A 57,671-nucleotide genomic window follows, 5' to 3' on the forward strand; every position below is an offset into this window, starting at 1 on the left:
TTGTGCTGGATATCAGCTCTGTCGCTAGTGATTCTCAACGCTAAAAAACTTAAAACTTTAACCAGCAAATGTTGAACAACTGAACGATTCACCGTGCGTTATGACGTTCACCCAGCGGAATATGCTGGCAAAGAAGCATAAGAAATCAGGATGTTGCCGCTTTCGGTCATAAGAAGAACGTGTCGCGAATTATGATCGAATGTCTGATGTGGCAAGGTTTGCCAGCGGGAAAGTGGTGATAACAATGGCTGGCAAACAGAATGCGCGGCGGAACCTTTTACTGGAACTTTCTGGAAGGAAGCAGATGAGGTTTGGATCTGCCAGACGTGAAGCGAAGGGAGCATACGCCTGTAGCAAAGCATCGCGGGCCAGGGAGGGTCCGCGCTGAGCATGCCAGGGATGGCGTCTTTTGCATCTTTGCGGAAGGCATATGCTCCCTGAAGCCTGCTCAACTGGTAAGAATGTGAATGCTTAGCGGTAAGATCGAGAATGCTTCAGGAACACGGGCAGATCGCAAAGGCGCTTAAACCATCCCTGGACGCCCGGCCCACGCCGTCCCTGGCGTGGGACGCTTTCCTCCTCTGCCCGTGTTCCCTTTGCCTTGAGTTTATGCGCTGCGGTCAGATTCACTCGGGTTTAGATCTGTCAGCCGTCTGAAGCCCGCACAGCGCTAATTCTTTGCCTGCAAATCACTCTTCTACAGACGAAAAAAAACCTGTCTTTTCAGACAGGTTTCTTAAATATGGTCGGCGAGAGAGGATTCGAACCTCCGACCCACTGGTCCCAAACCAGTTGCGCTACCAAGCTGCGCTACTCGCCGATGGGGGCGCATGTTACTGCTCCCCCCGATCAGCGTCAACCGCTTTTTATGCTTTTGCCGCCAATCGCCTGGAAAGCACGCGGTTACCGGAAATCAACCGCCTGCCTTACCCTTTACGACCACGATTAAGGCGATTTAGTCTGATCTTTAGCCGGTGCCTGGCACCAGTTGTTGGCCGGGTTAATCCCGCCATCTGGTGAGGTATAACCCAGACAGCCCAGGATGGTATCGAACAACTCAACGTGGCGATGGACACGGCCCACACGCTGCTGCGCCTGCAGCCGCTCAAAATTACTGCGGTTCTGGCTGTCTTCCAGATATTTATCTGACGCCCAGACCATCATCGGTACGCGGAACTGCTCAGGCGGTGCCATCTCACGCGGCGTGCCGTGCAGATGCATATTCTCGCTGATCGACTCACCGTGATCGGCAGCATAGAAGACGATCGCCTTCTTATCACGCAGCTGATCCAGCACGCTATCCAGCATGCTATCGACATACAGCACCGAGTTGTCATAAGCGTTGATCAACTGCGCTTTACTGCAGGTCTCATCCACGCCCATACACTCCGGCTGATACTTCGCGAAGCTGCGTGGGTAACGCTGTGAATAGAGATAATGCGAACCTTTAGTATGCAGTACCACCAGATGCTTACCTTTCGGGAAGCGATCCAGTGATGCTTTCATCTCCGGCACCAGCAGCATGTCATCCACCGCCTTACCCTTGTTGCGTTCTTCTGAACCAATCTGTTCACGGAAGGCAAAGTTGTTGGCATTGATGTTGTCGTAGAACCAGACTTCGCTCTGCATTGCAAACAGCTCAGAGGTGAAACCCAGCGCTTTCATTACCGCAAATACATTCTGCTCTTTCAGCGTACGGCCAGGGTTGTCCATGGTGCCGCCTTCACGTACGAACATGCAGCGCAGCGACAGCTTGGTCGCGGTGTCACAAGACTCGCCGCGGAACGCCACCAGATTTTTCTCTTTTGACAGCTTGGGCGTAGTATCACGCTCATAGCCCAGCATTCCCATGTGATCCCAGCGCGTTGTTTCGCCAATGACAAACACCACATAGGTGTCATCCAGCCCGGCAGGCGCAACGTAAGTAAACTTCTTCGCCGGATCCAGCAGTTCCTCGCTTTTCAGCGACTCATCCACGCGGGTCCAGGCAAACAGTCCGACAGCGGCCAGCCAGTTCGAAGGAAGATAAGAGTGCGCCACCACACCGCCGTAACTCGGCAAATCAATGTTGGTGATCTCTTCGTTGTGCTTCTGCAACTTGTCGAAATAACGGATCGGCAGCCAGACCAGCGCCACGCAGAGCAGCATAATCAGGGTCGGTTTCAGACGCTGCCCTGGCGTACGCAGCTGTTCATTCAGCGTCATGCTCAGCTTGTTACACCAGATCATCAGCAGCGGTAGCGCGCTGACCAGCACCATCCACAAGACGAAATGGTAGCCGATCACCTCTCTGGAGAGATCGGTATCGGTCGTCATCACCGAAGCCACAATACCGTAGCCAATAACCACGTTAAAAAACGCCATGTAATAGGCGGCGGCAACAGAAATCAGAACAATCAGCGTGGCCAGCACGCGATAAAACCACTTTCCTCCCAGCGAAAGCAGACGCATCAGGAAGAAAGTCAGCAGCACAATGGCCACCACCTCGGTGACGGCAGTCAGCCAGTTCGTTATTGTCGATTGCTTGAGAAAACCGTCAAAACGACGATAGAAAATCGGTAAATTCAGTAATATACCGAGATAGAGCGCCAGCAAGAATGATAACTTTTGCTGAGTCAGGGTTTTAATATAATTCATGAAAAAAGGTGTTTCTCCGGTGTGAAGCGCTTAACCAAATCTTTTATGTGACTGCCGAAACGCGGCAGAGTTCGCTGAATAAGCGAACCGGACAAGATGAAGGAAAATTCTGAACGGATTTCTGGGCTATAACGCGAGGTGGCTCAGTAAAACATGGCCGGGTTGTATAGACCAGAAAATAATCGTTGTCGACCTGATTAGCACATTTTTTGTACACCGCGAAGAGTGACTGTCGGACGTAGTGTCACAGAGAGCATCAGGGGAAAGGAAATGATGGCAGAAGAAAAGTGCGGGCCTGATGGTTTCGGGCCCGCAGCATGCTTAGCGAATAATATTCAGCGTGACATCAATGTTGTTACGGGTGGCGTTTGAGTAAGGACAAACGATGTGCGCCGCATCAACCAGCTTCTGCGCTTCTGCTTCATCCATTTCTGGCAGATGAATGTTCAGCGTCGCTTCGATACCAAAGCCGTTGGGAATTGGGCCGATACCCACTTCACCTTCAATCCACGCATCTTTCGGCATGGCGAATTTGTCACGGCCCGCCACAAATTTCATCGCGCCGAGGAAGCAGGCTGAGTAGCCCGCAGCAAACAGCTGCTCAGGGTTGGTCACTTCGCCACCGGCACCGCCCATCTCTTTTGGTACGCCCAGTTTCACGTCCAGTACACCGTCAGATGAGGTTGCACGACCATCACGACCACCGGTTGCTTTGGCTTTGGCACGGTAAACCACTTGTTCTAAAGACATGACACTTCTCCATTACGCTATTTAATCGCCCGCTACTTATCTATCCGTAATCAGGCGGTGAGGTGTAACGGGTGCAGCGCACCCGTCAGCAATATTTATCGTGACTGATTCAGGTTATCGCGTAACCCATCCAACTGTAATTTCAGCGCCAGCAGGGTGTCATCATCACAGGCTGTGGCACATTTAATCGCTTCAGGAATCGCTTCAGCCTTAGCCCATAACGCGCGGCCCGCATGGGTCAGCGTCACAGCAACCTGTCGTTCATCCTGACGGGTTCGCTGCCGGTTAATCAGACCTGCGCTTTCCAGCCGCTTCAGCAGTGGCGTTAATGTCGCTGAGTCTAAGAAAAGCTGATCGCCAATCTCTGAAACCGTGACATCGTCTTTATGCCACAGCACCAGCATCACCAGATATTGCGGATAAGTGATGTCAAGCTGGCTCAGCAACTGGCGATAGACTTTGCTCATCGCCAGATTGGCAGAATAAAGAGAAAAGCAGAGATGCTGATCGACCAACAGTGGCATCGTTTTCACTTTTTTGTCATCTTGATCACTGTTCATGGTGATTAATATAAATAGCGCGCTAGATAATTGCAAGCAAACTTTTTGTCAGGGGAAAAAGCATGCAGAATTCACTGGAAGAACAGGCGCGTCGCTTCGCCACCGAAGCACATGCCCGTGCCGGTCAGCGCCGCAAATATACCGATGAGCCTTACATTGTTCATCCGGCAGCGGTGGTGGAACTGGTGCGCAGCGTCAGCCATGACGATGCCTTATTAGCGGCAGCCTGGCTGCACGACACCGTGGAAGATACCTTAACCACGCAGGGTGATATCGAAGCCTACTTTGGTGCGCACGTGGCCAGTCTGGTGGAGATGCTGACCAATCACGCACCCGCTGCCGCAAAAAACCGGGCGGCCCGTAAACTGGCCCATTTCCGCCATACTGCCAGCGCCAGTCCTGAAGCGCAGACCATCAAACTGGCTGACATCATCGATAACACCCGCGCTATTGTGCGTTTTGATCCTGACTTTGCCCGGGTTTACCTGGTTGAAAAGCAGATACAGATTGAGTTGCTGAAACAGGGAGATGCGCAGTTATGGCAGCAGGCTTCCACGATTATAGAAAGCGGGCTTGCACAGTTGCGGGAGCCCCCCTATAGCGTGCCGGAGAGCTGGTTTGTGAAACAGGCAGCTAAATACAGCGAATTGCGCTAATAAAAAACCCGCCTCAGGCGGGTTCTTTTCGTGATGTCTGTTTATTCTAGCAACTGTCGCCCCAGATAGGGATTGGCATGTAATAACTTCATCAATTTCTGTGCCGTCGCTGAAGGACGGGTACGCCGGGCTTCCCAGCTTTTCACGGAAGAAACGCTTACGCCCATCACTTTTGCAAACTCATCAACCTGCATGCCGGTCATTTCGCGCAGACGCTGCGGCTCTGGCTGGGCGGGTTGCTGACGCTGAAAAAGTAACTCGGCGGCGCGATCATCACGTGTCAAAACAATCTGCTCAAGGCTGCTGAGCAATTCAAACATCGGGTCTTTTAATTCCATAGAGAACTCCTTAAAAACTCACTATGAAGCACGTGAAAGTAGAGAGGTACGAGCCTGAAGTCAGGACTCTGAAACCGGGCCTGTTACAGGCTGGATCCCGCAAGGGTTTGTTTTTGTTATGAGAGAAACCACTACGGGACACAGCCTGCTATGCACTGCTTTAAAGATGTCAGAACACTGCAACAAATGCCGGGAGACTAAGTATGGATAGAGACCTGACTATTTGCCGCGCAATTTATAATTATTTTTTTTACTATTGTTTGCCGGAAAAGTTCCAGCGCCTCTAATACGCTGAGGCTGTTGAATTTTGTGCCTTCATAGTGGGCAAAAAAATCAAATGTTGTGTGTTATTTATGTGGATGCCATCAAGCTTTCTGCGGGCATATTCTCATTTCTGTGAGGCACTAGACCTCTTCAGAGTGTGTGCAAAATATACGCCAATGGTTTACTTCCTGAACATCTATATTCAATGTTCTTATGAAATTAAGAATAGTCCTGGTGGAGGCTACGCGCTGGTGCGCGGCGGGTCACAAAGCAAAGCGGGTGAATCTTTTAACCTGAACGCGGCGGTATCGCCAGATTAATCAACAGGCACCTTCATGAAACGGCAGACGCCCCATGCTGGTGCAGTCGCCTGTCACCCCGATGCGCGTTAAACGTGCAGCCACGCGATATCGTGCCAATAACGGGCAACACCTGAACCCTGTAAGGAAAAGCGATGCGTGAAACAGATTTTAACGTCGGATACCCTTCTCATCGCGTACCCATGATGGGGCGTAATGCCGTCGCGACCTCACAACCGCTGGCGGCGCAGGCGGGTTTGCGTATGCTGCAACAGGGGGGTAATGCTGTTGACGCGGCGATCGCTACTGCCATCGCCCTAACCGTACTGGAGCCAACCGGAAACGGCATTGGCAGTGATGCGTTTGCCATTGTCTGGGACGGCAGCGAGCAGCATGGCTTAAACGCTTCAGGCCGGGCGCCCGCCGCCTGGCATCCCGAACGCTTTGCCGCTCTGAGCGCGATGCCTGAAACCGGCTGGGAGTCTGTCACTGTGCCGGGCGCCGTCTCGGCGTGGGTGACGCTGGCGCAGCGCTTCGGCACCTTACCGCTGACCACCCTGGCGCAACCGGCAATTGACTATGCGCGCGACGGCTTTCCGGTATCGCCACTGATTGGTCAGCTCTGGCAGCGTGGCTATGACAAGCTACGGGATCAGCCTGGCTTCAGCGACTGCTTTGCGCCGCAGGGTCGTCCACCCCGTGCGGGCGAACTGTTCCGCAATCCGGCTCAGGCCCGCACCTTGCAGGCGATCGCTGAGACTGAAGGTGAAAGTTTTTATCGCGGCGCGCTGGCGCAGAAAATGGCGGCCTTCGCCCGCGAACATGGCGCCGCCCTGACGCTGGAGGATTTAAAAAATCATCGTGCGGACTGGGTTACCTTGCTTTCGCGTCCGTTTGCCGGGGGATCGGTAGAGGAGCTGCCGCCTAATGGTCAGGGAATGGCGACCTTAATTGCGCTCGGCATTCTGGAAGCGTGGAAGATCAACCGCTATGCACCCGATTCACCGCAGTGGCTGCATCTCTCTATTGAGGCGATGAAACTGGCGTTGGTTGATCTGGAACGCTATGTCACCGATGAAGATCACCTCGAATTTCCGGCTGAACACCTGCTGAGCAACGACTATATCCGCCAGCGGGCAGCGTTAATTGATCCTGACAGGGCGGGAGATTTTCGTTTTGGCTCCCCACAGCAAAGCGGCACGGTTTATGTGGCGACAGCGGATGCCAGCGGCATGATGGTTTCATTCATTCAGTCTAATTACATGGGATTTGGTTCCGGCGTGGTGGTACCCGATACCGGCATCAGCCTGCAGAACCGTGGCGCGGGCTTTTCGCTCGATCCAGGCCATCCCAACGTTGTAGCGGGCGGTAAGCGCCCCTTCCACACTATTATCCCGGCCTTTGCGCGGGATCAGCAGGGCCAGCCACTGATGGCATTTGGCGTGATGGGCGGGCCGATGCAGGCACAGGGACACGTCCAGCTGGCACTGCGAATTATGCTGCACCGGCAAAATCCTCAGGCCGCGATTGATGCGCCGCGCTGGCGCGTGGTACGGGGGCGCGAGGTGATGTTTGAATCAACACTCGATCGCAATACCCTGAGTACCCTGCGCCGGATGGGTCACAACGTGGTACTGGAAGATCCTCTGAGCAATTACAACTTTGGTGGTGCGCAGGCGATAATGCGCGATCCGCAGGGCTTCTACATTGCGGCCAGCGAGAGTCGCAAAGATGGCCAGGCCGTCGTGTTCTAAGGCCGCGCAGTGAGCACCAGGCTTCTGAACACGCCTTTCAGATTTGCGCGCTGAATCCTGTGATGGCAGTGAACGCAGCGCGCTCTGACGCACGGGCGATTCCGTTCTGCAACTGGCGATTCACAAAGCATCTGTTTAACAGGTGGTTTCACATTGTGCCGTGGCTCAGGTTTGTTCTATTCTTTAGGCCATTCTTACCTGGACATCCGACAGTATCACCGACAGGAGTTGAACCCATGGCTTCAGGACTTACACGCCTTATGGCACGCGGCGGCATGATGCTCGCTGGCGCGCTGATCGTGCTGCAACTCACCGCATGCGGTGATAAAGAAGGCGAGCAGCGTAAAGCATTTATCGATTTTCTCCAGAACACCGTGATGCGCAGCGGCGAGCATCTGCCCAGCCTCAGCGAAAATCAGAAGCAGAGCTTTGGTAACTTCGCCAGCGATTACGCCATCATGTATGGCTTTTCGCAGCAGGCGAACAAAGCAGTTGAACAGGGTATGCGTCCGGTGGTGGATGAGCTTTCTGCCATTCGCGTTCCGCAGGATTATCTCAGCCGTCGTGATGCCCTGCGTCAGGCGAATAGCGCACTGGTGATCGTTACCCAGCAGATTGAAAGCGCCAAAATGCAGGCGGACAGCAGCAAAGCCGCCCTGAAGCAGCCGGATGACCTGAAAAAGGTCTACGACACGGCGTATAACAAAGTGGTGACGGTGCCCGCCAATCAGCTGATTCCGCTGCTGCCAAAACTCCAGGCACTGAGCCAGGGTGCCGTGCAGACCGGCGATTTCCTGCAAACGCAGGGAACCCGTGTCAGCTTTAATGATGGCGGCGTGCAGTTCCCGACGCAGGATCAGGCTTCGCAATATAACGCGCTGATGAGCACCTTATCAGCCAATGCCCAGGCGCTTCCTCAGGCACAAACTGCCGTCCAGGGTGGTCTGCAGTAAATCTGCTGTACGGGCTGGCGTTAATCGTCTGCCCGTCTCTTATCCTTTTTTCGTCTCACTCGACCGCCTGCGGAATGAAATGTGATCTGGCGCATTTTCGACCAAAAATAGTTTGTGATCTAAGTCACATATATAATACAAACCGCCTGGACCTAAGTGTGATTAATCTCACAGATAAACTGACAGACCGGCTAAAAATGCGGCAAAACAACCTCATCCACTCTTAGAAATGTGATCTAAGTCACGCTAAACACCCCCGTGACCACCCTGAATCCGTGATGCATATCACACTTATGGTATGCGCTACGCAGTGTTAAATTCGCGTGATAGAGTCCGCGTGCATACAGTGATATCACCGGCTCTAGGTCGGGGTGGCTAAACAAAAACAAGCGCGCTCTCCTATTGCAGCGCGTCTCAATAAGGGGTGGGTTTATGTCCTCATCAGTGAAGGTCAAAGTACAGAGCTTTGGTCGCTTTCTGAGTAATATGGTGATGCCAAACATCGGGGCGTTTATCGCCTGGGGTATCATCACCGCACTGTTTATTCCAACTGGCTGGATCCCTAACGAAACGCTGGCCAAACTGGTTGGCCCGATGATCACCTACCTGCTGCCACTGCTGATCGGTTTCACCGGTGGGCGTCTGGTGGGGGGCGATCGCGGCGGCGTGGTTGGTGCGATTACCACCATGGGTGTGATTGTCGGTGCCGATATGCCGATGTTCCTCGGTGCGATGATTGCTGGTCCGCTGGGCGGCTGGGCAATTAAGTCGTTTGACCGGGCGATTGACGGCAAAATCAAAAGCGGCTTCGAGATGCTGGTCAACAACTTCTCGGCCGGTATTATCGGCATGATTCTGGCACTGCTGGCGTTCCTGGCGATCGGCCCGCTGGTTGAAGGTCTGTCACACATTCTCGCTGCGGGCGTGAATCTGATGGTGCAGAACAATCTGCTGCCACTGACCTCAATCTTCGTGGAACCGGCAAAAATCCTGTTCCTGAACAACGCCATCAACCACGGTATCTTCTCACCGCTGGGCATCCAGCAGGCAAGCGAAGCCGGCAAGTCGATCTTCTTCCTGATCGAAGCCAACCCGGGTCCAGGTATGGGCGTGCTGATGGCCTACATGTTCTTTGGCCGTGGCAGTGCTAAACAGTCTGCGGGCGGTGCGGCGATTATCCACTTCCTCGGCGGCATCCATGAGATCTACTTCCCGTATGTGCTGATGGCCCCTCGCCTGCTGCTGGCGGTTATCCTGGGCGGTATGACCGGCGTCTTCACGCTGACCGTGCTGAACGGTGGCCTGGTCTCTCCTGCCTCACCGGGTTCTATCCTGGCCGTGCTGGCAATGACGCCAAAAGGTGCCTACTTCGCTAACATCGCCGCTATCGCTGCAGCCTTCGCGGTCTCTTTCGTGGTCTCCGCTATCCTGCTGAAAACCAGCAAAGTCAAAGAAGATGATGATATCGAAGCCGCGACCCAGCGCATGCATGAGATGAAAGCGCAGTCGAAAGGCCAGAGCGCAGCGGGTGGTGCCATTGCCAGCGATGCCATGAGCGTCGATCTGCACCACGTGCGTAAAATCATCGTCGCCTGTGACGCCGGTATGGGTTCCAGCGCCATGGGTGCAGGCGTACTGCGTAAGAAAGTGCAGGATGCCGGTCTGAGCAATGTGTCGGTGACCAACACCGCGATCAACGCCCTGCCAGGTGATGTCGATCTGGTGATTACGCATCGTGACCTGACCGAACGCGCTATTCGCCAGGCGCCGCATGCGCAGCATATCTCGCTGAACAACTTCCTCGATAGCGCGCTCTACAGCACGCTGACCGAACGTCTGGTGGCCGCTAACCGTAGCGACGTGCGTCGAGCAACCGTGACCACCGCCCTGTCAGATAGCTACGACGAAGGCAACGCGCACCTGTTTAAACTGGGCGCAGATAATGTCTTCCTCGGTCTGCGTGCCAGTAACAAAGAGCAGGCGATTCGTTTTGCCGGTGAACAGCTGGTGAAAGGCGGTTACGTTGAGCCTGAATATGTTGACGCGATGCTGGCGCGTGAAAAACTGACGCCGACCTACCTCGGTGAGTCGATTGCCGTGCCGCACGGTACGGTTGAAGCCAAAGATCGTGTGCTGAAAACCGGCGTGGTGTTCTGTCAATATCCTGCAGGCGTCCTGTTCGGCGAAGAGCCGGACGATGTGGCGCGCCTGGTGATTGGGATTGCTGCCCGCAACAACGAGCACATCCAGGTGATCACCAGTCTGACCAATGCGCTGGATGATGACAGCGTGATTGAGAAGCTGGCTAACACGACCAGCGTGCAGGAAGTGCTGGAGCTGCTGTCCGGTAAGCCTGCACTCGCGTAATTTAGTGATATTTTCCCTGGGGCGGTCATGCCCGTCCCGATTTCCTGGGGCGGGTTTGCCCGCCCCATCGTCATTTGATATGGGTCAAAAATTATGAAAGCGTTACATTTCGGAGCAGGAAACATTGGTCGCGGCTTTATCGGCAAATTACTGGCTGATGCAGGTATCGAACTGGTTTTTGCTGATGTGAATCAGACAGTGCTGGACGCACTGAACGCGCGTCATGAGTATCCCGTACATGTGGTTGGCGAGCAGGCCAAAACAGAAACCGTTAAAGGCGTCAGTGCGGTAAACAGCACCAGCGATGAGATCATCACGCTGGTTTCTGACGTCGATCTGGTCACCACCGCTGTGGGTCCGCAGATTCTCGAGCGTATTGCCAGTAGTGTGGCCAAAGGACTGGCAAAACGCAGCGATAACGGCAATAGCCGCCCGTTAAATATCATCGCCTGTGAGAATATGGTGCGAGGCACCAGTCAGCTGAAACAGCATGTGCTGAAGGCGTTGCCGGAGCACTATCACGCCTGGCTGGAGCAGCATGTCGGCTTTGTAGATTCCGCTGTCGATCGCATCGTGCCACCGTCTGAGGCGGGCAGCACCGACCCGCTGGACGTCACCGTTGAAACCTTCAGCGAATGGATCGTTGATAAAACCCAGTTTAAAGGCGACCTGCCTGCGATTCCGGGTATGGAACTGACCGATAACCTGATGGCGTTTGTTGAGCGCAAACTCTTCACCCTGAACACCGGTCACGCGATTACCGCCTATCTCGGCCAGCTGGCCGGTCACCAGACCATTCGTGACGCCATCCTTGACGAAAAAATCCGGGCCGTGGTGAAGGGCGCTATGGAAGAGAGCGGCGCGGTGTTGATCACGCGCTACGGTTTTGAGGCGGAGAAACATGCGGCCTACATCCAGAAAATTCTTGGCCGCTTTGAAAACCCGTATCTGAAAGATGATGTTGAGCGCGTCGGTCGTCAGCCGCTGCGTAAACTCAGCGCGGGCGATCGCCTGATCAAGCCAACGCTGGGCACAATTGAGTATGGCTTACCGCACGCCAGCCTGGTGCAGGGTATTGCCGCCGCGATGCATTATCGTAGCGACCAGGACCCACAGGCGCAGGAGCTGGCCGCGCTGCTGGCAGAAAAAGGCCCACAGGCTACGCTGGCTGAGATTTCAGGGCTGGATGCCGACAGCGAAGTGGTGGCTTCTGTGGTGAGCGCCTGGCACGCTATGGCATAATGCGCGCGTGTTAGTGACGCAAGCCGGGCGTAGTTCGCCTGCGCCCAACGGCGGTATTGAACCCATGCAGGCAATAATGGAAGAGAAGCAGGCTTTTGAGAACCGGGTGCTTGAGCGCCTGAACGCCGGTCGTTCGGTGAGAAGCTTTCTGATCGCCGCCGTTGAGCTATTGGCTGAAGCCGTCAATCTGCTGGTGCTGCAGGTTTTCCGTAAAGATGACTACGCGGTGAAATATGCGGTAGAACCACTGCTGCTGGGTGATGGGCCTTTGGGCGAACTCTCGGTTCGCCTGAAGCTGATTTACGGTCTTGGCGTCATCAGCCGGCACGAATATGAAGATGGTGAACTGCTGTTGGCGCTGCGCGAAGAGCTGAATCACGACAGCGGCGATTATCGTTTTACCGACGATGAAATTCTCGGTCCGTTTGGTGAGCTGCACTGCGTGACCGCCTGGCCGCCTGCACCAGTGTTTCACACCGAAGATGCAGAGCTGCGCAGCATGCAGCAGCAGCGCTATCTGCAGATGGTGCGATCCACCATGGTGCTGTCGCTTACCGAGCTGATCGCCCGCATCAGTATGAAGCAGGCGTTCAAAAAGTCCGGCAGCTAATCCTGCCAGGCGCCCTTCCGGCGCCTTTTTCGTCTTAACCTAACCGGGAACATGCGCCGGATTTGGTGTATCCTTGGCCTGTTTTCCTCAACGAGTTGTTGTCATGAAAGAGCAAGAAAAGAACGAAATCAAACGTCTCAGCGATCAGCTGGACGCACTAAACCGCAAAGAGCCGCAGTTACTGGAGTCGGGTGATGCCGAGAAACTGGGCGCGTTGCTGAAAGAGAAAGAAACGCTGGTGATTGAGATTGAGCGTCTGCGCGGTCAGCGGGTTGAAAAACTCAGTGCCGAGGCGCAGAAACTGCAAAAAATGGGCTTCAGCCGCGAAATTACTAAAAAAGAGCAGGCAAATCTGGGCGCGCTGAAGAAAAGCGTGCGCGGCCTGGTGGTGGTGCATCCAATGACCGCGCTGGGACGTGAAATGGGTCTGACAGCGATGACCGGCTTCGCCAAAACCGCATTCTGATGGGTCGATCAGGCAGCAGCCTGATCGACATCGGCTTTGCGTTCGCCGGCGGCGGCAGAAACCTGCTCCGCCAGCGCATCCAGCAGTTCATAGCGACGACGATACTCTGCCCGCTTCTTACTGGCGATCTCCTCCAGCGTTTTACGCGGCAGGCTCAGCGGCAGGATAAACATCCCATCCCTGCGCGCTTCACCACTCAGCGACAGCCAGAATTCACTGTAGCTGGCAAAAAACTTATCCCCTTTGCTATGGCGATAACGCAGGCTGCGGAATACATGGGTCTCATCGCCCACCGCCAGAATATTTTCCACGCCGCACTGCCTGGCAACAATAAACACCGCCTCCATTAACAGGCGTTTCGGAAAAAGACCGTGAGCAGCCTTGGTCGCCTCGCGGATCACCTCATTATTAATATGTTTCCGCGGCCCCTGTAATCCGCCAATTAATAAGGTACGCTGGGTATTCTCATTGAGAATTGAAAATGAAAGCGAAGCAATAATCTCGTCGTTATAACGTAATACCAGTGTGACTTCCCCTTCCCGATCGAAATAACCGGAACTGCAGGAGAGTAAAAAGGTCTCGCTATTTTTACCGGTCAGCGTGGCCAGCGGATTATCCGTGGCGCTCTGCAGCAGCTGACGCAGCGCAGGATTTTCAAGATTATTCATCAGGGTGTAATGATCAAGTATCGCCTGCGCACGCGCAGCAATGCTCAACCCTGAACGCAGATAGGGCCGGTGCAGTTTGGCTGGCAGCAATCCCTGGGTACCCATCAACAGAGGGAGTTGCGGTAAATGCGACAGCTGATCCAGATAATGCAGCGTGGTCAGCGGCGATATTAAGGTTCTTAATACAAATTTCAGCCGGAAACGTTTACTCATCCAGAGTTTATCCGGTACGTATTTCCCACTAATTAACTGAAAGAAAAGCGAAGCAGAAGAATCGGTCGTGGTTTCGTGAGTAGTGATAATTGACATAGTCAGCGACACGCATTGAGCAGGAATGTCACTGAGAATAAAACAACGAGTATCAACGGAATGTTAATGTGGAATAACGTTAAAAGCGCGGCGGTTAAAAAGCGAGATCCGTTTATTTTTGGTTTAATTTTGGGGGGCGGGCATTAAAGACAAAAAAACCGGCGAAATAAAATTCGCCGGTTTATCTTCATTGCGTTTACGTTAGGTTAACTTACTGAGCAGTCGCGAAGCGGGCAGCGGCCTCGTCCCAGTTAACCACGTTCCAGAACGCTTTGATGTAGTCAGGGCGCTTGTTCTGATACTTCAGATAGTAAGCGTGTTCCCACACATCCAGTCCGATAATCGGGAAGCCAGAAACGCCAGCAACCGCTTCACCCATCAGCGGGTTGTCCTGGTTTGCGGTAGACACCACAGCCAGTTTGTCGCCTTTTTTAACCAGCCACGCCCAGCCAGAGCCGAAACGGGTCGCTGCCGCTTTCTCGAACTCTTCCTGGAATTTCTCTACGCTACCGAAATCTTTCTCGATAGCCGCTTTCAGGTCGCCCTGCAGCGTGGTGCCGGTTTTCAGGCCTTTCCAGAACAGGCTGTGGTTAGCGTGACCGCCTGCATTGTTACGCAATGGGCCTTTTTTATCTGCTGGCAGCTGATCCAGTTTGGTGATCAGCTCGTCTACCGGCAGATTGGCAAATTCAGTGCCTTCCAGCGCCGCGTTAGCGTTGTTCACATAGGTCTGGTGGTGTTTAGTGTGATGGATTTCCATCGTCTGCTTGTCGAAATGCGGTTCCAGTGCGTCGTATGCGTAAGGCAGGGATGGCAGTGAATAACTCATGTTCTTCCTCTCCATTTAGTGTGAGCAGCACGACGAATTCAGGACGTGCCGCGTAAGCAGTCGAATCATTATAGTTAAATTCATGTAGCGTAAAAGGGTAATCAATGCCCTATTAACCCTAAGGATTTGAGAAATCTGGCAAAAGCAACCCATTGTTTTTACAGCATGCTGATGCTGACTCTGCCTTTTAAGCCTTATCAGACAGAGAGGGGCGCGCTGAGCCAGCGCCGCCAGCGGCTACGCATCCCGCACGAATGCTGTCTCTGCCCTGACCTGCGCGTTACTGACCCAGCTCGCGCAGCGCGCTGTCCAGTGCGCCAACCAGCCAGTCAATATCGCTTTCCTGGAAAGCCAGTGGCGGACGCAGTTTCAGCACATTCCCATACGGGCCAGCGACCGAGGTCAGCACACGATGTTCACGCAGTTTCTCGATCAAATCCAGCGCCAGCGTTTTATTCGGTGATTTGCTGTGTCGATCAGTAACCAGTTCAAAGCCGATAAACAGTCCGGCACCCCTTACATCCCCCACGCACGCATAGCGATCCATCAGGGTCCTCAGCTCAGCCAGCAGCTTCGCGCCGACCACCCGGCTGTGCTCCTGCAAACCCTCTTCGGTGATCACCTTCAGTACTGCCTGTGCCGCTGCCATCGCCACCGGATTGCCACCGAACGTATTGAAGTAGGGAATTGAGTCGCTGAAGGCGGCCAGCACCTCGCTTTTTGCCAGCAGCCCGGAAACCGGAATGCCATTGCCCATCGGCTTACCCGTGGTAATGACATCAGGCACGACATCGTGACGGCCAAAACCCCAGAACGCATCGCCAGTACGGCCAAAGCCAGGCTGCACTTCATCGGCAATAAAGATGCCACCGTTGGCATGCACCACCTCTACCGCTTTTTTCAGGAAGCCGCGCGGATCGGGCAGAACGCCGTCCGAGGAAAAAATCGAGTCCGCCAGGAAACCGGCAAATTTAATGCCGTGCGCTGCCATATCATCAATCTGCTGCTGAATCTGGTCAGCGAACCAGTCGCCGAGGTCAGGCGCATCCACACGATAAGCATCCGGCGGCATCACCAGCCGCGTGGTGGGCGCCAGCGGCTGTCCACTGCCCAGCGCCGGAGAGGCACCGGAAGTCAGCTCACTGGTGCCGTGATAGGCCTCTTTACTGACAATAATCCCGCTGCCGCCACTAAAGGCACGAGCCACGCGGATTGCCAGATCATTAGCTTCTGATCCGGTACACATATACATCGCGCGATCAATAGCTGCAGGCGTGGTCGCCAGCAGCGCTTCACTGTAGTCGAGGATATTTTCATGCAGGTAACGGGTGTGAGTGTTCAGCATTTTCATCTGCTGGGTCACTGCCTCAATCACGGCCGGATGGCAATGGCCGATGCTCGCCACATTGTTGTAGACGTCGAGATATTTATCGCCCGCCGCATCCCACAGATATTGCCCTTCACCCCGCACCAGATGAACCGGTTTGCGATAGAACAGGCGATAGGATTCACCCAGCACTTTGCTGCGTTTATCGGTCAGTTTGCGCGTATCGCTGTCGAGCGCATCGGCGTGTTCGGCACGAAAACTGTTGGTATCCATAATGGTGGAACGCGTGGCCATAATGACTCCCGTGACAAAGATGAAGGAAGAAAAGCGGACGCCTTTATCATGCCTGCCTGAATCTAAAATGCAACCAAATACACAAATACATTAAAATACACATGACGCAGGCGGATCGCTCCGCTAAGCTTGCCTTCTGATTCAGACGGAATCGTGCGCTTCACTGACGTATCATCCGTGCTTTTCGCGTTTTACAAGGAAACCTCTATGTTGCAGGAAACGCGCCTTCATCGCATCCGTACCTTACTCGCCCGGTTTAACCAGGTGAGTACCGAGCGCATTATCAGGGAGCTGGCGGTGTCGCGCGAAACCGCGCGCCGCGACATCATTGAGCTGGAAGCGCTGGGTCTGGCGCGCCGCGTTCATGGCGGACTGGTGGCAATTGAAACGCCGGCTGAACCGCCGCTGACGAAACGCCGCCGTACCCAGACCCGGGAGAAGCGCGCCATCGCCCACGCCGCTGCGCAGTTACTGCAGCCCGGGCAGACGCTGTTTCTTGATGCGGGTACCACCACCACGCTGCTGGCAGAGGAGCTGCACGCCCTTTCCGGCCTGACGATAGTGACAAATAGCCTGCAGGCCGCGCTGGCGCTGAGCGCCGGAGAGGAAGATCAGCCGCTGAATAATCAGATTATTTTGCTGGGCGGAACGATGTCAGCAGGAGCCCAACAGACGCGCGGCGAAATCACCGTAAGCGAAATCATCCGCTACCGTGCCGATGTAGCGCTACTTTCGCCGGTCGGTATTGAGGCGGCCTGGGGTGCCAGCAGTTTTCACCCGCACGAAGCGGCCATCGCCCGGGCGATGGTGCAGCAATCTGCATCCTGCTATCTGCTGGCCGATCACGCCAAACTGGGTGTGGTCAGCCGCACGGTTTACGCGCCGCCCCAGGCGATCACCCTGTTGATTACCGACAGCAACGGCCACAACAGTGACGCACTTGAGGCATTGCAGCAGGCGTTGCCAGAGGTAGTGGTGGTTTAACGCAGTCGCTCAGGATGACTGTAGACTGTGGCACGGCCAGGTTTACTAAACCCAACCAGCGTCAGGTTGCAGCGCTCAGCCACCTCAACCGCCAGCCGGGTCGCCGCCGAGACCGCAAACAGGATCTCAACGCCGCACATAGCGGACTTCTGTACCATTTCATAGCTGGCGCGGCTGGAGACCAGCACCGCTCCCGGTCCCCACTCTGCCTGGCTGCGATACCCCAGCAGTTTATCCAGCGCCACATGGCGACCCACATCTTCACAGCCACTGGCCAACTGACCATCGGGCTGGATCCACGCGGCAGCATGGGTGCAGCCCGTTTTCTGTCCGACCGGCTGATAATCTTTCAACCGACCCAGCGCCCGATCGAGCTGATCCAGCGCGAAGGTCTGGGTAAACGGCAGCGGAGATAGCGGCTTGCCAATCTGGTCCAGTTGTTCAACGCCACACACGCCGCAGCCGGTCCGGCCTGCCAGCGCGCGACGCTGTTCTTTCAGCGCCATGAAACGGCGGCTGGAAAGCTCAATCTGAACCTCAATACCGTGACAACCCGGTACGATATCCATGCCGAAAATGTCGCCGGGTGCATCGATAATGCCCTCTGACAGAGAAAAACCCAGCGCAAACGCCTCCAGGTCTTTGGGCGTGGTCATCATCACCACATGAGAGATGCCGTTAAAGACCAGCGCCACCGGAACCTCGTCCGCCAGCCAGTCAGTCTGAGCTTCGGACAGATCGGCGCGCTGCCACACCTGCGTCCTGCTGACGCCGGCCTGATTTGTTAAATCTTCGCCTGAGTCAGGCTGGATAGATTTCAAAAAGTATGACCTGTTGTTAATAAACAATGAAATTCAGTGCCCCGTGCAGCAGGCCACTGACGCGCACTGATTCTGCCTTTTTGCCCCTGGTAGCGCAAATAAACAGCGGGGCAATTCATGCGGTTTTCTTACCGGGAAAGGCGCAGCTACGCCTGCTGGATCTACAGCGGCGGCTGGATGCCGAAAGGCAACCAGATGGCCTGACCGCCAAATCCTGGACGGTGTTGCGCTTTTTGGAAGTCGAAGAGAACGGCTAGCTCATCTGACTGATTCGCAACGATGGCTGCCTGCACTGCGCCGATCCCGGCTGTCTGAAAGACTGCCCGTCAGCAGGCGTCATTATTCAGTACGCCAACGGCATTGTCGATTTTCAGTCTGAACAGTGTATCGGCTGCGGCTACTGCATCGCGTGCTGCCCGTTCAACGTGCCACGACTGAATAAAGGGGATAACCGTGCCGACAAATGCACCCTGCACAAAGATCACGTCAGCATGGGTCAGGAACGCACCTGTGTGAAGACCTGTCCGACCGGTGCCATTCGTTTCGGCAGCAGCGATATGCGACGCTGGCAGAGGAACGCGTGGCGGAGCTGAAGTCGCGCGGGTTTGCGCAGGCTGGCCTCTACGACCCGGAAGGGGGGGCGGCACCCACGTAATGTGGGTGCTGCATCATGCCTCAGCTCTATCACGGACTGCCTGCTAACCCGGGCATCAGCCCGACCGTGACCTTCTGGAAGGGATCTGGAAACCGCTGGCGGCGCCAGGTTTTGCCGCTACGTTCACCGCCTTAATCTTCCACTATGTCGGTGTTGGCCCGAACCGCGTCCCTGAAGAGCATAACAACAACGACGATCAGCCTGAGCTGCATCAATAATGAAAAAGCCCGATCATCGGGTGCGTAACCACGCACCCGAACGTATCAGTCACTGGATCGTCGCGATTTGCCTTGTCATGGCCGCGTTAAGCGGATGAGGGTTTTCTTTCCGTTATTTAACTGGCTGATGCAAATATTTGGCACGCCACACCTGGCGCGTATTCTGCATCCTTTTGTTAGCGTGGTGATGTTGGCCGCTTTTATGCCGATGTTTTTGCATTACCGGAAACACAACCTGATCAATCGCGATGACCTGTACCAGGCCAAAAATATTCACCGGATGGCGCTGAATACAGAGGTGGGTGATACCGGTAAACATAACTTTGGTCAGAAGTGTGTATTCTGGGCTGCTATTATCAGCTTAGTGTTGCTGCTTGCCAGCGGCATTGTGATCTGGCGACCTTACTTTGCCGATGCCTTCGCCATTCCGCTGAGTCGTCTGGCGCTGATTGTGCATTCGGTGTCAGCGGTGGCGCTGATCATCGTCATTATGGTGCATATTTATGCTGTATTGTGGGTCAAAGGCATGCTGACCGCGATGGTGGAAGGATGGGTCAGCGCTGAATGGGCCAGACATCATCATCCTGGCTGGTACCATGAGCAGCGTCATCCACCAATAAAACAGGAAAAACGCCCCTGATGAGTATTCGCATAATCCCGCAAGATCAGCTGGAGAAAAGCGAAAAGACAACGGCGGAGATGATTCCGCCGTTACTTTTTCCACGGCTGAAAAATTTATACAGTCGTCGTGCTGCGCGACTGCGCGACCTGGCGGCGAAAAATCCCCTCGGCGACTACCTGCGTTTTGCTGCGGTGATCGCAGAAGCACAGGAGATTGTGCTGTATGACCATCCGCTGCACATCGACCTGCATGCCCGACTGACGCAGAGCGCCAGCGAGGGTAAGCCGCCACTGAACATTCACACCCTGTCGCGCGATCCGCACTGGCAACGGCTGCTGCATTCGCTGATTGCCGAGCTGAAACCGGAAATGAGCGGTCAGGCGCTGGCGGTGCTTGAGAATCTTGAGAAGGCGTCGGCCACGGAGCTTGAGACGCTGGCCAGCGCGCTGTTTACCGGCGATTATGCGCTGGTCAGCAGCGATAAAGCGCCCTTTATCTGGGCGGCACTCTCGCTCTACTGGGCGCAGATGGCGGCCCTGATACCAGGCATTGCACGCGCTGAGATGGGCGATCAGCGTCAGTTCTGTCCGGTCTGCGCCAGTATGCCGGTCGCCAGCGTGATGCACATGGGCAGTCCTAAAGGCGCGCGCTATCTGCACTGCAATCTGTGCGAAAGTGAATGGCATGTGGTGCACAGCAAATGTACCCAGTGCGAACAGTCCCGAGACCTGCACTACTGGTCGCTCAACAGTGAGCAGGCGGTGGTGAAGGCTGAAAGCTGTGGCGACTGCGGCACCTACCTGAAGATGCTTTATCAGGAGAAAGATCCGGCCATTGAACCGGTTGCAGATGACCTGGCGTCGCTGATACTGGATGCCAAAATGGAGCAGGAAGGCTTCGCGCGCAGCAGTCTCAATCCTTTTATGTTTCCTGGCGAATAGTCACTGACTCTGGAGAACCCGATGAAACTGATTGGCAGCTATACCAGCCCATTTGTGCGTAAGATTTCGATTATCATGCTGGAAAAAGGCATTACTTTTGAATTCGTTAACGCATCGCCTTACAGCGATGACAGCCACGTGCCGCACTACAATCCGCTGGGCAAAGTTCCGGCGCTGGTCGCTGATGATAAGCAAATCTGGTTCGATTCCAGCATCATTGCGGAGTTTCTGGAACTGCGCGGCGAGGAGCCTGCTCTGCTGCCTGCCGATCCGCTTGAATCACTTAACATTCGTCAACTGGAAAAGCTGGCGGATGGCGTCAGCGATGCCGCGCTGGTGATCGTGCGCGAGCAGATGCGTCCGGGGGATTTGCAGTCTGAGGAAGTATTGCTGCGTAATCGTGAAAAGATTCAGCGCAGCCTCGATATGCTGGAAGCAAAGGCCGCAGAGGGCAAATGGCTTAACAACGGCCAGCTCAATCTGGCGGATATCGCCACCGGATGCATGATCGGCTACCTCAATTTCCGCCGCGTGGTGCCGAACTGGTGTGTCGAACGACCGGCGCTGGTGAAGCTGGCGGAAACGCTGTTTCAGCGCGAGAGCTTTGCGCGGACATCGCCACCTGCGGCGTGATGGGTGCTGTGGCTGGCAGGTGGCGAAGCGCGGAGTACGGTTTGGGGGTTAATGGTTTATTCCACCTTTGAAGCGTGCCGTTCGATCTGACGACGTCCGTATGCCTGACATTCTGATGCGCGGTGAACCAGCTAACTATCTTTGATAGCGGCCCGTTATCTTACGGGATGTGTGCAGTACCCGCAGGATGCGAACCGCCTCTGCTTCAGCAACATAGATGATGATGAACGGAAAGCGGGGAACTACCAGTTTATACTGTTTTTCTGTTCCGACTTTTGTACCAGCCCGCGGGTTTTCGCTAAGCAGACTGGCCACGCTGGTAAACTTATCGTCTGTTGCACTGGCTACCAGCAGGCCAGCCTCACGATACAGATAACGAAATATCGTCTCCCTGTCCGCCTGCGCCTGTTTTTCCCACTGAACAGCTGATATCACAATGTTCCCCGCGCGGCCTGCGCTTTCAGTTCTTCCATGCGGGCATTCATTTCATCATTACTGATGAACTCACTTTCACCGGCATCATAACGACTGAATGCCGCCGTTATTTGCTGTTCCAGCCAGGCATCATGCTGGCCATCCTGAAACTGCCGCTCTTCCGCTGCCAGCTCTTCCGCTCGCTGACGCATAACCTCTGTCAGCGTCTTCTTCTGGCGCTCGGCGGCCTGCATGGCCAGTCGTTTAATGTCGTCATCAATTCTGAAGTGGATAGTGCTCATAGCCGGACTCTCGCGTGGTGTCGTTTGTGGTGTCATCTTGCCTGTCATCCTTTTCCCTGTCATCTTCATTTCACTCTTATGCGATGTCGGAAATCGCCACACTCATGTGAAAAAAAGACTGGCTGCAGATTTTTGAAGAGGGTATTGGGAAGAGGATATAAACGAAATAGTGTAAGGAAAAACAATCCGTTCTCAGAGACGCCTCGCAGTTTATTACTTAGCTTTCAGCAAGTTTACAAAGTGGGCGGTGTATATTTGAACAGGAGAAAACAGAAAAGGAAGAACGTAAGCAGAGATTTTTAGCGCGAGCTGAAGGTGGTGGAACACCAACAGCCCGCTGACCACAACTAACTAGGTAGGAGTTAATTATGGCTGGAAGAGATTCTATGTCAGAACCCGCCGTATCCCAAGCCCGCAAAAGTATCGTCGGATACCGTCCCAACGGTGGCGGACCGAATCCACTGCCACAACTCACCATCAAGGGACGCTGGCTGGAACAGTGGGGATTTATCCGGGGCCAGCTGGTGAGCATTATCGCCGAACAGGGCCAGCTGATTATCCGCATCATGCACCTCACGGAGGAGAATGTGTGAGTATGACTTTTATTCAGAACCCCCTCCCGGAGCTGATCATCACAGGCGGCCAGCTAGCCGCGCTCGTATTTATCACCGACACGCCGTTCCGGGTGACGCTACGGCTTGACTCGCTGACAGTGACTGTCGTCACCGATGAAGCCGAGTAGCGAGCACTCTGCGAAGCCAGCCTGCAGTTGCAGGATTCATGGGCCGACTGTGTGCGGAAGAATGGCGAGGTGATTATCGGCGGCGACTGGCTGACCGGCTTCGGTATCACTGAGGCGGGACAGCTGGAGATTACCACTGCGCCCGGAGAGCTTCAGTTGCGTTGGCAGTAAGTGGGAGGATTCAGGGCTTGAAAGCAAAAATCCCGGTCAGTTGACCGGGATTTACTTATATTAAGGATAACCATAAATAAACATAGTTTATCTATTAAGTGATTTTTTCCTGTAGGGAATATAATAAGATAACCATATTAAGACTCCCAACACAAAACCAATAACTGCCATTTTGAAAGCAATACGTAATTGATGGCTTCCGAAAAAATCATTAAACACTCCACTTCCAGGCAACCATTGAAAAAAAAGACTAATTATAAACATACAAGCAGAGGCGACAGTGCAAGAATAAATAAGCAGCATAGCTAGCTTCCAAGTTGGCACTTTCATCATTTCTTCTCCTCTACGATTTTATTTGCAGATTGGTTGAAAAGACCCGATGCCGCAGAGTCGGTAACATTGGCAGCTATTGATGGAGTGGCATTTTGAGGAACAGGCTTAGATATTGTCCACACTCCTGTCTGAACCCAATCATATTGTTTTGAGACCGGATTAAACACTTTATCAAACGGTATCTTTATAATATTACCAGCCGTATATCCTACTGATGCGCCGGTCTTACTCATCAAAGCAGCCATAAATGGATCGTCCCCGCTGATTTCCGCCTGGTAATAACCGCCTGCTGCATTCCATGACATGGTCGGATTGTACCCTTTACCGGTAGTAATCCCACCAACGACTACAGATCCGATTACGTCGGATAGTTTTACTTCTCCTGTTGTTCCATACTGGATACCTGCGCTCGCTGCACCTGTAACCCCCACCGCAATAAGCTGTTCTTTGGTGTTATTCACGGCATTAGTCATAATTGCCTTCCCGCCCATTATTGCTACTGGCCAGGAGGTTGGGGTCATTACCACATCCATAAACCGATCACTTTTCGTGATATTATCCTTAAGGAATTTAAGATCAGACCCGTTAAGATATTTAACTATCGCAGATGCATCCGGATCTTTCAGTTTATCACCCAGCCTTACCTGATGTTTATCAGCATCTAGAGCAATGTTAGTTTCCGCCTGAACCAGTTCTTCCCAGCTTACACAGGCAACACCGCCTCCGGTACAGGCTTCCGCCAGTTCCTTACTGTTTTTATTGCTGATATCAATATATTTCTTAATTATGGCCTGACAGTCACCGCCCGACGCTTTACAGTCCGAGAGTTCTTTATCAAGCGCCCTGGCTTCTGCGGTGTGCAAGTTATTATTCTCAATCGCATTTTTACCCGCCTGCGCCCCCGCCACCGCATCCGCCGTGCTGTCACCCACTACGCCGCCAGCCAGACCCGCCGCCAGCGTCCCCAGTGCGCTGATCGTCTGGCGCTGCTCTTCGTCCAGGTCTTCACGTTTAACGCCCGGATACATCTGCTGCGCGATGTATTCGCCCATCACCGCGCCCGAGGCTCCGGCCAGCGCAGCATTGCCCGCCGCGTACGAGGTTACCGCACCCAGCACCGCGTGCGCCATCAGGTTTGCTTCGGTATTAACCTTACCGTTCGCATCCGTGGTCAGCTCATGTATCTTTTCCGCCAGGTGCGGTGCCGATGCGCCGCTTATCGCCTGCGCCACGTTCCCGCCCGACAGGCCCTGCACCGCCGCCGTCACCGCGCTGATGCCCTGCTGCAGCGACGAACCCGTGCCGAACGGCTTCATCGCCGTGTCGTAAGCCTGCTTCGCTATCTCATCTGCCGTCGGGTTCAGCTTCCCTTTTCCGGCCAGCTCTTCCCTTGCAGCCGCCAGTGCTTTCGGGTCCTGCTGCGCCCTCATGCCCGCTACCTGGCCCTGCGTCCGCGCGATATCCCCCGCCTGCGCCCCGATTTCCCCGATAAGCTGTGCCGCCTTCAGCCGGTTCTGCTCCTTCTCCTTGTCAAAGATCACGTCCAGCCCCGGATTCGCGTTCGTAACGTCGCGGCTGAGATCTGCCACGTCCTGCTTCTGGTTTTCCTTATCGCGGATAACGATCGTGCCTTCGCTCACCGCCGCCTTCGCCACCGAATTCGCGCTGCCGCTGCCGCTCAGCCCCGCCAGCATCCCGTTCGCCATGTTCCCGGCGAACTGACCGCCCACGCTACCACCCGTGCTCATGCCGGCGCTCTGATGCTCCACCTCATATTCCGCGTGGTTCTCTATGTCGCCGAAGCCCAGCGTGCCGGTGTCGAGCCGGTTTTTATCCGCCGTCGCCGTTGAGCTGATGACTGCACCGTTCAGTTGCGTGTGCTCTCCGACAGTCACGTCAAAGCCGCCCCTGCCCGCAAAAATCCCGGTCTGCTCCGCCACGCTCTGCCAGTTGCTGTGCATCCTATCATGGCTCACGTTCACGTTCGCCGACCCGGTCATCGAGCCGAAGGTGAAGCTCCCGCCCGCGCTGGCGCTCTGCTGCTTGCTGTCGTAGCGGTCGCTGTCCTGCTCCGACGTCAGCGTCAGGTTGCGGCCCGCGTCCACCTTCACGCTCTCACCGTTTGCCTGCGCGCCCGTGAGCGTCGTGTCTCGCCCGCTGGTCAGGCTAAGCCGGCTGCCCGCGTCCAGCGTGGTCTCGCTGTGCGTCAGCCCGTTGCCTTTTTCACTGCCCTTCGCCGCGTTGACGCTCCCGCAGCCCCAACCTGCACCTGAATGGTAACTGGCTGGCAGAAGCGGGGTTCAGCACCGACAAGCCGGTCACGGTCAACGTGAAACAGGGGAGACTGGTGATCGAGCCGGTTAAGAGCTGACGATAAAACGATGATCCCGGCACAGTGGCCGGGATATTTTACTCAATAGGTTCTGCTTTATATTGTTCAATAATATGAACATTTTCAACATTACATTCTGGATAGATCCATTTTGCCCAGTTGTTAATAACCCACGTTGTACTTAACCCGTGCCCTTCAGCCGAGATACTTTCGATAGGTAACTTGACTAAAAATAATCCTGCTTTATATCCAGAGGAAACGATTAAACCATATGGTCGCTCATCATCCTGAGTTTCAAACAACATAAAATCGACCCATTCTTCATATGGCCAGACAGCAGGTAATCTAAAAACCGTTCCTCTCGATATAGCCGCTTTTTTATAATAAATGAGCCGCATTACTTCACCTTTAAATTATGGCCACCTGATGGATCAGCTGGCTTTCTTACTTGCATTGAGAAATCAACCTCACCTAAATGCCTGCCCTTTGGACTGACAACTTCAAATCGCCCATGCTGAGTATCAAGTGCATATAAATTGCCATCAGTACTTCTGTAGACATCTCGATTATTTAGTTTGGTCAGCTTATTGTCTTTCACCATGCCTTGTTCAACGACAACTTTATTGACTGTTTCTATTACAATAGCTACTCGCTCTCCTGCTGGAAGCTTGGACAGGCTCGCTTCAAAAGCACCAACGGTACTCCCTGTAGCAATTTTTATAGTTGGATCAACTGCTTTAATGACACCAGGCACTTTCTTACCCGGCAATATAATCCCGGCCAGCATCCCGCCCGTCGCTTCCAGCGCCACCTGGTTTCCTTCGGAAGCCTGCACAACCGTGTCTTTCACTGCAGACCAGGTATCACTGCTCATCAGCGCTTTAACGCTGTCTGCCACCGCCTGATTCTTACCGGACAGGTCATTAAGCGCCGTATCACAGTAACCATCTCTGGTTGCACATGACGCCAGCACCATTGCCGCATCCGCTACGTAATCCGCTCCGCCTAATGCCGCATCGCCGGTATCCGCAAGAGCGTTGATAATGCCATTGGCGATAGAAGAGGTTGTACCTTCACCCAGCTTTTCCCGGACCTGATACTTCAGGGATTCGGCTGCCTGTTTAGCTGTAGCACGAGCCTGATCACCGGACAGCGAATTATTCTCAACCGCATTTTTACCCCACTGCGCCCCCGCCACCGCATCCGCCGTGCTGTCACCCACTACGCCGCCAGCAAGACCCGCCGCCAGCGTCCCCAGCGCGCTGATCGTCTGGCGCTGTTCTTCGTCCAGGTCTTCACGTTTAACGCCCGGATACATCTGCTGCGCGATGTATTCGCCCATCACCGCGCCCGAGGCTCCGGCCAGCGCAGCATTGCCCGCCGCGTACGAGGTTACCGCACCCAGCACCGCGTGCGCCATCAGGTTTGCTTCGGTATTAACCTTACCGTTCGCATCCGTGGTCAGCTCATGTATCTTTTCCGCCAGGTGCGGTGCCGATGCGCCGCTTATCGCCTGCGCCACGTTCCCGCCCGACAGGCCCTGCACCGCCGCCGTCACCGCGCTGATGCCCTGCTGCAGCGACGAACCCGTGCCGAACGGCTTCATCGCCGTGTCGTAAGCCTGCTTCGCTATCTCATCTGCCGTCGGGTTCAGCTTCCCTTTTCCGGCCAGCTCTTCCCTTGCAGCCGCCAGTGCTTTCGGGTCCTGCTGCGCCTTCATGCCCGCTATCTGGCCCTGCGTCCGGACGATATCGCCCGCCTGCGCCCCGATTTCCCCGATAAGCTGCGCCGCCTTCAGCCGGTTCTGCTCTTTCTCTTTATCAAAGATGACGTCCAGACCCGGATTTGCGTTTGCCACGTCGCGGCTGAGATCTGCCACGTCCTGCTTCTGGTTTTCCTTATCGCGGATAACGATCGTGCCTTCGCTCACCGCCGCCTTCGCCACCGAATTCGCGCTGCCGCTGCCGTTCAGCCCCGCCAGCATCCCGTTCGCCATGTTCCCGGCGAACTGACCGCCCACGCTGCCGCCGGTGCTCATGCCCGCGCTCTGATGCTCCACCTCATATTCCGCGTGGTTCTCAATATTGCCGAATCCCAGCGTGCCGGTGTCGAGCCGGTTTTTATCCGCCGTCGCCGTTGAGCTGATGACTGCACCGTTCAGCTGCGTGTGCTCACCCACCGTGACGTCAAAGCCGCCCTTCCCGGCAAAGATACCGGTCTGCTCCGCCACGCTCTGCCAGGTGCTGTGCATCTTATCCCGGCTCACGTTCACGTTCGCCGACCCGGTCATTGAGCCGAAGGTGAAGCTGCCGCCCGCGCTGGCGCTCTGCTGCTTACTGTCGTAGCGGTCGCTGTCCTGCTCCGAGGTCAGCGTCAGGTTGCGGCCCGCGTCCACCTTCACGCTCTCACCGTTAGCCTGCGCGCCCGTGAGCGTCGTGTCGCGCCCGCTGGTCAGGCTGAGCCGGCTGCCCGCGTCCAGCGTGGTCTCGCTGTGCGTCAGCCCGTTGCCTTTTTCGCTGCCCTTCGCCGCGTTGACGCTCGCCGATACCGTGATGCCGTAGCCGCCCGACCCCACGCCGATGCCGATACCGACGCTGCCGCCCTTGCTGCTGTTGGTGCTTTCAGTACTTTGCGTGTTCTGCGCCGACTGCAGCAGGATGTCCCGCGACGCATCCAGACCCATGTCGCCGCCCGCCTTCAGCTGGCTGCCGGTGATGCTGATGTCGCCGCTCTGCGCCGTACCGTTTATGCCGGTTGCCGTGACATTAAGATTCCGGCCCGCCGTCAGCGTGCTGCCCTTCGACTGACTGCTCTCAGTACGCGTCTCGCTTTTCGAAGACTGGCTGCCGTACGAGGCGCTGACGCCGATGGTGTTGGTCGAGCCCTCCTGATAGCCGTCCTGACCCGGCTTCAGGTCGCCGGCGGCATTGTGTGCGTTCGCGGCGGCAGTATTCAGCCCGTCCATCTGAGCCGCCTGCGCCGCCTGCACCCCATTCAGCGCCGCCTGGGTGTTCTGCAGTGCACTAATCCGCTCGTCACCCGACTTCCTGGCTTGCTGCGCGGTGCTCACCGCCGTGTTGAGCGCGCTACCCGCTGCACCCGACAGTGCCAGTGTCAGTCCGCTCTGCTTCGTCTCGGTCTTCTCGGTGCGGGTCCGCTGGTCAACGCCCGGGTCGATGCTCACACTGTCGCCCGTCAGGTTCATGTCTTTACCCGCCACCAGGTCCGCGCCACCGACGTGCAGCCGGTTGCCCGCCGTGACATTCACGTTACCCTGGCTGCTGCCGACGGTGCTGACGCTCTGACTCTGGGTCGTGCCCTTCTCATCGATTTCATGGCGGGTCGACTGCTTGCCGATGGTGAAGCCGATGCCGCCGCTGCTCAGCAGGCCGCTCTTTTTGTTCTCCTGCAGCTGATAATGGCTGTCGGTCTCGGTCGCCGCGCCGATCTCCACATCGCGCCCGGCCCGCAGATTGACGTCCTGGTCGGCAGCCACCGCCGATCCGGTCACCGTCAGATCACGCCCGGCAATGACCGTGACGCTTTCGCCACTCAGCAGGCTGCCGTTCTCACGGGTGGTAACGTCCCGCGTCACGCTGTGACCGCTGCTTTTATTCAGCAGGCCTTTATTCTCTGAGCGTTCTTCACTATAGAGTGACTCACGTTCAGTGGCGCTGTTCAGCACCACGTCCTGTTTCGCCTGCAGCCCGACCGCGCCCTGTTCGCTGTGAAGCGTACTGCCGGTCACGGTAACGTCGCGCTCGCGCCCGATCACCGTCACGCCCTGCTGCCCGCTGAAGGTGCTGCCGGTGCTGCTCTCGCGCACGCTTTCCTCTTCACGGTGGGTGCGGGTATTACCCTCGCGTTTGTTTTCGCTGTCCTGATCAAGCAGGCTGGCGCGCGCATCTTTAATGGTGACGTTCTGCGCGCTGACGCCAATGCGGCCCTCGGTACTGTCAACCTGCGCACCTTCGGCCAGCAGGTTATTACCCGCCACCAGCGTCACACCCTGATCGCCGCTCAGGGTGCTGAGCAACAGACGATCTTCCTGACGACGGTTGCTGACCGACGAGGTCCGGCTGTCGGCCTCAAGATGAGTGGTATTGGTGGTGGTTTCAGCGCCGATGCGGATGTCTCCGCCAGCCTGGACCCGGGCGGAACCCGAGGCGCTGGCCTGGCTACCGGTCAGCGTCAGATCACGACCGGCCGAGAGCAGAAGGTTGCCACCGGCGTTAAGCTCGCTGCCCTTTGCCTGCTGCCACTCGCCGTTGACCTGCGCCATACGCTTACCCGCCTCTTCCAGGCCATCTCGGGTGCGGTTGCCCATTGCCCCGGAGATAACGCTCAGGCTGCCGCTGTGACTGCTTTTTGCGGTACCGATCTCAAGGTTGTTGCGTGCGCTCAGGCTGAGATTATCGGTGGCGTCCAGCTTCGCGCCCTGCAGCCGGATATCGGTGCCGCTGAGGCTGATATCGTCAGCACTCATCGTCGCCTGACGCAGGGCATTCTGCAGGTCGGTGCTGATCGTCAGCGTCTCCGCCTTCACGTCAATGCTGCCCGCCTTGATATCGCCACCCTGATGCAGGAACTGACCGCTGTCGACCGACAGCGCTTTATCCGCAAACAGGTTACCGGCGTTGGTGACGCTGTCTGCCGAGAGCTGCAGATTACCGCCACCAATCACCGCGCCCGCGCCAGTCAGGCGCAGCGTGTTCTGTGCCAGATAAACTTTCGGCACCCACACTGTCTGAGGACCGTCTGCCGTATCAACCGTTTCGCTGACCAGCCAGACGATATCCTGCTGCAGCGCCGCAATTTGTTGCGGCGTCAACGCCACGCCCGGCATCAGATGGAAATCCTGCGCCACTCTGGTGCCGTTGTTCATTAACTCCTGATACTGCGCCATCACATCCCCTCCATTAATAGAGGGCCTGCCGGTCAGTTTCAGGACCTGCTCGCGCACCAGGCGCTGCTCGTAGAACCCATCTCCCAGGCGTTTATGCGCCTGGGACGGGTCATAGCCCACCCGTTCAAGCAGATAGTCGCTGCTGATAAATCTGCTCTGGCTGGTAAAGCGCTCGTCAGTCACGATCAGATACGGGCTGCCCGCCGCCGTACGCTGACTGAACAGGCCGTTATTGGGGATGGTTGTGGCGACTCTTTCCAGTTGTTGCAGCGCCGTCAGGGCCAGTTCTGCCGGTAACAGCGGTCGTCCTGGCTGAGATGGGGAACTGAGGCCGGACTGCGTAACCTGGCCGCCCGCCGCAAGTTCTGTGTCGCCGTCATGACGGGCAATGCCGTCTACGGCAAAGGCCAACGGATTTCGTTCATATTCCGCACGCTCTGCGTCCACCGCCTGCAGCGCCGCTTCAAGTTGACTGATCTGCGCCTGATTAACGGTGATGTTGCTGATGCTGGCACCGTTAATAGTGACGTTGCCGTTGCCGGTAATAATGCCGTCAACGGTTGCCAGGGCTGTGGTCTGGTCGAGATTGAAAGTCGGATACCCGTGCTTTTTATGTTGATCATAATGATCAACGATGTATTCCTGACGCCGCTCGTTAACCGAATATCCCCGATTATCGACATTTCCCCCGCCATCCATTATCAGATTGCCGTTAGCCGTAATCACGCTGGCATCATTGAGTAAATTGCCGTTAATACGCAGCATCATGTTGCCGCCCGCCAGAATACGTGCGCCATTACCTGCGGAAACAAGCTTGTCTGCTGTCACAGTGCCCGTCACCGTACGCTCACGCAAGTTATTGTAATCACTTACAAATGGCGCAGATGCAATATCTATGAACCGTTCAGGGTCCCATACCACGGCTTGCCCTATATCATGTTCACGTCGGAAGGAGTTCTGATAAGGCGTTGGAATAACATCCTGATTCCATCCACGCACGTCATAGAATGTCATGGCATAGCTGCCATCTGTATTAGGGATCAGGGCAAGATAATTAACCCACAAATTGATCAGTTGCCCTGTATTGTCTTTCACCCGCACCTGGGCTCGCTTAGCAGCAGCGTCAATGTTCAGCAACGTACCATAAGGATTACTTTCAGCAGCCGCATCATCCCGGAATGTTAATTGCTGGGTGTTGGGTTGCATCGTGCTGGCATCGGTATTAACTTCTTCACCAAACGAGCGCCAGTAGTAATGATAGCGATGCCACTTGTAGTCGCTGGTCTCAGCGTTGCGCTCTATCAACAGCCCTTCACGCAGGTTATCGAGCCGCCGCGCCTCCAGCGTCATATCACCGTCCGCTTCAATAAAGCTCGCCCGGTTCTCGATCAGGTCATCACTGTGCAGCGACAGGCGATCGCCGCTATAGAGCAGCGCGCCTTCTTTGTTGCTCAGCCGCTCGCGGGCCTGCAGCGTCAGGCTTTGAGTTGCCGCAATGACCGCAGGCTGTCCGTGGTTGTCGATCACCCGGCCCCGCACGGTGACTTCATCACCCATCAACGCGGCACGGTTATCCAGCCAGTCGACATTCAGCGTTAAGGCATCCGCTTCAAGACGCCCGCTGTTCAGCAGTGCACCAGTAGTAAGCTGAACTGTTTTGCCTACCAGCATCGCCGGGTTGGTTATGCCTGCCGCATTCAGAACCAGATTACCCGGCAGCAGCCAGTCAACCAGGTTAGTAAACGCCCCGCTCAGTGAGACTGTCACCGTGCCGTTACTGCTGATGGTTTCACCGGCCTGGCGGGTATAGTCCTGTTGCGCGGTCAGCACTAAGGCCTGCAGGCCCAGCAGCGTACCACCCTGATTATCAAAAGAGTGTGCATGGATGTTTAATGCGCCAGCACTCTCCAGCCGTCCACTCTGATTGAGCAGTGCCAGCGGTGAAGTCGCACGTGAGAGATCACCGTTGATGGTGAGATCGCCATTCGCCAGCACCCGTCCCTGCCGGTTGTCCAGCTGTGCAACACCGTGCAGCATGAGCGTTCCAGCGCTTTGCAGCCGTCCGGCGCTGTTATCGATATCACGGGCAGAAATGTCGGTGTAGGTGGTGCCGAGTAACAGGCCGCCGTCGCGGTTGATAAGGCGATCGGCCTGCAGAGAGAGTCCCGCCTGACTGCTGATCACACCCTGGGTGCTGTTATCGATTGCCGTGGCGTTCAGCACGAGATCCTGCGTGGCGACAAGCTGGCCGCCCTGATTGTTCAGTTGTGCGACTTCAAGGGTCAACGCCGCGCCGCTGTGGACTTTGCCCTGTTGATTGTTGAGCGTGCCGACGCGATAACTTCCCGTGCCCTGGCTAATCAGTGTGCCGCTGGCATTCTCTAGCTGCCCGGTGGTCAGATTAATCGCTTCACGGCTACTGAACACGCCCTGACGGTTATCGATCGTTGCGGCATTGATCTGCTGTCCGCCATTGCTGTGTACCGCACCGCCATGGTTATCAAACTGCCCTGACAGCTGAAGTGTCAGCTGTTGCTGGCTGTCGATATTGCCGCCTGCGTTGTTCAGCGTCTGCGCATCCAGCTGGAGCGCTTCGCCGCTCTGCATCTTACCGGCCCGGTTATCCAAATCCCCGGCCAGGTTCAGCCTCAACTGCCGCTGACTGTAAAGCAAGCCGCTTTGGGTATTATCGAGACGGGCAGCAGTGATAGTCAGCGCCTCACCAGCCAGCCACTGACCGCCCGCATTGTTTATGTTGCCGGTGCGATTGCCTTCGGTCTGGCCCTGCACCGTCAGCTGTTGCTGAGCAGAGACCTTACCGGCAAGGTTGTTGATATCCTGCGAAATACGTAACGCCATGCCAGCAGCCGATTGCAACACGCCGCTGGTGTTACTGAGCCAGTTCGCGGTGAGTTCAGCCTGCTGCTGACTTTGTACGCTGCCCGCCGTGTTATCGAAACCGGCAGTCGTGGCAGTCCAGCGCCCCTGGCTGCCCATCCAGCCCTGCGCATTGCCCATCTTTTGTGCCTGGAGCGTCTGGTTTAACCGGCTGAAGATACGGCCATTGTTGTTATCCAGACGGCCGGTGAACTGCATATCCAGCGTGTCCAGCGCATTGATCGCGCCCTGGGCATTGAACAGATTTGCGGCGCTGGCCTGCGTGCTGCCGTTTCCAGTCAGGGTGCCGCCCTGATTGTCCCAGTCGCCCGCCAGGTTCAGCATCAGCGCCTGCTGGCTGAGAATCTGCCCTGACTGGCGATTGTTCAGTGTGCCGCCCTGCAGCAGCAGACCACCGCCGCTTTGCAGCGATCCGCCCTCGTTATCAAATAGCGTCGCTGAGGTGCCATGGATCGCGAGGGCATTTTGCGCCGTGAGTTTACCGCCCTGGTTGAGGATATCGCCACGGCTGGTCAGGTCCAGATTACCGCCAGACTGCAACCGGCCACTGGCATTATTGAATTGATCTGCCGTCGCCGTGACCCGCTCACCGCCCTGCGCTGTACCGTCGCGGTTCTGCCAGAGTCCGCCGCTGTTGAGAGAGAGATGATGACCCGCTTCGATCCAGCCACCGCTGTTGTCCAGGCCCTGTGGCGTCTTCAGGCTCAGATCATGCAGCGCAATCAGTTTGCCCCCGGTATTATCGATCTGGCTGGTGTTAAGGATCAGGGATTTACCGCTGATTTCACCTGAACGGTTGCTCAGCTGTCCCAAGGTATTCAGGATCAGCTGCTGGCCGCCGAGGATCTTACCTGCCTCATTCTGCATCTCACGCGCCGCCAGTGTGGTCAGATCGTTACTCTGAAGCGTTCCATCGCGGTTATTAAGATCGCCCTCGGTGCGCAACGTCAGCGCATCACCGGCCAGCAGCTTACCCTGACCGTTGTTAACAGCCGTGCTGGCATTAATAGCCAGCGATGCCTGGGTTTTGACTGTGCCGCCCTGGTTATTCAGGCTGCCTGTCTCAAGCGTCAGATCGCCGTTGTTGCCCAGTTCACCCGACGTGTTGTCGAGCAGTCCATCAACCCGCCAGTGCTGCGCCGCGTTATCAAGCGCAACCATCCGGCCACGCTGGTTGTTCAGCGAGGCGGCCTGGAAGCTGAGCTGCCGGCTCTCAATCGCTCCATCGCTGTTATCCAGCCCACCACTCAGCGTGAAACGACTTTCGCCACTTCCGGTCTGCGACCATCCAGCCTGCTGGCTGAACAGGCTGCGTCCATCGATCTGCCAGCTTCCGGCGCTAATCTGCGCCTGCTGCGCCTCGATGTCACCGGTCGTATTAATCACCAGCTCATCACCATTGATCACCGCCTGCCGCACGGCAACACCCCCCTCCTGAGCCGTCAGGGTTGCGCGGCTGGCGGCGACCTGAGCACCACTGAGATCGACGCGGCGTCCGCGTGCGCTGACCTCTTTTTTGCTCAACAGGCTGCCGCTGGCGCGTAGGGTATCCTGGCTCTCCAGCTGCAGATTGGCTTCCTGTACAACCTGGCTGCTGGCATCGCTGCCTGCCAGCAGGTATCCGCTGCTCTGGATGCTGCGGGCTGCCGTCAGCTTTACATCACCTGCCGCCGCCAGCGTGCCGGATTGGGTAATCCCACCTTCGCGGCTCTGAACCGTCAGCTGACCACCACTGTGGAGTTTGCCCTGATAATCAACGCTGTCTCTGGCCGCCAGGCTGATATCGCCTGCGGCTTGGGTGACGCCATCCTGTGCCGCCGATTGCCAGACGAGCTTACCTTCGCTGCTTACCACCAGCGTTTTACCCGCCTGCACCTGAGCATTCTGATTGCGCACACCGACGCCCGCTTCGGTGCCAATCATGCGGATCTGGCCGCTGTACATGCCGCCCATCTGCCCCATGTCGATCGCCAGTTCAGGTCTGGCGCTACCGTCGTCAGCCAGCGGTGTGACGGTCTGTGCGTCTGCACTTACGCGGTTGCGACCGGCCACCACCGCCAGCTCTTTTTTGGCCCAGACGCCCGCGTTAATTTCTACCGCACGGGCCAGCACGTCGACATATTCCGTAGCATGACGGGCATCGCCGTTGAGTCCGCCGCCTTCAATGCGCACCACGCCGCGTTCAACCTGATAACCCGCCAGGCTGCCGTCGGCGTTGAGCTGCGGTTTGCCTGTGGTCAGCGTCATGCGGCCGGCGTTGATGGTGCCGCATCCGTTACAGACAATCCCGGCCGGGTTGGCAACGATCACCTGCGCCCGTCCGCCCGCCACCTCCATATAACCGTGCAGCTGGCTGGGATTATTGCTGTTTACTTCGTTGAGGATTACCCGCGCCGCTGGGGTGTTTGGGTTGAGGTTCGGGTTGCCCTGAATCATTCCAGCCAGTTGTGTTGAGGTCATCACCGCGGAGTTATTCAGGATGGCGCCGTTCTGCGCGACGTCGAACTGCTGATACTGGTTATGCGAGAGTCCTGCCTGATTGGGCGCGGCGATATTGACCTGCGGCAGCCCGTTCTGGGTGGCGATAACATCCGGTCGCTGACCTGGCGTAGCATTACTATCCGCTACAATGCCGTTCGCCATTGCTGGCCCGGCAAACAGGGCCAGTCCCAGCAGCCACGTCGCACGGCGAACAGTGACCCAGAGGCGCGCCGCGCCGTTGCCACGGCTCTGGCCGGGTTCAGTGCTGCAACTGCGGGCAAGTTCTGACACCACCCGCAGTTCCCCATGGGTGCGGCTGAAGATAATGCGATAGCAATGTTTATTCATGGGTCACATCCATGTGAAAGTCACTTTGTTCAGATAGCGGGATCGCCCGCTTTGGTGGTCAGATTTCCAGGTTAACGCTGAAACCCGCCGTCGCGCCTGAGGTATGAAAACCCGCGGGTTTATAGAGCGGAATGCCCGCAAACAGGTCGTAGCTGAAGCGTCCCCAAAGTGCGCCGCGTATGCCTATTGCACTGCCTGCCAGTTGATGTCCGACAAGATCGCGAGTCGCAGGCCCGCTTACCCGGCCATAATCAGCAGCCAGATAGAGCTCATGCCCGCGCGAGAAAAGATTCCAGCCGATTTCGTTACGCCACAGCAGCCCCTTTTCACCTGACAGCATCTGTTCTCCGTCGAAGCCGCGTACCGTATAACGCCCGGCAATCGCCATGCGCTCCTGCGGCGTCAGAGCATTCGGACTCCATTGTCCCCGCATGCTGCTGTAAATCCGCCAGGGCTGCTCGCCCAGGGCGAAAGGATGGTTGATACCGAGGTCGCCCAGCAGTATGCCGGTACGCGCGCTACCCTGATGGCGCGACTCTTCCGGTGCAGGTAATGCATTGAATGCCCCTGTACCGCGCCGCCAGGCAATATTCGCGTCCAGTGTATTGCTGCCCAGATAGCTATGCTGATTCAAGCCCAGCTCCCAGCCCGCGGTACGCCGCTTTTGCTGCCCGATATCAATATCGTTGACGGCGTTGGTGGAGTGTTTGCGGTAGCCGCGCAGATTCAGCGTGGTTTTGTTGGACTGGTCGCGGTAGAGCAAGCGGGAGACCGTGAGCTGGGTATTGTCGCTCTTACCGCTGTAGCGCAGCACCTCATTGGCATTCGGGATGGTCTGGTGATAGGTGTAGTCGTTGTAGTTGGCGGAAACGGCCCAGTACCCGATCGGGAAAAAGTAATTCAGGGTATGCGAGCGGTTGCCGAACGGCCCATGCTCAAACAAACTTTTGCCAAAATTGGCGTAAAACAGATCGTTCTGCGCAAAGGGTGCGTCCACGGCCAGCGTGGCGGAACCGAGGTAGCGTCCGGTGCTTTTTGAGCCACTGTCATCCAGACCCAGACTGAGCCGCACCGGACGGCCTTCCCGCCAGTTGACCTGCAAATCGCTGGTGGCTTCCTGCTCGCCCGGCACGATTTTAATGTCGGCACGGGCGCTGGGCACCCGCTTGAAGTTCTCCAGCCCCTGCTCGATATCGCGCAGATTCAAGATATCGCCCGATGACGCCGGAACGGCATTCCACAGCCGTCCGCGCCAGGAAACCGGTTCATCAAAGCGGATCTGGCTGATACGGCCAGGCTGCAACGTCAGCGTCAAAACCCCCTTCGTCAGATCCTGTTCCTGCGCCATGACGCGGGTGGTGACATACCCTTTGGCAAGAATCGCATTCTGCACTTTGTTAATGACCAGCACGATGCCCTGTCCGCCAAGGCAGCGGCCGGTGGCGTCTGCCGCGGCGTCAAGTGCCCACTGAAAACGGCTGGCTGCGTCGCCCGTCAGGGCGATCTGATTGATGGTAAAGCAGGGCTGCTCATTAGCAGGATAACCGGGCAGACGAATATCAGGACGGGGAAGATGTTCATTCGCCTGCGGCGCATTCTGCTGTTGCAGCACGCGCTCGCGCGTCTGCTGACGCAGTTGCTCGCGGGCATCAATTGCCTGGCCTTCTTCGCGGGGATTATCGGCTGGCGAGGCGGCCATCAGTGGGAAAGCAGAGCAGAGCAGCGCGCCTGCTGCCATGGGGAGAAGACGTTCTGGCGGATGCCAGAACGTTAAAAAAATCCGTTTCATGAAAATTCCATTTCATTAAAATGTAACTGGGTGTAAATTTCGGAGAATTATACACTTTGAAACATAAAAAACAATAAAGCTGCTTAATATTTGGTCGGCTAACAGACGCCTGCATTAACGAAAACGCATCAGATAACTCGCACTTTCATTTACAATTTAAACTATTGATATAAAATACTTTTTAAATAAACCTGTCACTGTTTTAAAATTATTTTCCGGGAAAAAACTGTCTTAAATTGAATTTATTGTTAAAAGCAATCCGAAACGCGCCATAAAATGGTTATTTAAAATGCTGAGATTTAATGACAGACCAAACAGGTTTTAGGACCAAAAAATCCCATAAAAAAAGGGACGATTGCTCGTCCCTTTTTGCTCTTCACAGAGAGGATTACTGTAACAGTGAGATATCCGCCACCTGCAGGAACAGCTCACGCAGTTTTGACAGCAGCGTCAGGCGATTAACCCGCACCGCCTGATCGTCGGCGTTAACCATTACTTTATCGAAGAAGTTGTCTACCGCGGTACGCAGTTGAGCCAGTTCGACCAGCGCATCCTGATAACGGCCTTCAGCGAAGTAAGGCTGCAGCTTGCTGCTCAGCGCGGTGACAAACGTCGCCAGCTGGATCTCTTCGTTCTCTTTCAGCAGCGACGCCTGCACGCTCTCATTCAGTGTTTCGGTCGATTTCGCCAGAATATTAGAGACACGTTTGTTCGCCGCCGCCAGTGCTGCGGCGGCCTCAAGCGTACGGAAGTGCGACACCGCTTTCATGCGTGCATCAAAGTCAGCAGGACGGGTCGGACGACGCGCCAGGACCGCCTGCAGCGTATCAATGCTATGACCTTCTTCCTGATACCAGGTGCGGAAGCGACCCAGCATAAAGTCGATCACATCATCGACTACGCGGGCGTTGCTCAGCTTGCTGCCATACAAACCTACCGCTTCTTCGGTCAGGGTTTGCAGGTCGAGCGACAGGTTCTTCTCTACGATGATACGCAGCACGCCCAGCGCCGCACGACGCAGTGCGAACGGATCTTTGTCGCCTTTGGGATGCTGACCAATGCCGAAAATACCGGCCAGCGTATCCATTTTATCGGCAATCGCCAGCGCACAGGCGACCGGGCTGGACGGCAGATCGTCACCGGCAAAGCGCGGCTGATACTGCTCATTCAGCGCCACCGCCACATCTTCGGCTTCGCCATCGTGACGCGCGTAGTGCATGCCCATCACGCCCTGGGTGTCGGTGAACTCGAAGACCATGTTGGTCATCAGATCACACTTCGACAGCAGGCCCGCGCGGGTGGCGTGATTCACATCTGCACCAATTTCACCGGCAATCCAGCCCGCCAGTGCCTGAATGCGATCGGTTTTATCGCGCAGCGTGCCCAGCTCTTTCTGGAACAGCACCGTTTCCAGACGCGGCAGGTGATCTTCCAGACGCTTTTTGCGGTCGGTATTAAAGAAGAATTCGGCATCGGCCAGGCGTGGACGTACTACTTTCTCGTTGCCGGAGATAATCTGACGCGGATCGCTGGATTCGATATTGGTGACGAAAATGAAGTTCGGCATCAGGTTGCCGTCATCGTCATACACCGGAAAATATTTCTGATCGCCTTTCATGGTGTAGACCAGCGCTTCCGCAGGCACCTTGAGGAATTTCTCTTCAAAGGTCGCGGTCAGAACCACCGGCCACTCCACCAGCGACGTTACCTCTTCCAGCAGGCTGTCGCTGATATCGGCGTTGCCGCCTAAGCGGCGTGCGGCCGCTTCCGCATCGGCTTTGATCATCGCTTTGCGAACCTGATAGTCGGCAATGACCTGGCCGCGTTTTTCCAGTACATCAGGATAGTGATCGGCGCTTTCGAGCGTGATTTCGCTTTCACCCATAAAGCGGTGACCACGAATAATCCGGTCTGACGCGATGCCCAGAATGGTGCCCGGGATCAGCTCATCGCCCAGCAGCATGGTCACGGTGTGAACCGGTCGGACGAACTGCACATCGCTGTCGCCCCAGCGCATCAGTTTTGGCACCGGCAGCTTGCTGAGTGCAGTGGCAATCATCGTCGGCAGCAGCGCCTGTGCCGCTTCGCCTTTGACCTGGGCGCGATAAACCAGCCATTCGCCTTTATCGGTGGCGAGGCGTTCAGCCTGATCGACGGTAATGCCGTTGCCCCGCGCCCAGCCTTCAGCAGCTTTGGTCGCGTTGCCGTCAGCGTCAAACGCCGCAGCGATCGCCGGTCCGCGCTTTTCCACTTCCCGATCGGGTTGTGAGGCGCTCAGGTTCGCGACTTTCAGCGCCAGACGACGCGGTGCAGCAAACCAGCTAACCTCGCCGTGGCTCAGGTTGGCGGCATCCAGTTCAGCGGTGACCTGCGCGGCAAAGGCTTCCGCCAGGTTGCGCAGGGCTTTAGGTGGCAGCTCTTCGGTGCCGATCTCCACCAGGAAGGTTTGTTCAGTCATGGCTGCCTCTTACTTTTTGTTATTGCACATCGGGAAGCCCATTGCCTCGCGAGAGGCGTAGTAAGCTTCAGCCACGGCTTTGGTCAGGGTACGAATGCGCAGAATATAGCGCTGACGCTCCGTTACCGAAATTGCTTTGCGGGCATCCAGCAGGTTAAAGCTGTGTGCCGCTTTGAGAATGCGTTCGTAGGCGGGCAGCGGCAGCGGCTTCTCAAGCGCCAGCAGGTGCTGCGCCTCTTTCTCGTACTGCTCAAAGCAGGTAAAGAGGAAATCAACGTCGGCGTATTCGAAGTTATAGGTGGATTGCTCCACTTCGTTCTGATGGAACACGTCGCCGTAGGTGGTTTTGCCCAGCGGACCGTCGCTCCACACCAGATCGTAAACGCTGTCGACGCCCTGGATGTACATCGCCAGACGCTCCAGGCCGTAGGTGATCTCACCGGTCACCGGCTTACACTCCAGGCCGCCGACTTGCTGGAAGTAGGTGAACTGTGTTACTTCCATGCCGTTGAGCCACACTTCCCAGCCGAGTCCCCAGGCACCCAGCGTCGGGTTTTCCCAGTTATCTTCCACGAAGCGAATGTCATGCACCGTCGGGTCCATACCCAGCTCTTTCAGCGAGCCGAGATAGAGCTCCTGAATGTTGTCCGGTGACGGTTTGATGATCACCTGAAACTGGTAATAGTGCTGTAAACGGTTCGGGTTTTCACCGTAGCGGCCATCGGTAGGACGGCGTGATGGCTGCACGTAAGCGGCGGCGATCGGCTCCGGGCCCAATGCACGCAGGCAGGTCATCGGGTGTGAAGTGCCAGCGCCCACTTCCATGTCCAGCGGTTGGACAATGGTGCAGCCCTGACGCGCCCAGTAATCCTGCAAGGTCAGGATCAGCCCCTGAAAGGTTTTGGTATCAAACTTTTGCATGTTGAGTGTGCACGCGCTTCGGTTAGATTAAAAAAAGAGGCCGACAGTATACCCTTTGACCGCGCGATGTGCAGCCGTAAATCCCAGGCGGTGCCGGCGCGTTTTATCGGTGATTCAGGGCGCTGGCATACAGATGGCTCCGAATCCTGCTGGCAACAGTTGTTGCTCTGGTCGCATTTGGCTACCCTTTTGCGCACGGACGCTATGCGCAAGAGGACGCCATGCCGCAGAAGATTTACTGGATCGATAATGTACGCGCGATTGCCTGCCTGATGGTGATCGTGATTCACACCACCACCTGGTATATCACTGGACCGATGGCGGTGAGCGGCACTACCTGGGATGTGGCTAATCTGCTTAACTCAGCATCACGCGTCTGTGTTCCGCTGTTCTTTATGATCTCCGGCTACCTGTTTTTCGGCGAACGCAGCGCCCAGCCGCGCCATATGCTCCGCCTGGTGCTCTGTCTGCTGTTCTACAGCGCAGTATCGCTGGCCTATATCACCTGGCTGACGCCCATCAGCGAAGGTCGCTCAATCCTGAAGATGCTGCAGAAGCCGGTGTTTTATCATCTGTGGTTCTTCTTTGCGCTGATCGGCATCTATCTGCTGTCACCCCTGATTCAGGTGAAAACCGTGCAGGCGCGTTACGTGGCGCTGCTGGTGCTGGTGCTGGCGGTGCTCGCCAACCCAAATACAGTCAACCAGTCGCTGGGGCCGTTTCATTTTTTGCCGGTTAATCTTTATGTCAGCGGCGACAGCATTTACTACCTGCTTTATGCGCTGCTGGGACGGGCAATCGGCACCATGGAGACCAGCCGGCGCGGCCTGACGCCGCTGGCTGCCGGACTGTTTATCGCCTGTGTGATTGGTATTACGCTGGGGACGAAAAAGGCGTTGATCGTCAACGGGGCGTTTAATGATACCTGGTATCTCTACTGCGGACCGCTGGTGTTTATCGCCGCGATCAGCCTGCTGATCGTCTTTAAAAACAGTCTGAATCAGCGCACCTTGCCTGGTTTTACGGTGATTGCACGTTATTCACTGCCGATTTACGGTTTTCACGCGCTGTTCATTCACTTTCTGCGCACGCATCACTACGATGATATGTCGCAGCCGTGGCTCGACCTGCCCTGGGTGTTCGGGCTGACGCTGGGCGGCAGCCTGCTGATGGGGATGGCACTGAAACGCGTCGATTCCCGTCACTTTGTCAGCTGATCGGCTTCACGCTGGCGGGCGCGTCGAAGCTGACGCGCCGATGAAAACCCCGCCGCCAGCGCCGCTTTTTCGGCAGATTCACCCTGCTGCTGACGTTGGCGCGCCACGCCTACTCGCAGCTGCTCAAGGTATTCCCGCACGCTAATCCCCAGATGCTGGCGAAACAGCCGCGCCAGATGGCGGCTGCTGACGTGGGTACGTCCGGCCAGCTCGGTCAGCGTCCAGCCGTGCTCAGGATGAGCCATCATCAGATCCTGCGCCCGATGAATGGCCGGATGCATGTGGTTGCGGTAACGCAGCCACGGCGAAAGTTGCGGATCGTCACCGGCACGGCGGAACCAGACCACCATCTCCCGCGCCACTGCCAGGGCCGTGGACGTATCACAGAGCTGATTAACCAGATGCAGCGCCAGATCGATTCCCGCCGTGATGCCCGCGCTGGTCCAGATATTCTCATGCCCGACAAACACGCGGTTCTCCTGTACCCGTGCGCGCGGGGCCGCGGCTTTCAGGCGGGCAATGACATCATGATGGGTCGTGCAGTGAACCTCATCCAGCATGCCCGCCTGCGCCGCCAGCAGCGCGCCTGAGCAGACGCAGACCAGCATAAAGGTCTGCGCGCGCAGCGCAGTACGCTGTCGCATCAGCCACTCACGCGCCTCTCCGGCCTGTGGCATGGCATAACAGATCTGCGAGTCATAGACGCCAGGCACCACCAGCAGACTGTCGGCAGGCAACTGTTCGGGTAACGGTTCGATGCCGCCAATGGTCATGCCGGTGGAGCAGATCACCTCCGGCTGTGGACCGATATAGCGCAGCGTAAAGCGGTCGCCCGCCAGCTTCAGCGTCTCAGCCGGGCCGGTCAGATCCAGCGCCATCACGCCAGGCAGGGTTAAAAACCAGACGGTGTGTGTCATGTGTTGCCCTGTACTACACCAGATCCCAGCCACGGGCGCGCCACAGCGCAGGCAGTTGTGCCATGTCGTCGAAGCGCGTCACCAGCGGATGGTCCAGTTCAGGGTTGTGCGCGTCAGCGCAGTAGTAGTAGACCGGCATGCCGGCGGCGATACCGGCGCGGGCGCCTGCTTCTGAATCATCCACCAGAATGCAGCGCTCAATCGGCACCTGCATCTGTTCCGCCGCGTGGTACATCAGTTCCGGATCGGGCTTCCAGTGCAGAATGTCATAGCCGCTGTAGAGGTGCTCCGCAAACAGCGGCAGCATGCCGGTTAAGCCCAGCGAGTGCTGCATCTTTTTTACCGTCCCGTTTGAGACCACGCACATCGGCACCTTTATCTGCTCAACCAGCGCTTTCGCGCCTGCGATTGGCTGCAGTTGCTGATCAAACAATCGCGCGACTTCTGCGCGATAAGCGGTTTCCACCTCTTCCATCGGCAGCCTCACCTGATGCGCGTCGCCCACGTCGCGAATGATGTCGTAGAGTTTGACGCCCTTATACTTTTCAAACATTTGCTGCAGCGACAGTGCCAGTCCGTAACGGGCAAAGGTGTTGACGTAGGCTTGGGTGCAGAGCAACTCACTGTCCACCAGCGTGCCATCGCAATCAAAAAAGACGCATTCAACTGACATCAGACTCTATCCTTTGATTCAGGGGTGTGGTTCCCACTCTACCGCACTCAGCGCAGATTGCGAGAGTGGCAATCGGTTGCGAAAAATCATTGTATTGCCCCGGTAAAATCGCCAGGATACGCGCCGATGATTTTTTCTTCTGGATGGATGGCATGAGCAAGCAAGGCCTTTTACAGCGCATCTTCAGGCTGCAGGAACATGGCACCACGGTGCGCACCGAAGTGATCGCGGGTATCACCACCTTTCTGACGATGGTCTATATCGTCTTTGTCAATCCACAGATCCTCGGCGTCGCCGGCATGAATACCCAGGCGGTGTTTGTGACGACCTGTCTGATTGCCGCCTTTGGTAGCATTCTGATGGGACTGTTTGCCAATCTGCCGGTGGCGCTGGCGCCCGCGATGGGGCTGAACGCCTTCTTCGCCTTTGTCGTGGTCGGCGCGATGGGCTATTCGTGGCAGGTCGGTATGGGCGCGATCTTCTGGGGTGCGGTCGGCCTGCTGATCCTGACGCTGCTGCGGGTTCGCTACTGGATGATTGCCAATATCCCGCTCAGCCTGCGCGTCGGCATTACTGCCGGTATTGGCCTGTTTATCGCCATGATGGGGCTGAAGAATGCCGGTATTATCGTGCCGAATCCCGATACCCTGGTGGCCGTGGGGAATCTGACCTCACACAGCGTACTGCTGGGCGCACTGGGCTTCTTTATTATCGCCATTCTGGCGTCGCGGAATATCCACGCAGCCGTGCTGATCTCAATGGTGATCACCACTGCTATTGGCTGGATGCTGGGCGACGTGAAGTTTGTTGGCCTGTTTTCAGCGCCGCCCTCCATTACTTCGGTAGTCGGACAGGTCGATATCAAAGGCGCATTCAACATCGGCATGGCAGGGGTGATCTTCTCCTTTATGCTGGTTAATCTTTTCGACTCCTCCGGCACGCTGATCGGCGTCACCGACAAAGCGGGACTGACCGATGAAACCGGCACCTTCCCGCGCATGCAGCAGGCGCTCTATGTCGACAGCATCAGTTCAGTGAGTGGTGCGCTGGCGGGCACCTCATCCGTAACCGCCTATATCGAGAGCACCTCAGGTGTGGCGATTGGTGGCCGTACCGGCCTGATGGCCGTGGTCACCGGACTGCTATTCCTGCTGGTGACCTTCCTGTCACCGTTGGCCGCGATGGTGCCAGCCTACGCCGCCGCAGGTGCGCTGATTTACGTCGGCGTGCTGATGACGGCCAGCCTGTCGCGCGTGCGCTGGGATGATTTAACCGAAGCCGTTCCGGCGTTTGTGACAACCGCCATGATGCCCTTCAGCTTTTCCATTACCGAAGGCATTGCGCTGGGTTTTATCGCTTACTGCGTCATGAAAGTGGGCACCGGCCGCTGGCGTGAAATCAGCCCCTGCGTGGTGATTGTCGCCCTGCTGTTTGTGCTGAAGATTGTCTTTATTGACACGCACTAGACGCGCACTAAATGCATTGAGGGCCGCAACCCACAGGTTGCGGCTTTTTCACATCTCAGGATGCAGATTGCGCTCGCTGGGCAGGCTGGTCAGCCGCAGGGCATGAGGCCCGATGTTGGGTTTACCCATCTCGATTTCGCGTAATGCACGCCACTGAAAAGCGTTATCCATCTCCCACAGATGCAGACGCTGGGTGGCAGACGACAGTGCACATGACCAGACCAGCATAGGCTCCGCATCACATACCACCTGAATGTCGGGGTAGAGTGACGATCGCAGCCGGCCTGCACCCGGCAACAGGCGCAGCGAATCCAGTCCCCGATTACCCTCTCCCGTCAGCTTGAGAATGCTCTGGCGTAACGTCCAGATCTGCGTCACCGCTTCCATGGCATCCTGCTGGGCATTGATCCAGGCGATCTCACCTGAGGTTAATCCGTGAATCAGCTGCTCCTGAGTCTGACGGCTCCTCGCATGCACAATCTCCATATCCAGACCGGCACGTCCACCCTCTTCGGCCAGCAGCACACCCACCGTATTGCCCGCATAGGCGATACTGAAATCGGGCAGATCGCTGTCAGCAAACACGGGGCGTCCGTTGCACTGGATAATCAGGTGCGGCAACTCATGAATGCCATAAACCCGCAGCATCAGTTGTGCCAGCAGGGTGCGCGCGGCAAGAAAACGTCCACGGCGTTTGTCAGCAAACTGCTGTGCCGTGTCTCTGATTGTTTGGGGAATGCGCATCTCTTTAGCCGGGAAGCCGGGATCACCCGTCCAGCGTACAAAATGACCAGCCATCTGTCGCTCCGTGAAAATGGTCAGATAATCATCAGCTTTATTGTAGGAATTTTCTTACCTTAATGCACCCGGCAACGCACAGATTAGGTTAAATTCGGAATAGGATGATCAGAAAGCGCAGGCTGGCAGGAATGGAGCAGAGTTACGCGTCGCGATCCGAATCGCGACGCGGGTAGCCTCAGGCGAAACGGCTCGCCTGCTCAAAGCTCAGGCGCGGCAGGCGCGGATGCAGTTTTGACGCGTCACCGTAGCCGAGGTTAATCAGCAGGTTAACCTGATACTGACCGTCGGGGAAAAAGGCATCATTGATTTTCGCCGGGTCAAAACCGGACATCGGACCGGCATCCAGACCCAGCGAACGGGCCGCCAGAATCAGGTAACCCGCCTGCAGGCTGCTGTTACGGAAAGCGGTCTCTGTCGCCGCTTCCGGGCTGCCGGTAAACCAGCTACGCGCATCAGCATGCGGGAACAGCGCGGGCAGCTGCTCATAGAACTCGCGGTCCCAGGCCACAATCACTGTAACCGGTGCGCTCATGGTTTTATCCAGATTGCCGGAAGAGAGTGCCGGTTTCAGCTTCTCTTTGCCTTCCGCCGATGTCACGAAAACAAAACGCGCAGGCGAGCAGTTCGCCGAGGTTGGGCCCAGCGCCGTTAAGGCATAGAGCTGTTCCAGCAGGGTGTTATCGACTGGCTTTTCCTGCCAGTAACTGTGGGTGCGGGCATCATTAAACAGCGTATCCAGTGCGGCAGTGTCGAGCGGTGTACTCATGCAACTCTCCTGTTTGAGGCGACAAGTTTCGCCCAAAGATGTTCACAGATAGGGTGTGCTTCCGGGCCGACGCGGCAGAATGATGCGGGGAGGACGCAACGCAACGGTTAGCCGCACGTCAGATCGGCGCTTTAATGGTTATACGGCAATGCCGGGCCGCCGCAAAATAACATATCAGCAAGAATCACCGCAGAGACGGGAATAACAGGGAAGGCAGCGTGGCGGAAAATCAGGCCTGACGGCAGGTCGCCATCAGGCCTGCAAGGTTATTTACCGATACAGAAGCTGGAGAAGATGCGACCCAGCAGATCGTCAGAAGTAAACTCGCCGGTGATCTCGCTTAATGCCTGCTGGGCAAGACGTAACTCTTCCGCCAGTAGCTCCCCAGCCCATGCCCCGAGCAGTTGCGCTTTTCCCTGCTGTAAGTGCGTTGCCGCCCGTTCCAGCGCCTGCAGATGGCGACGACGCGCCAGGAAGCCCCCTTCCATATTGCCGGCGAAGCCCATGCTCTGCTTCAGGTGATCCCGCAGTGCATCGACGCCCGCGCTGGTGCGTGCCGACAGACGAATCAGTGAGTGACCGTTTACTTCTGTCAGACCGAGAGGCTCACCGGTGACATCCGCCTTGTTGCGGACCACGGTAATCGGCAGTTCCGGCGGCAGACGGGAGACAAAATCGGGCCAGATAGCCGCCGCTTCGGTGGCATCGGTCGTCGTGCCATCTACCATAAACAGCACGCGATCAGCCTGTTCAATCTCCTGCCAGGCGCGCTCAATCCCGATGCGTTCAACTTCGTCGCTGGCCTCACGCAGACCGGCGGTGTCGATGATATGCAGCGGCATGCCATCGAGATGAATATGCTCACGCAGTACGTCACGGGTGGTGCCCGCAATGTCTGTGACGATGGCAGCATCACGGCCCGCCAGCGCATTCAGCAGGCTCGATTTGCCCGCATTCGGCCGGCCCGCAATCACCACTTTCATCCCTTCACGCAGCAGGCTGCCCTGACGCGCTTCGGCACGGACCGCATCCAGGTCCCCGATCACCGTATTCAGCTGCGCTTCGATTCTGCCGTCAGAGAGAAAATCGATCTCCTCATCCGGGAAATCGATAGCGGCTTCGACATAGATTCGCAGGTGAGTGAGTGCTTCTACAAGATGATTGATTCGGGTGGAAAAAACGCCCTGCAGCGAGTTCACTGCCGAACGCGCCGCCTGCTCAGAGCTGGCATCAATCAGGTCGGCAATCGCTTCGGCCTGCGCCAGATCGAGCTTATCATTCAGAAACGCACGTTCTGAAAACTCACCCGGCTGGGCAATACGCACGCCCGGCAGCGCGACGATGCGCTTCAGCAGCAGGTCGAGGATCACCGGGCCACCGTGACCCTGCAGCTCCAGCACATCTTCACCGGTAAAGGAGTGGGGACCAGGAAACCACAGCGCAATGCCCTGATCCAGCACGCTGCCGTCGCTGTCTGTGAACGGCAGATAATCGGCGTATCTCGGCTTAGGCAGCTTGCCCAGCAGCTGGCGGGCGACCTCTGCCGCCTGCGCGCCAGAGACGCGCAGAATGCCTACGCCGCCGCGTCCTGGCGGTGTTGCCTGGGCAACAATGGTATCGCTGTGGCTCATAAATTTTCTCTCGCTACAAAAAACACAGGCGGTCGCTTTGACCGCCTGAGGATAGACTATTTTAGGGCGGGATGGCTCCCGCGCTGGATCGCTTACGCTTTCTTCTTGTCGCGGCTATGCAGACCACGTTTTTCCAGGCCGCGATAAATCAGCTGCTGCTGGAGAATGGTGACCAGGTTGCTGACGATGTAGTACAGCACCAGACCTGACGGGAACCACAGGAAGAACATGGTGAAAATCACCGGCATGTAGGTCATGATCTTCTGCTGCATCGGATCGGTCACGGTGGTTGGTGACATCTTCTGAATGAAGAACATGGTGATACCCATCAGAATCGGCAGGATGTAGTACGGGTCCTGCGCTGACAGGTCATGGATCCACAGAACGAATGGTGCATGACGCAGTTCAACTGAGCCTGACAGCATATAGTAGAGCGCCAGGAAGATTGGCATCTGAATCACCAGCGGCAGACAGCCACCCAGTGGATTCACTTTCTCTGCTTTATACAGCGCCATCATTTCCTGGCTCTGCTTCTGCTTGTCATCACCCAGGCGCTCACGCATCGCCTGAATTTTCGGCTGCAGCATGCGCATCTTGGCCATCGAGGTGTACTGCGCTTTGGTCAGCGGGTACATGATGCCGCGCACGATGAAGGTGATCACGATAATGGAGAAGCCCCAGTTACCGATGAAGCTGTGGATAAATTTCAGCAGTTTGAACAGCGGCTGAGAGATAAACCACAACCAGCCGTAATCCACAGTCAGATCAAGGTGCGGCGCAATCGCGGCCATCTTGTCCTGAATTTCCGGGCCGACCCACAGCGTTGCACCCAGATTCTGCTGAGCGCCCGCGGCAATGGTGACCGGTGCAGATTTATAGCCAATCGCTGCCACGCCGTTACCCAGGTTGCTGGTGTAAAGGGTGTTAGTGCCGTCGGTACGCGGAACCCATGCAGTCGCAAAATACTGCTGCAGCATCGCAACCCAGCCATTGCTGGTGGTGGCGTTCAGGTTCTCGTTATCCGCGATGGTGTCGAATTTGTACTTCTCATATTTCGACTCGCTGGTCGAGTAGGCCGCGCCACGGAAGGTGTGCAGAGCAAAGTTGTTGCTGCCGGTATCACGATGCTTAGGCAGATCAACCGTCTGCTTTAGCTGGCCAAACAGCGACACTTCCAGCGGCTGCTGGGTCGTGTTGTTAACATGATAATCGACATTAACGGCGTATTCGCCACGCTTGAAGATGAAGGTTTTGGTGTAAACCACGCCATTTTCAGCAGTATAGGTCATCGGCACACGCAGTTCAGACTGGCCATCAGCCATCTCGAAGTGATTCTGCGTAGCGTTGAACAGCGGACGCGCGCCGTTGTTTGGGTTATCCGGGCCATTACGACCGGTTAAACCACTCTGTGCCTGATAAAGGAACGCTGGCGTCGTTTCAAGCAGCTGGAACGGCTGGTCGGAACCCAGTTTGTCCGGGAAAGTCAGCAGCAGTGCTTGTTCAACATCACCGCCTCGGGTGTTGATATTCAATGACAGGACATCAGTCTTAACGGTGATCGTCTGGCCCTGACCGCTGGCCGGTACACCCTGACTGGCGGTATCACCCGCTATGCTGTTTGTGCCTTGTGTAGTCTGCGTCTGCTGTGGCTGCGGAGCGTGGTCCGTCTGCCAGGCTTGCCAGATCATAAAGGTCACGAACAGAAAAGCGATGAGAAAGAGATTGCGTTGCGAATCCATCGTTAATGTTCTCTGGTATCAAAGGTTTTTGGCGGCACAGGATCGTCACCACCCGGGTTCAAGGGGTGGCATTTTAATACGCGTTTTAATGTCAACCAACTGCCTTTTATCAGGCCAAACCTGCGTAACGCCTCAATTCCGTAATGAGAGCAGGTCGGGTGAAACCGACAGTGTGGTCCCAGTAATGGACTGATACCGCGTTGATAGACGCGTATCAGGACGATCAGGAGCCGCGCGCCAGGCGACAGTGACGACGCCATAATTTCTCCAACGCTTCCGCCAGCATACGGTTATCCAGATCGGCAACCCCCTTCTTCGCGACCACCACGAAGTCCATCGACGGCAGTTCATGTTGACGCAGACGAAAGCTTTCGCGGGTCAATCGCTTGATCCGGTTGCGTTCATGAGCGCGTTTAACATGTTTTTTAGCGACAGTGAGACCGATGCGGGGATGCCCCAGCGCGTTAAGGCGGCCGAGAATAGTAATTTGCGGCGTGCCAGCCCGTTGTGGCTGCTGGAAGACGAAAGTGAAATGAGTGGGAGTTAACAAACGTAACTCCCTGGGAAATGCGAGCTTACCCATCAGGGCTTGCTTTATTACTTAGAAACGGTCAGACGAGAACGGCCTTTAGCACGACGACGTGCCAGAACCTGACGACCATTTTTTGTTGCCATACGAGCACGGAAACCGTGAGAACGGTTGCGCTTCAGTACGGACGGTTGAAAAGTGCGTTTCATGGCGGTTTCTACCTAAACTTGAAAATTTTCACTGGGTGACGCGTTTCGGGCCAGTAAATCGACCTACGCCTCAATGTGTCTTTAATAAAGAGGCGGGATTGTAATAATTGTACAGTCCCGAGTCAATTTACTTCGCGTGCAACGGTACCTGATAACCCGCATACAGCCCGCTGAGTCCCGACTTTACGCCTGATGGCTCAATGTCGGGTGGAGAATTATACGGGCTACGCACTAAAGCGCAAGGATCGCACGGGATCTTATTGCGATCGGCTTGTGGGATCCTGGGGATAAAATGGGATGCCGCCCAAAATTTTAACGCATTGCGCCAGATCCCTGCTGGTTTTTCCCGCAACTGGCGTAAACTTCTTTGCGCATCTCTGGCCTGTGGATAAAAACGATCAAAACTGTGTAGAAAGGGAAGATCTCTGTCTCGCTTTGCGCTATGATCCGCCCTTCCGCTGACGATCCTCTGGTGATTGCAGGACGGAAAACCGCTGATAGCGGTCGCAGGCGCTTTCTTAGCGTCTGTGTCAAAAATGAACGTTTCTTAGAGTAACGCCTACTATTCTTATCGAATTTGTACGAGTGGAGTCCGCCGTGTCACTTACGCTTTGGCAACAGTGTCTTGCCCGTTTGCAGGATGAGCTTCCTGCCACCGAATTCAGCATGTGGATTCGTCCACTGCAGGCTGAGTTAAACGACAATACGCTTGCCTTGTATGCTCCAAATCGCTTCGTACTCGACTGGGTTCGGGACAAATACCTCAATAGTATCAATGCATTGCTGAATGAATTCTGTGGTCCAAACGTGCCAACGCTGCGTTTTGAAGTGGGTACGCGCCCGGTTCAGCAGCAGCAGGCGGCAGCGGTCAGCCAGCCGGTGATGGCCAGCGTCAGTGCGCCCGTTATGCCCGTGCAGAGCCATATTCGTCCGGCCCCGACGCAGATCATGCGTCCCAGCTGGGATAATGTCCCGGCACCGGCCGACGTAACCTACCGCTCGAATGTGAATAACCGCCATAACTTCGATAACTTCGTCGAGGGTAAATCCAACCAGCTGGCGCGCGCGGCGGCACGTCAGGTGGCGGATAATCCAGGTGGCGCTTACAACCCGCTGTTTCTGTATGGCGGCACCGGCCTCGGTAAAACGCACCTGTTGCACGCGGTGGGCAACGGCATCATTGCCCGTAAACCCAATGCAAAAGTGGTTTACATGCATTCCGAGCGCTTTGTGCAGGATATGGTTAAAGCCCTGCAGAACAATGCGATTGAAGAGTTCAAACGCTATTACCGTTCAGTGGATGCGCTGCTGATCGATGACATTCAGTTCTTTGCTAATAAAGAGCGCTCCCAGGAAGAGTTCTTCCACACCTTCAATGCGTTATTAGAGGGCAATCAGCAGATCATCCTCACCTCAGATCGCTATCCAAAAGAGATCAACGGGGTAGAAGATCGTCTCAAATCACGTTTCGGTTGGGGTTTAACGGTGGCGATCGAGCCGCCTGAGCTGGAAACGCGTGTGGCGATCCTGATGAAAAAAGCGGATGAGAATGACATCCGTCTGCCTGGTGAAGTCGCTTTCTTTATTGCCAAGCGTTTACGATCTAACGTGCGTGAACTGGAAGGCGCGCTGAATCGCGTGATCGCCAATGCCAACTTTACCGGCCGCGCGATCACTATCGACTTCGTGCGAGAAGCGCTGCGCGATCTGCTGGCGCTACAGGAAAAGCTGGTCACCATCGATAATATTCAGAAGACCGTGGCTGAGTACTACAAAATTAAGGTAGCGGATCTGCTTTCCAAGCGCCGTTCGCGCTCGGTGGCTCGTCCGCGCCAGATGGCGATGGCGATGGCGAAAGAGTTGACGAACCATAGCTTGCCAGAAATTGGCGATGCTTTTGGGGGTCGCGACCACACAACGGTGCTTCATGCCTGCCGCAAGATTGAGCAGCTGCGTGAAGAGAGCCACGATATCAAAGAAGATTTCTCTAATCTCATCAGAACATTATCTTCCTGACGCTATGAAATTTATTGTTGAACGTGAGCAGCTGCTGAAGCCGCTGCAACAAGTAAGTGGCCCACTGGGTGGCCGTCCGACGCTGCCGATCCTTGGAAACCTGCTGCTGCAGGTAACAGAAGGTTCGCTGTTGCTAACCGGTACCGATCTGGAAATGGAGATGGTCGCGCGCGTGGCGTTGACTCAGGCGCATGAGCCTGGCTCCACCACCGTTCCGGCACGCAAATTCCTCGATATCTGTCGCGGATTGCCGGATGGCGCAGAAATCACCCTGGCGCTGGAAGGCGACCGCATGCTGGTGCGCTCAGGCCGCAGCCGCTTTTCGCTATCGACCCTTCCCGCCAGTGACTTCCCGAATCTTGACGACTGGCAGAGTGAAGTTGAATTCACCCTGCCGCAGGCGACCCTGAAACGGCTGATCGAAGCGACCCAATTCTCAATGGCGCATCAGGATGTGCGTTACTACCTCAACGGCATGATGTTTGAAACCGAAGGGGAAGAGCTGCGCACCGTAGCCACTGACGGCCACCGTCTGGCCGTCTGCTCAATGCCGATTGGTCAGGCGCTGCCAAGTCATTCGGTGATTGTGCCGCGCAAAGGCGTGATTGAGCTGCTGCGTCTGCTGGATGGTGGCGACACCCCGCTACAGGTACAGATTGGCGGCAGCAATATCCGGGCGCATGTCGGCGACTACATCTTCACCTCTAAGCTGGTGGATGGCCGTTTTCCTGACTATCGTCGCGTATTGCCGAAGAATCCCGACAAAGCGCTGGAAGCAGGTTGCGATCTGCTGAAACAGGCCTTTGCCCGCGCGGCGATCCTCTCTAACGAGAAGTTCCGCGGCGTTCGCCTCTATATCACCGAAAATCAGCTAAAGATCACCGCTAATAACCCTGAACAGGAAGAAGCGGAAGAGATGCTGGATGTCAGCTATAACGGCACTGAACTGGAAATTGGCTTCAACGTCAGTTACGTGCTGGATGTACTGAATGCGCTGAAATGCGAAAACGTTCGCCTGTTGCTGACGGATTCGGTGTCGAGCGTGCAGATTGAGGATGTGGCGAGTCCCGCAGCGGCCTACGTCGTGATGCCCATGCGCTTGTAGGTGTTACATATCGGCCTGGCTTACTTGCTACGTTGCGCCCCGTCAGTGCTCGCCATCCTCACGTACTTCAGTACGCTCCGGTGGCTGTGCGCTGGCGGGACGCAACGTAGCTGCGACGCCGATGGCCTGGATCGCTAAAAGGCAAAACCCATTTCATCCCGACTATTGCCCTTCACGCTGGATTGATTCATGGCTTTAACCCGCCTTCTTATCAAAGATTTTCGTAATATCGAGCAGGCTGACCTGCAGCTGGCCCCCGGCTTTAATTTTCTGGTGGGCGCCAACGGCAGTGGTAAAACCAGCGTTTTAGAGGCAATACATACGCTGGGGCATGGCCGGTCGTTTCGCAGCCTGCAGGCAGGGCGCGTAATTCGTCACGACGAGGCGGCATTTGTGCTGCACGGGCGTCTTGAAAACAAAGAACGGGAAATTTCAGTCGGGCTGACCAAAAATCGGGCCGGTGACAGCAAAGTCCGCATTGATGGCAGCGATGGTCACAAGGTCGCAGAGCTGGCGCAGCTGCTGCCGATGCAGTTAATCACCCCTGAAGGCTTTAGTTTGCTCAATGGCGGCCCCAAATACCGCCGAGCCTATGTCGACTGGGGCTGTTTCCATAACACGCACGGCTTTTTTAACGCCTGGAACAACATGCGTCGCCTGCTTAAACAGCGGAATGCGGCGCTGCGCCAGGTCTCACGTTACAGCCAGATTCGTCCCTGGGATCAGGAACTGGTACCGCTGGCTGAACAGATCAGCCAGTGGCGGGCTGAATACAGTGCAGCCATTTCAGCGGAGATCACCGCCACCTGTGGCCAGTTTCTGCCGGAGTTTGCGCTGCGCTTTTCATTCCAGCGGGGCTGGGACAAAGAGAGCGACTACGGCGAACTGCTGGAACGTAACTTCGAGCGCGATCGTGCGCTGACTTATACCGCCAGCGGTCCCCATAAAGCCGATTTTCGTATTCGGGCTGAAGGGACGCCGGTGGAAGATTTACTCTCACGCGGGCAGTTAAAACTGCTGATGTGTGCATTGCGTCTGGCACAGGGCGAGTTCCTGACAAGCCAGAGCGGACGCCGCTGTATTTACCTTATTGATGACTTTGCTTCTGAGCTGGATGAGAGCCGCCGACGCCTGCTGGCGGAGCGGTTAAAAGCTACTCAGGCTCAGGTGTTTGTCAGCGCCATTTCTGCCGGGCATGTAATCGACATGACCGACGAAAAGGGCAAGATGTTCCGCGTGGAACAGGGTAAAATAGCGGTTCAACCTGAAGATTAAAATGAGCGAGAAACGTTGATGTCGAATTCTTATGACTCCTCAAGTATTAAAGTCCTGAAAGGACTTGATGCGGTACGCAAACGCCCGGGCATGTATATCGGCGATACTGATGACGGTACCGGTCTGCATCACATGGTATTCGAGGTCGTGGATAACGCAATCGACGAAGCGCTCGCTGGTCACTGCAGTGACATTGTGGTCACCATCCATGCGGATAACTCTGTATCAGTGCAGGATGATGGACGCGGCATTCCTACCGGTATTCACGAAGAAGAGGGCATTTCTGCCGCTGAAGTGATCATGACCGTGCTGCATGCTGGCGGTAAGTTCGATGATAACTCCTATAAAGTCTCCGGCGGTCTGCACGGCGTGGGTGTCTCAGTGGTTAACGCCCTGTCGCAGAAGCTGGAGCTGACCATTCGTCGTGAAGGCAAAGTGCATCAGCAGGTTTATGTCCATGGCGTTCCTGAGTCACCACTGGCGGTAACCGGTGAGACCGATATTACCGGTACGCGTGTACGTTTCTGGCCGAGCCACGAAACCTTTACCAACGTGCGTGATTTTGAGTATGACATCCTGGCGAAACGCCTGCGTGAACTGTCGTTCCTGAACTCAGGTGTGTCGATCCGTCTGGAAGATAAGCGTGATGGCAAAAGTGATCACTTCCACTACGAAGGCGGCATCCGGGCGTTTGTTGAGTACCTCAACAAAAACAAAACCCCGATTCACCCTACCGTGTTCTATTTTTCTACCGAGAAAGATGGCATCGGTGTGGAAGTGGCACTGCAGTGGAACGACGGCTTTCAGGAAAACATCTACTGCTTTACAAACAACATCCCACAGCGTGACGGCGGTACCCACCTCGCCGGTTTCCGTGCGGCGATGACCCGTACCCTGAATGCCTATATGGATAAAGAGGGTTACAGCAAGAAAGCTAAAGTCAGCGCCACCGGTGATGATGCGCGTGAAGGTCTGATCGCCGTAGTTTCGGTTAAAGTACCGGATCCAAAATTCTCCTCACAGACCAAAGATAAACTGGTCTCTTCGGAGGTGAAATCAGCGGTTGAGCAGCAGATGAACGAACTGCTGGCAGAATACCTGCTGGAAAACCCATCAGATGCCAAAATCGTGGTGGGCAAAATCATCGACGCCGCCCGTGCCCGTGAAGCGGCACGCCGTGCCCGCGAAATGACCCGCCGTAAAGGGGCGCTGGATCTGGCTGGTCTGCCAGGCAAACTGGCAGATTGCCAGGAGCGCGACCCGGCGCTGTCTGAAATCTACCTGGTGGAGGGTGACTCCGCAGGCGGTTCGGCCAAACAGGGCCGTAACCGTAAAAACCAGGCGATACTGCCGCTGAAAGGTAAGATCCTTAACGTTGAGAAAGCGCGTTTCGACAAGATGCTCGCCTCTCAGGAAGTGGCCACGCTAATCACCGCGCTGGGTTGCGGTATTGGTCGCGATGAGTACAACCCGGATAAACTGCGCTATCACAGCATTATCATCATGACCGATGCCGACGTCGATGGTTCACATATCCGTACCCTGCTGCTGACCTTCTTCTATCGTCAGATGCCTGAAATCATTGAGCGCGGCCACGTTTATATCGCTCAGCCGCCTCTCTACAAAGTGAAGAAAGGCAAGCAGGAGCAGTACATCAAAGATGATGAAGCGATGGATCAATACCAGATCGCTATCGCCCTTGATGGTGCGACGCTGCACACCAATGCCAGCGCACCTGCGCTGGGCGGTGAGCCGCTTGAGACGCTGGTCTCTGATTTCAATAGCACCCAGAAGATGATCAAGCGTATGGAACGCCGTTATCCGATGGCCATGCTGCGCGCGATGATTTACCACGACACGCTGAGCGATCTGAGCAGCGAAGCGGACGTCACCGCCTGGCTGAACGGCCTGGTGAGCTATCTGACTGAACGCGAAGCGCACGGCAGTACCTATCTGGCACAGGTGCGTGAGAACCGCGAACTGAACCTGTTCGAGCCGGTGCTGCGCGTCCGTACCCACGGTGTGGATACCGACT

44 protein-coding genes, 1 tRNA gene and 3 pseudogenes (1 of these 48 only partly in view) are annotated in these 57,671 nt (G+C 56.0%); 21 read left to right on the forward strand and 27 right to left on the reverse strand.

The annotated features are described in order from the left end of the window. Nucleotides 1-743: 743 nt before the first annotated feature. The 4 genes from WFO64_RS15345 to WFO64_RS15360 form a co-directional block, all read right to left on the reverse strand. A tRNA-Pro gene (locus WFO64_RS15345) sits at nucleotides 744-820 on the reverse strand. Nucleotides 821-945: 125 nt separating this feature from the next. Then, complete coding sequence (eptB, locus tag WFO64_RS15350) at nucleotides 946-2,637, reverse strand: kdo(2)-lipid A phosphoethanolamine 7''-transferase (protein WP_337012961.1); 1,692 nt, start codon at nucleotides 2,635-2,637, stop codon at nucleotides 946-948. 321 nt (nucleotides 2,638-2,958) lie between these two features. Further along, nucleotides 2,959-3,387 (reverse strand): organic hydroperoxide resistance protein, encoded by a 429-nt coding sequence (locus tag WFO64_RS15355; RefSeq protein WP_337012962.1) that lies wholly within the window; start codon nucleotides 3,385-3,387, stop codon nucleotides 2,959-2,961. A gap of 95 nt (nucleotides 3,388-3,482) precedes the next feature. Then, on the reverse strand, nucleotides 3,483-3,947 hold the full coding sequence (locus WFO64_RS15360) for a MarR family winged helix-turn-helix transcriptional regulator (RefSeq protein ID WP_337012963.1): 465 nt from the start codon (nucleotides 3,945-3,947) through the stop codon (nucleotides 3,483-3,485). A gap of 62 nt (nucleotides 3,948-4,009) precedes the next feature. Here WFO64_RS15360 and WFO64_RS15365 point away from each other — a divergent pair, with 62 nt between their 5' ends. Continuing rightward, entirely contained in the window at nucleotides 4,010-4,603 is a 594-nt protein-coding gene (locus tag WFO64_RS15365) for an HD domain-containing protein (protein WP_337012964.1), read from the forward strand. Nucleotides 4,604-4,644: 41 nt separating this feature from the next. Here the strand turns inward: WFO64_RS15365 and WFO64_RS15370 are convergent, their stop codons facing one another. After that, nucleotides 4,645-4,941: an HTH-type transcriptional regulator gene (locus WFO64_RS15370; protein WP_337012965.1), complete on the reverse strand. Its 297-nt coding sequence runs from the start codon at nucleotides 4,939-4,941 to the stop codon at nucleotides 4,645-4,647. 718 nt (nucleotides 4,942-5,659) lie between these two features. Here WFO64_RS15370 and WFO64_RS15375 point away from each other — a divergent pair. From WFO64_RS15375 to WFO64_RS15400, 6 genes are all read left to right on the forward strand, one after another. Then, nucleotides 5,660-7,258: a gamma-glutamyltransferase family protein gene (locus tag WFO64_RS15375; RefSeq protein WP_337012966.1), complete on the forward strand. Its 1,599-nt coding sequence runs from the start codon at nucleotides 5,660-5,662 to the stop codon at nucleotides 7,256-7,258. 236 nt (nucleotides 7,259-7,494) lie between these two features. Next, nucleotides 7,495-8,211 carry a DUF3053 domain-containing protein gene (locus WFO64_RS15380; protein WP_337012967.1) on the forward strand — a complete coding sequence of 239 codons (717 nt, stop codon included), beginning with the start codon at nucleotides 7,495-7,497 and terminating at the stop codon, nucleotides 8,209-8,211. Between the two features lie 432 nt (nucleotides 8,212-8,643). Beyond that, on the forward strand, nucleotides 8,644-10,578 hold the full coding sequence (locus tag WFO64_RS15385) for a PTS mannitol transporter subunit IICBA (RefSeq protein WP_337012968.1): 1,935 nt from the start codon (nucleotides 8,644-8,646) through the stop codon (nucleotides 10,576-10,578). A 93-nt stretch (nucleotides 10,579-10,671) separates the two neighbouring features. Continuing rightward, nucleotides 10,672-11,820, forward strand: a complete 1,149-nt coding sequence (gene mtlD / locus WFO64_RS15390; protein WP_337012969.1) for a mannitol-1-phosphate 5-dehydrogenase — start codon at nucleotides 10,672-10,674, stop codon at nucleotides 11,818-11,820. Between the two features lie 64 nt (nucleotides 11,821-11,884). Further along, nucleotides 11,885-12,430, forward strand: coding sequence for a mannitol operon repressor MtlR (gene mtlR, locus WFO64_RS15395; RefSeq protein WP_171820345.1), 546 nt, complete (start codon nucleotides 11,885-11,887; stop codon nucleotides 12,428-12,430). Between the two features lie 103 nt (nucleotides 12,431-12,533). Continuing rightward, the gene (locus WFO64_RS15400) at nucleotides 12,534-12,896 is read left to right on the forward strand and encodes a YibL family ribosome-associated protein (protein WP_337012970.1); all 363 of its coding nucleotides are present in this window, start codon (nucleotides 12,534-12,536) and stop codon (nucleotides 12,894-12,896) included. 8 nt (nucleotides 12,897-12,904) lie between these two features. On the opposite strand, the gene WFO64_RS15405 is transcribed toward WFO64_RS15400, so the two are convergent. The 3 genes from WFO64_RS15405 to WFO64_RS15415 form a co-directional block, all read right to left on the reverse strand. Further along, entirely contained in the window at nucleotides 12,905-13,873 is a 969-nt protein-coding gene (locus WFO64_RS15405) for a VirK/YbjX family protein (RefSeq protein WP_337012971.1), read from the reverse strand. Between the two features lie 211 nt (nucleotides 13,874-14,084). After that, on the reverse strand, nucleotides 14,085-14,702 hold the full coding sequence (gene sodA, locus WFO64_RS15410) for a superoxide dismutase [Mn] (protein WP_337012972.1): 618 nt from the start codon (nucleotides 14,700-14,702) through the stop codon (nucleotides 14,085-14,087). A gap of 280 nt (nucleotides 14,703-14,982) precedes the next feature. After that, nucleotides 14,983-16,323: an aspartate aminotransferase family protein gene (locus WFO64_RS15415; protein WP_337012973.1), complete on the reverse strand. Its 1,341-nt coding sequence runs from the start codon at nucleotides 16,321-16,323 to the stop codon at nucleotides 14,983-14,985. Between the two features lie 207 nt (nucleotides 16,324-16,530). On the opposite strand from WFO64_RS15415, the gene WFO64_RS15420 reads away from it, so the two are divergent. Continuing rightward, complete coding sequence (locus WFO64_RS15420; RefSeq protein WP_337012974.1) at nucleotides 16,531-17,307, forward strand: DeoR/GlpR family DNA-binding transcription regulator; 777 nt, start codon at nucleotides 16,531-16,533, stop codon at nucleotides 17,305-17,307. On the opposite strand, the gene fdhD is transcribed toward WFO64_RS15420, so the two are convergent. Next, entirely contained in the window at nucleotides 17,304-18,128 is an 825-nt protein-coding gene (fdhD, locus tag WFO64_RS15425; RefSeq protein WP_337012975.1) for a formate dehydrogenase accessory sulfurtransferase FdhD, read from the reverse strand. The two genes, WFO64_RS15420 and fdhD, sit on opposite strands and share 4 nt — an antisense overlap. A gap of 191 nt (nucleotides 18,129-18,319) precedes the next feature. Between fdhD and WFO64_RS15430 the strand changes: the two are divergent. From WFO64_RS15430 to WFO64_RS15445, 4 genes and pseudogenes are all read left to right on the forward strand, one after another. Beyond that, nucleotides 18,320-19,001: pseudogene (locus WFO64_RS15430) on the forward strand (4Fe-4S dicluster domain-containing protein); the annotation flags it as partial. Next, nucleotides 19,001-19,641: pseudogene (locus tag WFO64_RS15435) on the forward strand (formate dehydrogenase subunit gamma). The pseudogenes WFO64_RS15430 and WFO64_RS15435, both read left to right, overlap by 1 nt. Continuing rightward, the gene (gene fdhE / locus WFO64_RS15440; protein ID WP_337012976.1) at nucleotides 19,641-20,564 is read left to right on the forward strand and encodes a formate dehydrogenase accessory protein FdhE; all 924 of its coding nucleotides are present in this window, start codon (nucleotides 19,641-19,643) and stop codon (nucleotides 20,562-20,564) included. The pseudogene WFO64_RS15435 and the gene fdhE overlap by 1 nt, the downstream one beginning before the upstream one ends. A 21-nt stretch (nucleotides 20,565-20,585) precedes the next feature. Further along, the gene (locus tag WFO64_RS15445) at nucleotides 20,586-21,197 is read left to right on the forward strand and encodes a glutathione S-transferase (RefSeq protein WP_337012977.1); all 612 of its coding nucleotides are present in this window, start codon (nucleotides 20,586-20,588) and stop codon (nucleotides 21,195-21,197) included. Nucleotides 21,198-21,332: 135 nt separating this feature from the next. Here WFO64_RS15445 and WFO64_RS15450 read toward each other — a convergent pair whose 3' ends face one another. Next, entirely contained in the window at nucleotides 21,333-21,632 is a 300-nt protein-coding gene (locus WFO64_RS15450; RefSeq protein ID WP_337012978.1) for a type II toxin-antitoxin system RelE/ParE family toxin, read from the reverse strand. Then, a complete protein-coding gene (locus WFO64_RS15455; RefSeq protein WP_337013053.1) occupies nucleotides 21,629-21,913 on the reverse strand; it encodes a damage-inducible protein J in 285 nt (94 codons plus the stop codon). The genes WFO64_RS15450 and WFO64_RS15455 overlap by 4 nt, the downstream gene beginning before the upstream one ends. A gap of 368 nt (nucleotides 21,914-22,281) precedes the next feature. Between WFO64_RS15455 and WFO64_RS15460 the strand changes: the two genes are divergently transcribed. Beyond that, nucleotides 22,282-22,506 (forward strand): SymE family type I addiction module toxin, encoded by a 225-nt coding sequence (locus WFO64_RS15460; protein ID WP_337012979.1) that lies wholly within the window; start codon nucleotides 22,282-22,284, stop codon nucleotides 22,504-22,506. A 2-nt stretch (nucleotides 22,507-22,508) separates the two neighbouring features. Beyond that, nucleotides 22,509-22,655 carry a hypothetical protein gene (locus WFO64_RS15465; protein WP_337012980.1) on the forward strand — a complete coding sequence of 49 codons (147 nt, stop codon included), beginning with the start codon at nucleotides 22,509-22,511 and terminating at the stop codon, nucleotides 22,653-22,655. Nucleotides 22,656-22,913: 258 nt separating this feature from the next. Here WFO64_RS15465 and WFO64_RS15470 read toward each other — a convergent pair whose 3' ends face one another. Both WFO64_RS15470 and WFO64_RS15475 read right to left on the reverse strand, forming a co-directional pair. Further along, entirely contained in the window at nucleotides 22,914-23,159 is a 246-nt protein-coding gene (locus tag WFO64_RS15470; protein WP_337012981.1) for a hypothetical protein, read from the reverse strand. Then, nucleotides 23,156-25,408 (reverse strand): annotated as a pseudogene (locus tag WFO64_RS15475) (VENN motif pre-toxin domain-containing protein); the annotation flags it as partial. The gene WFO64_RS15470 and the pseudogene WFO64_RS15475, both read right to left, overlap by 4 nt. A 35-nt stretch (nucleotides 25,409-25,443) precedes the next feature. Between WFO64_RS15475 and WFO64_RS15480 the strand changes: the two are divergent. Further along, nucleotides 25,444-25,530 carry a SymE family type I addiction module toxin gene (locus tag WFO64_RS15480; protein ID WP_337013054.1) on the forward strand — a complete coding sequence of 29 codons (87 nt, stop codon included), beginning with the start codon at nucleotides 25,444-25,446 and terminating at the stop codon, nucleotides 25,528-25,530. Between the two features lie 38 nt (nucleotides 25,531-25,568). Here WFO64_RS15480 and imm45 read toward each other — a convergent pair whose 3' ends face one another. The 5 genes from imm45 to glyQ all read right to left on the reverse strand — a co-directional run bounded on the left by imm45 (nucleotide 25,569) and on the right by glyQ (nucleotide 41,292). Beyond that, complete coding sequence (gene imm45 / locus WFO64_RS15485; protein WP_337012982.1) at nucleotides 25,569-25,889, reverse strand: Imm45 family immunity protein; 321 nt, start codon at nucleotides 25,887-25,889, stop codon at nucleotides 25,569-25,571. After that, complete coding sequence (locus WFO64_RS15490) at nucleotides 25,889-36,124, reverse strand: hemagglutinin repeat-containing protein (RefSeq protein WP_337012983.1); 10,236 nt, start codon at nucleotides 36,122-36,124, stop codon at nucleotides 25,889-25,891. Before WFO64_RS15490 ends, imm45 begins: the two co-directional genes overlap by 1 nt. Nucleotides 36,125-36,182: 58 nt before the next feature. Beyond that, nucleotides 36,183-37,913 carry a ShlB/FhaC/HecB family hemolysin secretion/activation protein gene (locus WFO64_RS15495; RefSeq protein ID WP_442956154.1) on the reverse strand — a complete coding sequence of 577 codons (1,731 nt, stop codon included), beginning with the start codon at nucleotides 37,911-37,913 and terminating at the stop codon, nucleotides 36,183-36,185. A gap of 388 nt (nucleotides 37,914-38,301) precedes the next feature. Then, nucleotides 38,302-40,371: a glycine--tRNA ligase subunit beta gene (glyS, locus tag WFO64_RS15500; protein WP_337012984.1), complete on the reverse strand. Its 2,070-nt coding sequence runs from the start codon at nucleotides 40,369-40,371 to the stop codon at nucleotides 38,302-38,304. A 9-nt stretch (nucleotides 40,372-40,380) separates the two neighbouring features. Next, a complete protein-coding gene (gene glyQ / locus WFO64_RS15505; RefSeq protein ID WP_003849680.1) occupies nucleotides 40,381-41,292 on the reverse strand; it encodes a glycine--tRNA ligase subunit alpha in 912 nt (303 codons plus the stop codon). 221 nt (nucleotides 41,293-41,513) lie between these two features. Between glyQ and WFO64_RS15510 the strand changes: the two genes are divergently transcribed. Continuing rightward, complete coding sequence (locus WFO64_RS15510; RefSeq protein ID WP_337012985.1) at nucleotides 41,514-42,509, forward strand: acyltransferase; 996 nt, start codon at nucleotides 41,514-41,516, stop codon at nucleotides 42,507-42,509. On the opposite strand, the gene WFO64_RS15515 is transcribed toward WFO64_RS15510, so the two are convergent. Continuing rightward, nucleotides 42,494-43,426 carry a GlxA family transcriptional regulator gene (locus WFO64_RS15515; protein WP_337012986.1) on the reverse strand — a complete coding sequence of 311 codons (933 nt, stop codon included), beginning with the start codon at nucleotides 43,424-43,426 and terminating at the stop codon, nucleotides 42,494-42,496. The genes WFO64_RS15510 and WFO64_RS15515 overlap by 16 nt on opposite strands. Before the next feature lie 13 nt (nucleotides 43,427-43,439). Then, nucleotides 43,440-44,099, reverse strand: coding sequence for a 6-phosphogluconate phosphatase (gene yieH, locus WFO64_RS15520; RefSeq protein ID WP_337012987.1), 660 nt, complete (start codon nucleotides 44,097-44,099; stop codon nucleotides 43,440-43,442). A gap of 152 nt (nucleotides 44,100-44,251) precedes the next feature. On the opposite strand from yieH, the gene WFO64_RS15525 reads away from it, so the two are divergent. Then, nucleotides 44,252-45,565, forward strand: a complete 1,314-nt coding sequence (locus WFO64_RS15525; RefSeq protein ID WP_337012988.1) for an NCS2 family permease — start codon at nucleotides 44,252-44,254, stop codon at nucleotides 45,563-45,565. 48 nt (nucleotides 45,566-45,613) lie between these two features. Here WFO64_RS15525 and WFO64_RS15530 read toward each other — a convergent pair whose 3' ends face one another. From WFO64_RS15530 to rpmH, 7 genes are all read right to left on the reverse strand, one after another. Continuing rightward, entirely contained in the window at nucleotides 45,614-46,363 is a 750-nt protein-coding gene (locus WFO64_RS15530; RefSeq protein WP_337012989.1) for a 4'-phosphopantetheinyl transferase family protein, read from the reverse strand. Nucleotides 46,364-46,541: 178 nt separating this feature from the next. Then, the gene (locus WFO64_RS15535) at nucleotides 46,542-47,132 is read right to left on the reverse strand and encodes a malonic semialdehyde reductase (protein WP_337012990.1); all 591 of its coding nucleotides are present in this window, start codon (nucleotides 47,130-47,132) and stop codon (nucleotides 46,542-46,544) included. Nucleotides 47,133-47,398: 266 nt separating this feature from the next. After that, nucleotides 47,399-48,763, reverse strand: a complete 1,365-nt coding sequence (gene mnmE, locus WFO64_RS15540; protein ID WP_337012991.1) for a tRNA uridine-5-carboxymethylaminomethyl(34) synthesis GTPase MnmE — start codon at nucleotides 48,761-48,763, stop codon at nucleotides 47,399-47,401. Between the two features lie 92 nt (nucleotides 48,764-48,855). Continuing rightward, nucleotides 48,856-50,502 carry a membrane protein insertase YidC gene (gene yidC, locus WFO64_RS15545; protein WP_337012992.1) on the reverse strand — a complete coding sequence of 549 codons (1,647 nt, stop codon included), beginning with the start codon at nucleotides 50,500-50,502 and terminating at the stop codon, nucleotides 48,856-48,858. Between the two features lie 2 nt (nucleotides 50,503-50,504). After that, nucleotides 50,505-50,762, reverse strand: a complete 258-nt coding sequence (yidD, locus tag WFO64_RS15550; protein ID WP_008926397.1) for a membrane protein insertion efficiency factor YidD — start codon at nucleotides 50,760-50,762, stop codon at nucleotides 50,505-50,507. Further along, a complete protein-coding gene (rnpA, locus tag WFO64_RS15555) occupies nucleotides 50,726-51,085 on the reverse strand; it encodes a ribonuclease P protein component (RefSeq protein WP_008926396.1) in 360 nt (119 codons plus the stop codon). The genes yidD and rnpA overlap by 37 nt, the downstream gene beginning before the upstream one ends. Nucleotides 51,086-51,099: 14 nt before the next feature. Then, nucleotides 51,100-51,240, reverse strand: a complete 141-nt coding sequence (gene rpmH, locus WFO64_RS15560) for a 50S ribosomal protein L34 (RefSeq protein ID WP_003849659.1) — start codon at nucleotides 51,238-51,240, stop codon at nucleotides 51,100-51,102. A gap of 597 nt (nucleotides 51,241-51,837) precedes the next feature. Between rpmH and dnaA the strand changes: the two genes are divergently transcribed. From dnaA to gyrB, 4 genes are all read left to right on the forward strand, one after another. Beyond that, nucleotides 51,838-53,256, forward strand: a complete 1,419-nt coding sequence (gene dnaA, locus WFO64_RS15565) for a chromosomal replication initiator protein DnaA (protein WP_337012993.1) — start codon at nucleotides 51,838-51,840, stop codon at nucleotides 53,254-53,256. A gap of 4 nt (nucleotides 53,257-53,260) precedes the next feature. After that, nucleotides 53,261-54,361 carry a DNA polymerase III subunit beta gene (gene dnaN / locus WFO64_RS15570; RefSeq protein WP_010258930.1) on the forward strand — a complete coding sequence of 367 codons (1,101 nt, stop codon included), beginning with the start codon at nucleotides 53,261-53,263 and terminating at the stop codon, nucleotides 54,359-54,361. 189 nt (nucleotides 54,362-54,550) lie between these two features. Next, nucleotides 54,551-55,636: a DNA replication/repair protein RecF gene (gene recF, locus WFO64_RS15575; RefSeq protein WP_337012994.1), complete on the forward strand. Its 1,086-nt coding sequence runs from the start codon at nucleotides 54,551-54,553 to the stop codon at nucleotides 55,634-55,636. Nucleotides 55,637-55,654: 18 nt separating this feature from the next. After that, nucleotides 55,655-57,671: the 5' portion of a DNA topoisomerase (ATP-hydrolyzing) subunit B gene (gyrB, locus tag WFO64_RS15580; RefSeq protein WP_337012995.1), read on the forward strand. The gene runs 392 nt beyond the window's last position; only the first 2,017 of its 2,409 coding nucleotides appear in the window; the start codon lies at nucleotides 55,655-55,657; its stop codon lies beyond the right edge, outside the window.

Origin of the sequence: Pantoea sp. AS142, assembly GCF_037152305.1 — a bacterium.
GTDB lineage: Bacteria > Pseudomonadota > Gammaproteobacteria > Enterobacterales > Enterobacteriaceae > Pantoea.

Coding starts and splice junctions, on each gene's coding strand:
- WFO64_RS15525 (WP_337012988.1), top strand. CDS start 44,252: ATGAGCAAGCAAGGCCTTTTACAGCGCATCTTCAGGCTGCAGGAACAT.
- WFO64_RS15370 (WP_337012965.1), bottom strand. CDS start 4,941: ATGGAATTAAAAGACCCGATGTTTGAATTGCTCAGCAGCCTTGAGCAG.
- rnpA (WP_008926396.1), bottom strand. CDS start 51,085: ATGGGTAAGCTCGCATTTCCCAGGGAGTTACGTTTGTTAACTCCCACT.
- WFO64_RS15355 (WP_337012962.1), bottom strand. CDS start 3,387: ATGTCTTTAGAACAAGTGGTTTACCGTGCCAAAGCCAAAGCAACCGGT.
- yidC (WP_337012992.1), bottom strand. CDS start 50,502: ATGGATTCGCAACGCAATCTCTTTCTCATCGCTTTTCTGTTCGTGACC.
- WFO64_RS15470 (WP_337012981.1), bottom strand. CDS start 23,159: ATGATGAAAGTGCCAACTTGGAAGCTAGCTATGCTGCTTATTTATTCT.
- dnaN (WP_010258930.1), top strand. CDS start 53,261: ATGAAATTTATTGTTGAACGTGAGCAGCTGCTGAAGCCGCTGCAACAA.
- recF (WP_337012994.1), top strand. CDS start 54,551: ATGGCTTTAACCCGCCTTCTTATCAAAGATTTTCGTAATATCGAGCAG.
- WFO64_RS15535 (WP_337012990.1), bottom strand. CDS start 47,132: ATGAGTACACCGCTCGACACTGCCGCACTGGATACGCTGTTTAATGAT.
- WFO64_RS15530 (WP_337012989.1), bottom strand. CDS start 46,363: ATGGCTGGTCATTTTGTACGCTGGACGGGTGATCCCGGCTTCCCGGCT.
- glyS (WP_337012984.1), bottom strand. CDS start 40,371: ATGACTGAACAAACCTTCCTGGTGGAGATCGGCACCGAAGAGCTGCCA.
- WFO64_RS15420 (WP_337012974.1), top strand. CDS start 16,531: ATGTTGCAGGAAACGCGCCTTCATCGCATCCGTACCTTACTCGCCCGG.
- WFO64_RS15465 (WP_337012980.1), top strand. CDS start 22,509: ATGACTTTTATTCAGAACCCCCTCCCGGAGCTGATCATCACAGGCGGC.
- WFO64_RS15415 (WP_337012973.1), bottom strand. CDS start 16,323: ATGGCCACGCGTTCCACCATTATGGATACCAACAGTTTTCGTGCCGAA.
- WFO64_RS15385 (WP_337012968.1), top strand. CDS start 8,644: ATGTCCTCATCAGTGAAGGTCAAAGTACAGAGCTTTGGTCGCTTTCTG.
- WFO64_RS15495 (WP_442956154.1), bottom strand. CDS start 37,913: ATGAAACGGATTTTTTTAACGTTCTGGCATCCGCCAGAACGTCTTCTC.
- WFO64_RS15380 (WP_337012967.1), top strand. CDS start 7,495: ATGGCTTCAGGACTTACACGCCTTATGGCACGCGGCGGCATGATGCTC.
- yidD (WP_008926397.1), bottom strand. CDS start 50,762: ATGGCGTCGTCACTGTCGCCTGGCGCGCGGCTCCTGATCGTCCTGATA.
- eptB (WP_337012961.1), bottom strand. CDS start 2,637: ATGAATTATATTAAAACCCTGACTCAGCAAAAGTTATCATTCTTGCTG.
- yieH (WP_337012987.1), bottom strand. CDS start 44,099: ATGTCAGTTGAATGCGTCTTTTTTGATTGCGATGGCACGCTGGTGGAC.
- mtlD (WP_337012969.1), top strand. CDS start 10,672: ATGAAAGCGTTACATTTCGGAGCAGGAAACATTGGTCGCGGCTTTATC.
- glyQ (WP_003849680.1), bottom strand. CDS start 41,292: ATGCAAAAGTTTGATACCAAAACCTTTCAGGGGCTGATCCTGACCTTG.
- sodA (WP_337012972.1), bottom strand. CDS start 14,702: ATGAGTTATTCACTGCCATCCCTGCCTTACGCATACGACGCACTGGAA.
- WFO64_RS15360 (WP_337012963.1), bottom strand. CDS start 3,947: ATGAACAGTGATCAAGATGACAAAAAAGTGAAAACGATGCCACTGTTG.
- WFO64_RS15455 (WP_337013053.1), bottom strand. CDS start 21,913: ATGAGCACTATCCACTTCAGAATTGATGACGACATTAAACGACTGGCC.
- mtlR (WP_171820345.1), top strand. CDS start 11,885: ATGCAGGCAATAATGGAAGAGAAGCAGGCTTTTGAGAACCGGGTGCTT.
- WFO64_RS15460 (WP_337012979.1), top strand. CDS start 22,282: ATGGCTGGAAGAGATTCTATGTCAGAACCCGCCGTATCCCAAGCCCGC.
- WFO64_RS15490 (WP_337012983.1), bottom strand. CDS start 36,124: ATGAATAAACATTGCTATCGCATTATCTTCAGCCGCACCCATGGGGAA.
- rpmH (WP_003849659.1), bottom strand. CDS start 51,240: ATGAAACGCACTTTTCAACCGTCCGTACTGAAGCGCAACCGTTCTCAC.
- WFO64_RS15405 (WP_337012971.1), bottom strand. CDS start 13,873: ATGTCAATTATCACTACTCACGAAACCACGACCGATTCTTCTGCTTCG.
- mnmE (WP_337012991.1), bottom strand. CDS start 48,763: ATGAGCCACAGCGATACCATTGTTGCCCAGGCAACACCGCCAGGACGC.
- WFO64_RS15445 (WP_337012977.1), top strand. CDS start 20,586: ATGAAACTGATTGGCAGCTATACCAGCCCATTTGTGCGTAAGATTTCG.
- fdhE (WP_337012976.1), top strand. CDS start 19,641: ATGAGTATTCGCATAATCCCGCAAGATCAGCTGGAGAAAAGCGAAAAG.
- WFO64_RS15510 (WP_337012985.1), top strand. CDS start 41,514: ATGCCGCAGAAGATTTACTGGATCGATAATGTACGCGCGATTGCCTGC.
- WFO64_RS15375 (WP_337012966.1), top strand. CDS start 5,660: ATGCGTGAAACAGATTTTAACGTCGGATACCCTTCTCATCGCGTACCC.
- WFO64_RS15400 (WP_337012970.1), top strand. CDS start 12,534: ATGAAAGAGCAAGAAAAGAACGAAATCAAACGTCTCAGCGATCAGCTG.
- WFO64_RS15515 (WP_337012986.1), bottom strand. CDS start 43,426: ATGACACACACCGTCTGGTTTTTAACCCTGCCTGGCGTGATGGCGCTG.
- WFO64_RS15365 (WP_337012964.1), top strand. CDS start 4,010: ATGCAGAATTCACTGGAAGAACAGGCGCGTCGCTTCGCCACCGAAGCA.
- imm45 (WP_337012982.1), bottom strand. CDS start 25,889: ATGCGGCTCATTTATTATAAAAAAGCGGCTATATCGAGAGGAACGGTT.